General features: G+C 72.5%; 53 protein-coding genes, 1 tRNA gene and 8 pseudogenes (2 of these 62 cut by a window edge). 22 read left to right on the top strand and 40 right to left on the bottom strand.

What is annotated here, in order from left to right; translation table 11 throughout:
• A protein-coding gene (locus LRS07_RS06750) for a LuxR C-terminal-related transcriptional regulator (protein ID WP_260501188.1) crosses the window boundary here: on the top strand, positions 1-231 show its 3' end. Its footprint begins 567 nt before the window's first position; only the last 231 of its 798 coding nucleotides appear in the window; the start codon falls outside the window, past its left edge; it ends in the stop codon at positions 229-231.
• 28 nt (positions 232-259) lie between these two features.
• Here the strand turns inward: LRS07_RS06750 and LRS07_RS06745 are convergent, their stop codons facing one another.
• Positions 260-625 carry a DUF6321 domain-containing protein gene (locus LRS07_RS06745; protein ID WP_260501187.1) on the bottom strand — a complete coding sequence of 122 codons (366 nt, stop codon included), beginning with the start codon at positions 623-625 and terminating at the stop codon, positions 260-262.
• A gap of 222 nt (positions 626-847) precedes the next feature.
• On the opposite strand from LRS07_RS06745, the gene LRS07_RS06740 reads away from it, so the two are divergent.
• Positions 848-1,294 carry an SRPBCC family protein gene (locus LRS07_RS06740; protein WP_260501186.1) on the top strand — a complete coding sequence of 149 codons (447 nt, stop codon included), beginning with the start codon at positions 848-850 and terminating at the stop codon, positions 1,292-1,294.
• 120 nt (positions 1,295-1,414) lie between these two features.
• Positions 1,415-1,768 (top strand): hypothetical protein, encoded by a 354-nt coding sequence (locus tag LRS07_RS06735; protein WP_260501185.1) that lies wholly within the window; start codon positions 1,415-1,417, stop codon positions 1,766-1,768.
• 3 nt (positions 1,769-1,771) lie between these two features.
• Here LRS07_RS06735 and LRS07_RS06730 read toward each other — a convergent pair whose 3' ends face one another.
• The 8 genes and pseudogenes from LRS07_RS06730 to LRS07_RS06695 all read right to left on the bottom strand — a co-directional run bounded on the left by LRS07_RS06730 (position 1,772) and on the right by LRS07_RS06695 (position 8,792).
• Complete coding sequence (locus tag LRS07_RS06730; protein WP_409450633.1) at positions 1,772-2,398, bottom strand: ACP S-malonyltransferase; 627 nt, start codon at positions 2,396-2,398, stop codon at positions 1,772-1,774.
• Positions 2,399-2,703: 305 nt separating this feature from the next.
• On the bottom strand, positions 2,704-3,567 hold the full coding sequence (gene mdcB, locus LRS07_RS06725) for a triphosphoribosyl-dephospho-CoA synthase MdcB (RefSeq protein ID WP_260501183.1): 864 nt from the start codon (positions 3,565-3,567) through the stop codon (positions 2,704-2,706).
• Positions 3,564-4,208, bottom strand: coding sequence for a malonate decarboxylase holo-[acyl-carrier-protein] synthase (gene mdcG / locus LRS07_RS06720; protein ID WP_260501182.1), 645 nt, complete (start codon positions 4,206-4,208; stop codon positions 3,564-3,566). Before mdcG ends, mdcB begins: the two co-directional genes overlap by 4 nt.
• Before the next feature lie 10 nt (positions 4,209-4,218).
• The gene (gene mdcE, locus LRS07_RS06715) at positions 4,219-4,917 is read right to left on the bottom strand and encodes a biotin-independent malonate decarboxylase subunit gamma (protein WP_260501181.1); all 699 of its coding nucleotides are present in this window, start codon (positions 4,915-4,917) and stop codon (positions 4,219-4,221) included.
• Complete coding sequence (locus tag LRS07_RS06710; RefSeq protein ID WP_260501180.1) at positions 4,917-5,795, bottom strand: biotin-independent malonate decarboxylase subunit beta; 879 nt, start codon at positions 5,793-5,795, stop codon at positions 4,917-4,919. The genes mdcE and LRS07_RS06710 overlap by 1 nt, the downstream gene beginning before the upstream one ends.
• On the bottom strand, positions 5,792-6,100 hold the full coding sequence (mdcC, locus tag LRS07_RS06705) for a malonate decarboxylase acyl carrier protein (protein ID WP_260501179.1): 309 nt from the start codon (positions 6,098-6,100) through the stop codon (positions 5,792-5,794). The genes LRS07_RS06710 and mdcC overlap by 4 nt, the downstream gene beginning before the upstream one ends.
• A gap of 6 nt (positions 6,101-6,106) precedes the next feature.
• Entirely contained in the window at positions 6,107-7,765 is a 1,659-nt protein-coding gene (gene mdcA, locus LRS07_RS06700; RefSeq protein ID WP_260501178.1) for a malonate decarboxylase subunit alpha, read from the bottom strand.
• A 20-nt stretch (positions 7,766-7,785) separates the two neighbouring features.
• Positions 7,786-8,792: pseudogene (locus LRS07_RS06695) on the bottom strand (Bug family tripartite tricarboxylate transporter substrate binding protein).
• 130 nt (positions 8,793-8,922) lie between these two features.
• On the opposite strand from LRS07_RS06695, the gene LRS07_RS06690 reads away from it, so the two are divergent.
• Positions 8,923-9,573: a GntR family transcriptional regulator gene (locus LRS07_RS06690; protein WP_260501177.1), complete on the top strand. Its 651-nt coding sequence runs from the start codon at positions 8,923-8,925 to the stop codon at positions 9,571-9,573.
• Positions 9,574-9,660: 87 nt separating this feature from the next.
• Here LRS07_RS06690 and LRS07_RS06685 read toward each other — a convergent pair whose 3' ends face one another.
• From LRS07_RS06685 to LRS07_RS06665, 6 genes and pseudogenes are all read right to left on the bottom strand, one after another.
• A complete protein-coding gene (locus LRS07_RS06685; RefSeq protein WP_260501176.1) occupies positions 9,661-10,143 on the bottom strand; it encodes an aromatic-ring-hydroxylating dioxygenase subunit beta in 483 nt (160 codons plus the stop codon).
• Positions 10,140-11,417 carry an aromatic ring-hydroxylating dioxygenase subunit alpha gene (locus LRS07_RS06680; protein ID WP_260501175.1) on the bottom strand — a complete coding sequence of 426 codons (1,278 nt, stop codon included), beginning with the start codon at positions 11,415-11,417 and terminating at the stop codon, positions 10,140-10,142. The genes LRS07_RS06685 and LRS07_RS06680 overlap by 4 nt, the downstream gene beginning before the upstream one ends.
• Positions 11,418-11,516: 99 nt before the next feature.
• Positions 11,517-12,239: pseudogene (locus tag LRS07_RS06675) on the bottom strand (DUF1615 family protein); the annotation flags it as partial.
• Positions 12,240-12,360: 121 nt separating this feature from the next.
• A pseudogene (locus LRS07_RS21980) lies at positions 12,361-12,513 on the bottom strand (DUF1615 family protein); the annotation flags it as partial.
• A 251-nt stretch (positions 12,514-12,764) separates the two neighbouring features.
• Positions 12,765-12,992 carry a cold-shock protein gene (locus LRS07_RS06670; protein ID WP_260501174.1) on the bottom strand — a complete coding sequence of 76 codons (228 nt, stop codon included), beginning with the start codon at positions 12,990-12,992 and terminating at the stop codon, positions 12,765-12,767.
• A 215-nt stretch (positions 12,993-13,207) separates the two neighbouring features.
• Positions 13,208-13,462, bottom strand: coding sequence for a hypothetical protein (locus LRS07_RS06665; RefSeq protein ID WP_260501173.1), 255 nt, complete (start codon positions 13,460-13,462; stop codon positions 13,208-13,210).
• Between the two features lie 132 nt (positions 13,463-13,594).
• On the opposite strand from LRS07_RS06665, the gene dbpA reads away from it, so the two are divergent.
• The gene (dbpA, locus tag LRS07_RS06660) at positions 13,595-15,013 is read left to right on the top strand and encodes an ATP-dependent RNA helicase DbpA (protein WP_260501172.1); all 1,419 of its coding nucleotides are present in this window, start codon (positions 13,595-13,597) and stop codon (positions 15,011-15,013) included.
• 6 nt (positions 15,014-15,019) lie between these two features.
• Here dbpA and LRS07_RS06655 read toward each other — a convergent pair whose 3' ends face one another.
• Together LRS07_RS06655 and LRS07_RS06650 are read right to left on the bottom strand one after the other, a co-directional pair.
• Positions 15,020-17,707, bottom strand: coding sequence for a hybrid sensor histidine kinase/response regulator (locus tag LRS07_RS06655; RefSeq protein ID WP_260501171.1), 2,688 nt, complete (start codon positions 17,705-17,707; stop codon positions 15,020-15,022).
• 51 nt (positions 17,708-17,758) lie between these two features.
• Positions 17,759-18,679 carry a polysaccharide deacetylase family protein gene (locus tag LRS07_RS06650; protein WP_260501170.1) on the bottom strand — a complete coding sequence of 307 codons (921 nt, stop codon included), beginning with the start codon at positions 18,677-18,679 and terminating at the stop codon, positions 17,759-17,761.
• A 133-nt stretch (positions 18,680-18,812) separates the two neighbouring features.
• On the opposite strand from LRS07_RS06650, the gene hpxZ reads away from it, so the two are divergent.
• Positions 18,813-19,202, top strand: a complete 390-nt coding sequence (hpxZ, locus tag LRS07_RS06645; protein ID WP_260501169.1) for an oxalurate catabolism protein HpxZ — start codon at positions 18,813-18,815, stop codon at positions 19,200-19,202.
• A 57-nt stretch (positions 19,203-19,259) separates the two neighbouring features.
• Here the strand turns inward: hpxZ and LRS07_RS06640 are convergent, their stop codons facing one another.
• The 6 genes and pseudogenes from LRS07_RS06640 to LRS07_RS06615 all read right to left on the bottom strand — a co-directional run.
• Positions 19,260-19,856 carry a nitroreductase family protein gene (locus LRS07_RS06640; protein WP_260501168.1) on the bottom strand — a complete coding sequence of 199 codons (597 nt, stop codon included), beginning with the start codon at positions 19,854-19,856 and terminating at the stop codon, positions 19,260-19,262.
• Between the two features lie 174 nt (positions 19,857-20,030).
• Positions 20,031-20,105, bottom strand: a tRNA-Val gene (locus tag LRS07_RS06635).
• Between the two features lie 25 nt (positions 20,106-20,130).
• Positions 20,131-20,889: a DNA polymerase III subunit epsilon gene (gene dnaQ / locus LRS07_RS06630; RefSeq protein ID WP_260502059.1), complete on the bottom strand. Its 759-nt coding sequence runs from the start codon at positions 20,887-20,889 to the stop codon at positions 20,131-20,133.
• A 29-nt stretch (positions 20,890-20,918) separates the two neighbouring features.
• A complete protein-coding gene (gene lgt, locus LRS07_RS06625; RefSeq protein ID WP_260501167.1) occupies positions 20,919-21,737 on the bottom strand; it encodes a prolipoprotein diacylglyceryl transferase in 819 nt (272 codons plus the stop codon).
• 48 nt (positions 21,738-21,785) lie between these two features.
• The gene (locus LRS07_RS06620; protein ID WP_260501166.1) at positions 21,786-22,271 is read right to left on the bottom strand and encodes a LysR substrate-binding domain-containing protein; all 486 of its coding nucleotides are present in this window, start codon (positions 22,269-22,271) and stop codon (positions 21,786-21,788) included.
• Between the two features lie 334 nt (positions 22,272-22,605).
• Positions 22,606-22,701 (bottom strand): annotated as a pseudogene (locus tag LRS07_RS06615) (helix-turn-helix domain-containing protein); the annotation flags it as partial.
• 153 nt (positions 22,702-22,854) lie between these two features.
• Between LRS07_RS06615 and ilvD the strand changes: the two are divergent.
• Positions 22,855-24,531 carry a dihydroxy-acid dehydratase gene (gene ilvD / locus LRS07_RS06610; protein WP_260501165.1) on the top strand — a complete coding sequence of 559 codons (1,677 nt, stop codon included), beginning with the start codon at positions 22,855-22,857 and terminating at the stop codon, positions 24,529-24,531.
• A 73-nt stretch (positions 24,532-24,604) separates the two neighbouring features.
• Here ilvD and LRS07_RS06605 read toward each other — a convergent pair whose 3' ends face one another.
• Positions 24,605-24,853, bottom strand: a complete 249-nt coding sequence (locus LRS07_RS06605) for a TIGR04438 family Trp-rich protein (protein ID WP_260501164.1) — start codon at positions 24,851-24,853, stop codon at positions 24,605-24,607.
• A gap of 117 nt (positions 24,854-24,970) precedes the next feature.
• On the opposite strand from LRS07_RS06605, the gene LRS07_RS06600 reads away from it, so the two are divergent.
• From LRS07_RS06600 to LRS07_RS06575, 6 genes and pseudogenes are all read left to right on the top strand, one after another.
• Positions 24,971-25,282 carry a c-type cytochrome gene (locus LRS07_RS06600; RefSeq protein ID WP_260501163.1) on the top strand — a complete coding sequence of 104 codons (312 nt, stop codon included), beginning with the start codon at positions 24,971-24,973 and terminating at the stop codon, positions 25,280-25,282.
• A gap of 157 nt (positions 25,283-25,439) precedes the next feature.
• Positions 25,440-26,261 (top strand): septum site-determining protein MinC, encoded by an 822-nt coding sequence (gene minC, locus LRS07_RS06595; protein ID WP_260501162.1) that lies wholly within the window; start codon positions 25,440-25,442, stop codon positions 26,259-26,261.
• 31 nt (positions 26,262-26,292) lie between these two features.
• Positions 26,293-27,111 (top strand): septum site-determining protein MinD, encoded by an 819-nt coding sequence (gene minD, locus LRS07_RS06590; protein ID WP_260501161.1) that lies wholly within the window; start codon positions 26,293-26,295, stop codon positions 27,109-27,111.
• 5 nt (positions 27,112-27,116) lie between these two features.
• Positions 27,117-27,380, top strand: a complete 264-nt coding sequence (gene minE / locus LRS07_RS06585) for a cell division topological specificity factor MinE (RefSeq protein WP_260501160.1) — start codon at positions 27,117-27,119, stop codon at positions 27,378-27,380.
• Positions 27,381-27,450: 70 nt separating this feature from the next.
• Positions 27,451-27,921 carry an HPF/RaiA family ribosome-associated protein gene (locus LRS07_RS06580; protein WP_260501159.1) on the top strand — a complete coding sequence of 157 codons (471 nt, stop codon included), beginning with the start codon at positions 27,451-27,453 and terminating at the stop codon, positions 27,919-27,921.
• Between the two features lie 55 nt (positions 27,922-27,976).
• A pseudogene (locus LRS07_RS06575) lies at positions 27,977-29,201 on the top strand (DUF445 domain-containing protein).
• Positions 29,202-29,335: 134 nt separating this feature from the next.
• Here LRS07_RS06575 and LRS07_RS06570 read toward each other — a convergent pair.
• Entirely contained in the window at positions 29,336-29,950 is a 615-nt protein-coding gene (locus tag LRS07_RS06570) for a hemerythrin domain-containing protein (RefSeq protein ID WP_260501158.1), read from the bottom strand.
• Positions 29,951-30,200: 250 nt separating this feature from the next.
• Between LRS07_RS06570 and LRS07_RS06565 the strand changes: the two genes are divergently transcribed.
• From LRS07_RS06565 to LRS07_RS06555, 3 genes are all read left to right on the top strand, one after another.
• A complete protein-coding gene (locus tag LRS07_RS06565; RefSeq protein ID WP_260501157.1) occupies positions 30,201-30,716 on the top strand; it encodes a hypothetical protein in 516 nt (171 codons plus the stop codon).
• Between the two features lie 235 nt (positions 30,717-30,951).
• Positions 30,952-31,587, top strand: coding sequence for a methylamine utilization protein (locus LRS07_RS06560; RefSeq protein ID WP_260501156.1), 636 nt, complete (start codon positions 30,952-30,954; stop codon positions 31,585-31,587).
• A gap of 7 nt (positions 31,588-31,594) precedes the next feature.
• The gene (locus tag LRS07_RS06555; RefSeq protein ID WP_260501155.1) at positions 31,595-33,988 is read left to right on the top strand and encodes a putative bifunctional diguanylate cyclase/phosphodiesterase; all 2,394 of its coding nucleotides are present in this window, start codon (positions 31,595-31,597) and stop codon (positions 33,986-33,988) included.
• Positions 33,989-33,998: 10 nt separating this feature from the next.
• Here LRS07_RS06555 and LRS07_RS06550 read toward each other — a convergent pair whose 3' ends face one another.
• The 7 genes and pseudogenes from LRS07_RS06550 to LRS07_RS06525 form a co-directional block, all read right to left on the bottom strand.
• Complete coding sequence (locus LRS07_RS06550) at positions 33,999-34,784, bottom strand: hypothetical protein (RefSeq protein ID WP_312028363.1); 786 nt, start codon at positions 34,782-34,784, stop codon at positions 33,999-34,001.
• A 114-nt stretch (positions 34,785-34,898) separates the two neighbouring features.
• On the bottom strand, positions 34,899-35,474 hold the full coding sequence (gene greB / locus LRS07_RS06545; RefSeq protein WP_260501154.1) for a transcription elongation factor GreB: 576 nt from the start codon (positions 35,472-35,474) through the stop codon (positions 34,899-34,901).
• A 59-nt stretch (positions 35,475-35,533) separates the two neighbouring features.
• On the bottom strand, positions 35,534-36,073 hold the full coding sequence (locus LRS07_RS06540) for a MarR family winged helix-turn-helix transcriptional regulator (protein ID WP_260501153.1): 540 nt from the start codon (positions 36,071-36,073) through the stop codon (positions 35,534-35,536).
• A 25-nt stretch (positions 36,074-36,098) separates the two neighbouring features.
• A complete protein-coding gene (locus LRS07_RS21975) occupies positions 36,099-36,734 on the bottom strand; it encodes a tripartite tricarboxylate transporter substrate-binding protein (protein WP_312028362.1) in 636 nt (211 codons plus the stop codon).
• Between the two features lie 67 nt (positions 36,735-36,801).
• Positions 36,802-37,089: pseudogene (locus LRS07_RS21970) on the bottom strand (tripartite tricarboxylate transporter substrate-binding protein); the annotation flags it as partial.
• 49 nt (positions 37,090-37,138) lie between these two features.
• A complete protein-coding gene (locus LRS07_RS06530; protein WP_260501152.1) occupies positions 37,139-39,001 on the bottom strand; it encodes a feruloyl-CoA synthase in 1,863 nt (620 codons plus the stop codon).
• Positions 39,001-39,828: a crotonase/enoyl-CoA hydratase family protein gene (locus LRS07_RS06525; RefSeq protein ID WP_260501151.1), complete on the bottom strand. Its 828-nt coding sequence runs from the start codon at positions 39,826-39,828 to the stop codon at positions 39,001-39,003. Before LRS07_RS06525 ends, LRS07_RS06530 begins: the two co-directional genes overlap by 1 nt.
• A 220-nt stretch (positions 39,829-40,048) precedes the next feature.
• On the opposite strand from LRS07_RS06525, the gene LRS07_RS06520 reads away from it, so the two are divergent.
• Positions 40,049-40,954, top strand: coding sequence for an amidohydrolase family protein (locus LRS07_RS06520; RefSeq protein ID WP_260501150.1), 906 nt, complete (start codon positions 40,049-40,051; stop codon positions 40,952-40,954).
• Positions 40,955-40,958: 4 nt separating this feature from the next.
• Here the strand turns inward: LRS07_RS06520 and LRS07_RS06515 are convergent, their stop codons facing one another.
• Together LRS07_RS06515 and LRS07_RS06510 are read right to left on the bottom strand one after the other, a co-directional pair.
• Positions 40,959-42,080, bottom strand: coding sequence for an NAD(P)/FAD-dependent oxidoreductase (locus tag LRS07_RS06515; RefSeq protein WP_260501149.1), 1,122 nt, complete (start codon positions 42,078-42,080; stop codon positions 40,959-40,961).
• Positions 42,081-42,093: 13 nt separating this feature from the next.
• Positions 42,094-43,903, bottom strand: a pseudogene (locus LRS07_RS06510) (GspE/PulE family protein).
• Between the two features lie 237 nt (positions 43,904-44,140).
• Between LRS07_RS06510 and LRS07_RS06505 the strand changes: the two are divergent.
• The gene (locus tag LRS07_RS06505) at positions 44,141-44,734 is read left to right on the top strand and encodes a PEP-CTERM sorting domain-containing protein (RefSeq protein ID WP_260501148.1); all 594 of its coding nucleotides are present in this window, start codon (positions 44,141-44,143) and stop codon (positions 44,732-44,734) included.
• A 59-nt stretch (positions 44,735-44,793) separates the two neighbouring features.
• Here the strand turns inward: LRS07_RS06505 and LRS07_RS06500 are convergent, their stop codons facing one another.
• Positions 44,794-45,567, bottom strand: coding sequence for a methyltransferase domain-containing protein (locus tag LRS07_RS06500; protein WP_260501147.1), 774 nt, complete (start codon positions 45,565-45,567; stop codon positions 44,794-44,796).
• 151 nt (positions 45,568-45,718) lie between these two features.
• Between LRS07_RS06500 and gmk the strand changes: the two genes are divergently transcribed.
• The 3 genes from gmk to LRS07_RS06485 all read left to right on the top strand — a co-directional run bounded on the left by gmk (position 45,719) and on the right by LRS07_RS06485 (position 49,054).
• Positions 45,719-46,339, top strand: coding sequence for a guanylate kinase (gene gmk / locus LRS07_RS06495; protein ID WP_260501146.1), 621 nt, complete (start codon positions 45,719-45,721; stop codon positions 46,337-46,339).
• Between the two features lie 29 nt (positions 46,340-46,368).
• Entirely contained in the window at positions 46,369-46,572 is a 204-nt protein-coding gene (gene rpoZ / locus LRS07_RS06490; RefSeq protein WP_260501145.1) for a DNA-directed RNA polymerase subunit omega, read from the top strand.
• A 172-nt stretch (positions 46,573-46,744) separates the two neighbouring features.
• Complete coding sequence (locus LRS07_RS06485) at positions 46,745-49,054, top strand: RelA/SpoT family protein (protein ID WP_260501144.1); 2,310 nt, start codon at positions 46,745-46,747, stop codon at positions 49,052-49,054.
• 49 nt (positions 49,055-49,103) lie between these two features.
• Here LRS07_RS06485 and LRS07_RS06480 read toward each other — a convergent pair.
• From LRS07_RS06480 to LRS07_RS06460, 5 genes and pseudogenes are all read right to left on the bottom strand, one after another.
• Positions 49,104-49,827, bottom strand: a pseudogene (locus tag LRS07_RS06480) (ABC transporter ATP-binding protein).
• Positions 49,824-50,621, bottom strand: coding sequence for an ABC transporter ATP-binding protein (locus LRS07_RS06475; protein WP_260501143.1), 798 nt, complete (start codon positions 50,619-50,621; stop codon positions 49,824-49,826). Before LRS07_RS06475 ends, LRS07_RS06480 begins: the two are co-directional and overlap by 4 nt.
• Before the next feature lie 8 nt (positions 50,622-50,629).
• Positions 50,630-51,760, bottom strand: a complete 1,131-nt coding sequence (locus LRS07_RS06470; protein WP_260501142.1) for a branched-chain amino acid ABC transporter permease — start codon at positions 51,758-51,760, stop codon at positions 50,630-50,632.
• A gap of 12 nt (positions 51,761-51,772) precedes the next feature.
• The gene (locus LRS07_RS06465; RefSeq protein ID WP_260501141.1) at positions 51,773-52,696 is read right to left on the bottom strand and encodes a branched-chain amino acid ABC transporter permease; all 924 of its coding nucleotides are present in this window, start codon (positions 52,694-52,696) and stop codon (positions 51,773-51,775) included.
• A 25-nt stretch (positions 52,697-52,721) separates the two neighbouring features.
• On the bottom strand, positions 52,722-54,074 hold the full coding sequence (locus tag LRS07_RS06460; RefSeq protein ID WP_260501140.1) for a replication-associated recombination protein A: 1,353 nt from the start codon (positions 54,072-54,074) through the stop codon (positions 52,722-52,724).
• 122 nt (positions 54,075-54,196) lie between these two features.
• Between LRS07_RS06460 and LRS07_RS06455 the strand changes: the two genes are divergently transcribed.
• Positions 54,197-54,428 carry the 5' end (the start) of a methyl-accepting chemotaxis protein gene (locus LRS07_RS06455; RefSeq protein WP_260501139.1) on the top strand. The gene runs 1,421 nt beyond the window's last position, so only the first 232 of its 1,653 coding nucleotides appear in the window; the start codon lies at positions 54,197-54,199; its stop codon lies off the right edge, out of view.

The raw sequence follows: 54,428 nt of genomic DNA, 5'->3' as shown, positions 1-54,428 counted from the left end.
ATCGCCTTCAACGCCCGGCTGCGGCCGGAGGCCGCGCTGCTCGCCTCGCTGCCGCGGCGCGAGCGCGAGGTGTGCGAGCGGCTGCTCAAGGGCTGGTCGCACGACGGCATCGCCGCCGACCTGGGCCTGTCGCCGGTGACGGTGAAGACCTACCGCGACCGCGCCTTCGAGCGCCTGGGCATCCACCACCGCAGCGAGCTGTTCGCGCTGGCGCTGAAGACCGCCGGCTGAGGCGCCTGCCGTGCCGGCCGCCCTGCCGTCACTTGCGTTCCTTCGACGCGTGGTAGCGCTGCAGCAGCTTGCGCCCCTTCTCGGCGATCCTGCGCGCCTGGGCCTCGGTGGTCGGCACCTTCTCGCCCCAGGCGTGGGCCGACAGCGCGAAGCGCGTGGGCTCGCCGTTGGGCTTGCGCAGCGGCGGCAGCGTCTGCCGGCCGTAGAACCGCGTGGCCCAGCTGCCCTTGCGGCGCATGTCCTCCGGGGTCATCTCGGACTCGGGCTTGGTCACGCCGGGCTTCAGGTGCGCGCCGTCGGTGCGCGCGAATTCGGCGCGGCCGGCGGCGGTCAGGCCGCCCTTCGGGTCTCGGGTGCGGGGGCGGCGCGCGCGGGACGTGGCGGTCGTGCTCATGGCGGTCCTCGGTGGCAAGGCGGGGTGGCCCTTGAACGGCAAGCAACGTACCGTTCCGCCCGGCTGCGGCGGGCCGAGGCTGGCCTCGGCGGCCGCCGGTCCCCGGGTGCGGCGTTGCTGCGCCGACGCGGCACGGTTGTCGAAACGCAGGGCGGCGGACCGTCGTGACAAAGACGGCCGCATGGCCTTGCGCCACGTCCAACCCCACGAAAGGAACGTTCCATGTCCGACCGCACCGTCCGCCTGCACCGCGTGCTGCGCTGCCCGCCGCAGAAGGCGTACCGCGCCTTCACCGAAGCCGAGGCCCTGGCCAAGTGGCTGCCGCCGCATGGCTTCACCTGCCAGGTGCACGAACTGAGCGCCACCGTCGGCGGCCGCTTCCGCATGTCGTTTCGCAACTTCGGCAGCGGCCACGCGCATTCGTTCGGCGGCGAGTACCTGGAGCTGGTGCCGCACGAGCGCGTCCGCTACACCGACACCTTCGACGACCCCAACCTGCCCGGCACCATCACCGTCACCGTCACGCTGGCGCCGGTGGCGTGCGGCACCGAGCTGCGGGTGGAGCAGACGGGCATCCCCGAGGTCATCCCGCTGGAGATGTGCTACCTCGGCTGGCAGGAGTCGCTGGGGCAGCTGGCCACGCTGGTCGAGCCTGACATCCCCGGCTGACAGGCGAGTGGTTGACCGGGAAACACCGCAGCGCTCAGGGCCTGCCCTGGGCATCGGCGTTGCCGGCTCAGGAGGCGACCGGGACGGATCCACCGCCCCGGCAGCCACCTGGAGCAACCCATGAACACCCTTCGTCAAACCCTGACCGCCACCGCCATCGCCCTGCTCGCCGTGAGCGGCGCCGCCCAGGCGCAGGACCGGTCCAACGTCGGCACCGGCACCGCCGCCGCCCAATCGGAGAAGGACCGCGGCGTGCCCGGCGTCGACGTGGACGTCGGCCGCAACGCCAAGGGCGCCGTCGACGTCAACGTCAACAAGAACAACAACAACGAGGCCCGTCCGGCCGCCGGCCGCCGCGAGATGGACCGCGGGGTGCCGGGCGTGGACGTGAACGTCGGCCGCAACGCCAACGGCGCGGTGGACGTCAACACCGACCGCGGCGGCCAGCGGCCGGCGCGCGCCGACCGCGGCTGAGCGTCAGCCCGACAGCCGCGCCCGCACCCAGTCGGCCGCGCCCTGGGCGCTGGCGAAGTCCTCCAGCGCCCGGGCCGGCACGGCCGCGGGCTGGCGCTGCTGCCAGCCGCGCGACAACGCCCGGCCCGGTCCCACCTCCAGCACGCAGCGCACGCCGCGCTGCGCCAGCTGGTCCTCCACCGTCGCCCAGTCGACGCGGTGGTCGAGCTGCGTGGCCAGCGCCCGGCGCAGCGACGACTCGTCGCGCACCAGCCGTCCGCCGGCGTTGACGGCCACCGGGCAGCGCAGGGAGCGCCAGGGCAACGCCGACAGCCGTCGTGCGAAGGGCGCCACCGCCGACGCCATGAACGGCGAATGCGAGGCCACGGCCACCGGCAGCCGGCGGCATTCGGCCCCCGCGGCCGACAACCGCGCCGCCGCGTCGTCCAGCGCCTGCCACGTGCCCGCCTGCACCGACTGCGACGGCCCCAGGTCGATGGCCCAGGCCAGGCCGAGGTCGGCGCAGCGCGACGCCACCGCCTCGGCCGACAGGCCGCTCACCGCCATCAGGCCACCGGGCTGCGAAACCGCGGCCTCGTCCATGCAGCGGGCGCGTTCGGCGGCCAGGGCCACGATGGCGTGGGCGTCCAGCGCACCGGCGGCCCCCCACCGCCGCCAGCTCGCCCACGCTGTAGCCCGCCACGACGCCGGGCGGCTGCGGCAGCCGCGGCGCCAGCACCGCCCAGGCCGCCAACGACGTGCCGACCACCAGGGGCTGAGCGACGGCGTTGCGCTGTCGCCAGTCCGCGTCCTGCAGCCGCCGGCGCCAGTCGTCGCCGACGAACCGGCCCATCGCCGTCAGCAGCGGCGCCGCGTCGGACTCGCTGTCCAGCCAGGGCAGCAGGTCGGGGTGCTGGCTGGCCTGGCCGGGGAACAGGACGGCATAACCGGGCATGTCAGCCGCGGGTCACCGCATCGACCCAGCAGGCCGCGCCCAGCAGGTCGGCCGCCCCGCCGGGGGACAGCCGGCGGACGACGAAGGCCTGGTGCACCGCCCGCGCGTGCGGCAGCCAGTCGCCCCGGAAGACGCCGCCCCGGTCGAGGAAGCGCGCGGCCGCGGCGCGGGCGAACCACAGCCCTTCGGCCCCGCCGCGGTGCACGAGGTTGGTGTCGTCGAGCCGGGCGATGGTGGCGAACAGCGCCTGCACCCGCGCCGCCCGCGCCGGCGCCCCGGCGGCCTCGGCCGACCGCAGCGTCGGCAGCGTGACCTCGAACAGCGTGGGCCAGCCGAGCGCCGCCTCCTCGCTGGCGCTGCGCAGGCCCAGCGACCGCGCCGCCTGCTGGCCGTGCGAGCGGGCCGGCGCCGCGCGCAAGGCGGCGGCATGCGCGGCCAGCGCGGCGCCGTGGTGGCGCATCAGCCAGCCGCGCAAGGCCTCGGGCGCCAGCGGCCGGCCCTCGGCCTGCAGGCCGCCGCCGGCCGCGCACAGCAGCCCGAGCAGGAACACCGCGCCGCGGTGGGTGTTGACGCCCCCGGTGGCGCGCAGCATGCGCCGCTCGGCGGCCTGGCCGTGTTGGCGCAGGGTGTCGAAGGGATGGCCGTGCGCGCCGGCCTCGGCGGCTTGCGCGAAGTAGTGGCGCAGGGCGAAGAGGCTGCGCATGAACAACGCGGCGTCCATGTCGTCGTGGCTGCCGTTGTCGCGCAGGCTGACGAGGCCGGGTTTGGGTTCGAGCACCAGCTCGCGGTAGAGCGCGCGCACCGCCTCGCGGGCCAGCCACGAGGTCGCGCGGCGGGCGGTGGCCGGCACCACGACGAGGTTCATGCCGGCACCGCCTGCAACGCCGTGGCGTCGCACAGCGACACCCCATGCATCGACTTCACCAGCACCTGCGCCACCCGGCCCTGCAGCAGCGCCGCCCATTCGCGCCAGGGCACGGCGCGGCCGTCTGGCAGCACCAACTCGCCGTCGAGGCGCATCGGCAGGTCGGCGGCCTGCAGCCCGTCGATCACCGCCGGCGCCTGGTCCGCGTGTGCCAGTTCGACCAGCAGGTCGAGGTCCGAGCCGGGATGCACATAGCGCTCGCCGGTGAGGTGCTGCCAGCCGTGCGAGCCGTAGACCCGCACCCTCGCGCAGAGGCTCAGCTGCTGAGCCAGCGCGGCCGCACCCGTCCAGGCCTGCGCCATCGCCACCTCGTGCAGCGACGGGAAGTGGCCGGCGCGCACCACCTCGTCCCGCTGCGCCACCAGCGCCACGCGGCGGCGGTCGAAGCGCGCCGGGGCCGGCAGGCCGAGCGCCAGCGCGCCGGCGGGCAGCGGCTGCGTCGGCCGCGCGACCACCAGCGGCCGGTCCGCGTCGCGCCAGGCGTCGAGCAGCGGCCGTTCGGCGGCCGGCGCCCGGTCGTGCCAGCGCGCCCAGGCGGCCGCCGACAACCAGACCAGCCGGTGGCGCTGCAGCGGCGGCACCGCCGGCCCCTCAGCCCGCCAGTACGCGGGCGATGACCTCGTCGGCCAGCCGGCGCCCGCCGCGGGCCGCGCCATCGGCCGCGCGCGTGTCCTGCGCCGGCAGGTCGGCCAGCGCGGCGCGCAGCGCGGCCTGCAGGTCGCCACGCCAAAGGCGCCGCACCCCGCCCATGGCGACGTAGTTGTCGACGCCGGGCGCGAACACCGGGTTGCGTTCGGCCAGCGCCGCCAGCCGGTCCTCGGCGATCTTGGTCACGCGGGCCATCGCCGGCAGCCGCATGACGCGGATCTCGGCGTCGGGCAGCGCGTCGCAGGCGTCGGCCATCAGGCCGCTGGCGAGGAAGCCGCCCGACAGCGCCTGGTCGTACACCAGCCCCAGCACCCGGTGCCCGCGCCGCCGTGCCAGCGCCACGCAGCAGGCCAGGTGCGCCATGCAGCGGTGGATGCCGAGCAGCTCGTCGCGGTGGCGCAGCCGCTGGCCCTGCGTGTCGACCAGCAGCAGCAGCGGCCGGCCGGGGTGGTCGCGCACCACGTCCAGCACCGCCCGCGCCTGCGCCAGCGCCAGCTCCACGCCGATGGCCGCATGGTCGGTGGTGCCGACGACGGCGAGGTCCTGCCCGTCGAGCCGGGCGGTGCCGGTGAGCAGCTCGCCCTGCTGCAGCACGCGGTGGTCGTCGCCGAAGAGGGCGTGCAGCAGGTCGGTCCAGTGCATCAGGCCGCTCCCGCCGAGGGCATGCGCGCGCGCAGCGCGGCGAGGTCGAGACCGTCCACCGCCGCCGCGTCGAGCCCCAGCCGGGGCCACCAGTCGGCGGCGTCACGGCAGTCGCCGAAGCGCTGCACGCGGTCGGCCAGCAGCGCGTGCTCGGCCTCCAGCGTGTCCAGGTCCAAGGGGCGCGGCCGGTCGAGCAGCCGCAGCGCGGCGTCGCGGAAGGCGGCCACGTCGTCCTCGACGAGGGCGTCGGCGTCGCCGACGAGGAAGCGGTGGCGGCCGCCGGTGGTGCGCCAGACGCGGGCGCGGTCGCGCGCGTCGAACTCCTCGACGCCGTGCGCCGACTCGATGACCTCGGGGCCGGACATCGACAGCCGGCCGAGTTCGCTCATGGCCACGCGGTCGGCGCAGCGCGCGACCAGGCCCATGCCGCCGAAGCAGCCGTTGGCGCCGCCGATCAGCACCACCACCGGCACGCCGGCCGCGCGGCATTCGATGACGGCGCGCATCACCTCGGCCACGCCGATCAGCCCCGCGTTGGCCTCGTGCAGCCGCACGCCGCCGGACTCGGCCAGCAGCAGCACGCCCGCCGGCCGCTCGCGCTGTGCCAGCGCCAGCAGCCCGGTCAGCTTGGCGCCGTGCACCTCGCCCACGCCGCCGCCCATGAAGCCGCCTTCCTGCGCCGCGGCGAGCACCGCCCGGCCCTGCAGCCGGCCGCGGCCGATGACCACGCCGTCGTCGAAGGCGCCGGGCAGGTCGAGCGCCGCCAGGTGCGGGCTGGTGACGCGCTCCGACGGGCCGAGGATCTCGGCGAAGCTGCCGGCGTCGAGCAGCGCGACGATGCGCTCTCGGGCGGTGGCCTCCGCATAACTCACGTTCATGACGCCCCCTTCACCTGCGCCATCGCCTGGTCCAGCCGCAGGCCGACCACCGCCGGCGTGGCGCCCATGTCGTGGATGGCGACGGCCAGCCCGCCGAGGCCGTGGCGCCGGTGGAAGTCGGCCAGCACCGCGGCCCAGATGGCGCCGAAGCCGCGGGCGGTGGTCTGCACCTGGACGGCGCAGTCGGGGCCGGCGGCGGGTTCGAGCAGCACCTCCAGGTTGCCCGAGCCGAGCACGCCGACGAGCACCGGGGCGAACGCGCCCGCCGGTCGGCCACCGTTGAATCGGAAGTCGAGTCGTTCCATCGTGGGCTACCAGTTGCGAAAGCGCGCCGGCGGCCGGTACAGCCCGCCGGAGGCGCGCACCAGGTCGCGCATCGAACGGGCCGCGAGCAGTTGCCGCGTCGCCTGGCGGGGGTCGATGCCGAGGTCCTCCGGCCGGCGGATGACGCCCCGGTCGCGCAGGTTCTCCACCATGCGGCGGTCGCGCGCCAGGCCCACCGCGGTGTAGCCGGCGACGCCGCGGATGGCCTGCTCGCGCTCTTCTTCATTGCGCACCAGCAGCAGGTTGGCGATGCCCTCCTCGGTGAGCACGTGCGTCACGTCCTCGCCGTAGACCATCACCGGCGGGATCGCCATGCCCGCCTGCTCGGCGAGCTCCCAGGCGTCAAGGCGTTCGACGAAGGCCGGCTGCATGTGCTCGCGGAAGGTCTCCACCATCTGCACCACCAGCTTGCGGCCGCGCGGCATGGTGCTGGTCGAGGCCTCGGCGCCGGCCTTCAGCCAGGCCGGCGAAACATGGCGGCGGCCGCGCGCGTCGGCGCCCATGTTGGGCGCGCCGCCGAAGCCGGCGATGCGGCCCTTGGTCGCGGTGGAGCTGTGGCCCTGCAGGTCGATCTGCAGCGTCGAGCCGATGAACAGGTCGCAGGCGTAGTGCCCCGCCGCCTGGCAGAAGGCGCGGTGGCTGCGCAGGCTGCCGTCGGGGCCCGTGAAGAAGACGTCGGGCCGGGCGCGGATGTAGTCCTCCATGCCCAGCTCGGAGCCGAAGGAATGCACGCTTTCCACCCAGCCGGCCTCGATGGCGGGGATCAGCGCCGGATGCGGGTTCAGCGCCCAGTGGCGGCAGATCCTGCCCTTCAGGCCGAGCTGCTCGCCGTAGGTGGGCAGCAGCAGCTCGATGGCGGCGGTGTCGAAGCCGATGCCGTGGTTCAGCCGCTGCACGCCGTATTCGGCATAGACGCCCTTGATGGCCATCATGGCCATCAGCACCTGCACCTCGGTGATCTGCGCCGGGTCCCGGGTGAACAGCGGCTCGATGAAGTGCGGCCGCGGCGCGGGAATGACGAAGTCGACCCAGTCGCCTGGGATGTCCACCCGCGGCAGCGCACCGGGCTCGACGAACTCGTTGACCTGCGCGATGACCAGACCGCGCTTGAAGGCGGTGGCCTCGACGATGGCCGGCGTGTCCTCGGTGTTGGGGCCGGTGTAGAGGTTGCCGTGCGCGTCGGCGGCCTGCGCGGCCACCAGCGCCACCCGCGGCGTCAGGTCGACGAAGTAGCGGCTGAAGAGTTCGAGGTAGGTGTGGATGGCGCCGATCTGCAGCGGCCCCGCCGCCACCAGCTGCGCGAGCCGCCCGGACTGCGGTCCGGAGAACGAGAAGTCCAGCCGGCTGGCGATGCCCAGCTCGAAGACGTCCAGGTGCTCGGGCAGCGCCAGCACCGACTGCACCAGGTGCAGGTCGTGCACCTGCGCCGGGTCCAGGCGGGTCAGCGCCTCGGCCAGGAAGTCGGCCTGCTTCTGGTTGTTGCCTTCGAGGCAGACGCGGTCGCCCGGCCGGATCACCGCGTGCAGCAGGTCCACCGCGTCCTCGTGCGCCACCCGCTTGCCCTGCAGCCGGGCGCCGAGGCGTTCGCCGGCCCTGGCCAGCCGGGCCTGGCGGTCGAGCGCCTGCGTGTTCCAGGAGCGGTCCATGGCGAGCGGTGTCCGGTTGCTCAGTCGAGGCGGACGTTGCCGGCCTTGACCACCTGCGCCCAGCGCTGGGTCTCGGCGGCGACGAAGTCGCCGAAGGCCTTGCCGGTGAGCGTGGGGATCTCGGAGCCGAGGCTGGTCCAGGTGTCCTGGATTTCCTTGCTGGCGAAGGCCGCCTTCAGCTCGGCCAGCATGCGGTCGACCAGCGGCTGCGGCGTGCCGCGGGGGCCCACAGGCCGTACCAGGTGGCCACCTGGTAGCTGGGCACGCCGGCCTCCACCGTGGTCGGGATGTCGGGGAAGCCGGGCGCGCGCTTGGTGGCGGCCACCGCCAGCGCCTTGAGCCGGCCGCTCTTGATGTGGGTGGCCGACGAGCCGAGCCCGTCGAACATCAGTTGCACCTGCCCGCCCATCAGGTCCTGCAGCGCGGGACCGGCGCCGCGGTACGGGATGTGGGTGATGAAGGTCTGCGTCTGCATCTTGAACAGCTCGCCGGCCAGGTGGTGCGACGACCCGTTGCCGGCCGAGCCGTAGCTCAGCTTGCCTGGGTTGGCCTTGAGGAAGCCCACCAGCTCCTTCAGCGTGTTCACCGGCACCGATGGCGGGTGCACCACCACCACCTGCGGCACGCTGGACAGCAGGGCCACCGGCACGAAGTCACCGGTCAGGCTGTAGTCCAGCTTGGGGTAGACGGCGGGCGCGATGCTGTGGTGCACCGCGCCCATGAACCAGGTGTGGCCGTCGGCCGCCGCCTTGGCCGCCACCGCGGCGCCGACGTTGCCGCCGGCACCGCCGCGGTTGTCGATCAGCACCTGCTGGCCGAGCTGCTTGCTGAGCTGCGCGGTGAGCGGTCGGGCGAAGGTGTCGGTGCCGCCCCCTGCCGGGAACGGGACCACCAGCGTCACCGGCCTGGCCGGCCACGACGACTGCGCCACCGCGGGGCCGGCGAGCAGGCCGACCGGTGCGGCGGCGGCGGCCAGCAGCAGGCGACGACGCGGATGGGACACGGACAAGGGGCGTGAGGGGCGCATGGTGTCTCCTGGGGTTGCGGCGATCCGGGCACTGCGCTCACCGCTTTGTATACATAGACTATTGTTAATGCACTCACACGGGTACTTGGGAGATACCCCAGGATGGCCGAGGGGTCACAATGGCCGGCCCATGAAGATCTCCGAGCGCCTTCGCGAAAGCATCGAGGAGCAGATCGCCACCGGCGAGCTCGCACCCGGCAGCTCGCTCGACGAGCTGACCCTGGCGGCCCAGCACGGGGTGTCGCGCACGCCGGTGCGCGAGGCGCTGATCCAGCTGGCGGCCGAGGGGCTGATCGAGCTGCGGCCTCGCAAGGGCGCGGTGGTGACCAGCCTGGAGCCGGCCCGGCTGCTGGAGATGTTCGAGGTGATGGCCGAGCTGGAGGCCATGTGCGGCCGCCTCGCCGCCCGGCGCATGAACGACGCCGAACGCCAAGCGCTGGTGGCGCTGCACGAGGCCTGCGCCGGCGCCCGAGCGCAGGGTGACCCCGACGCCTACTTCTACGGCAACGAGCGCTTCCACGAGGCGCTGTACGCCGGCAGCCACAACGGCTTCCTGCGCCAGCAGGCGCAGGCGCTGCACCGCCGGCTGCGCCCCTACCGCCGGCTGCAGCTGCGCGTGCGCCGGCGGCTGGAGGTGTCCTATGCCGAGCACCAGCAGGTGGTCGACGCCATCCTGCACGGCGATGCCGAGGCGGCCGCCGCGGCGCTGCGCTCGCACGTGGCCGTGCAGGGCGAGCGCTTCGGCGACCTCGTCGCCTCGCTGCAGCAGCTCACCGCATGACGTGACGCCCCCGGTCCCGCAGTCCCGGGGCCACCCCCGCGGGGGTGCTCAGCCGGCTTTGGGCGGCCCGGCGCCGGTGCCCCGTCGTCAGATCGGGTAGATGATCGAGTTGGGGATGAGCTCGCTGTCGTAGATGCACTGCCGCGAGGCGAACTTCAGGCCCTGCGGCGTGCGCACCACCACGTCGAGGTAACGGCCGACGTTGAAGACCGTGCTGGGCTCCGACAGCTTGGTGCGGAAGACGGCGTAGTGGGCCTCGCATTCGACGCGGTGCGCCTCGACCTTGCGCAGCACCGGCACGCCGACCACATGGCGCTGGTAGTAGGGGTCGTGGAACAGCGTCTCTCGGATGCCGTAGACCCGGTCGCGCAGCATGGCCTTGCTCTCGAAGGACAGCGTGGCCAGCGGGAAGCCTCGCTCGAAGTTCTCGCGCGGCTGCAGGCGGTAGACACCGTCGTCGGTGAAGAACTCCGGCCACAGGTCCCAGTCGCCCGAATCGACCGCGGCGGCGTAGTCGGCGTAGAGCTGGGTCAGCGCCAGCCAGTCCTCGAACCCCAGCGCCGCGCTCATTCGTCGCGCTCCATCACCTCGCGCCAGTAGCGGTACATGCCGCGGATCAGCGTCTCGGTGACCATGTGCTCGGTGTCCTCCACCGCATGGCCGCCGAGTTCGGCCACCGCGCGGTGGTCGGGGCGGCTCTCGAAGGCCTGCTGCGAGAACTCGATCACCTCGCCGTCGTCGGCCGAGACGAACCCCGCCGGGCCGAAGAGGTTGGCCTGGCGCAGCCGGCGCTGCGTCATCCCGGCGTCGTCGTCGGCGAAGCCGAAGTGCGTCCACACGAAGTCGAAGGCGCCGGGGCCCACCGGCTGGATGTGGCGCGTCGACACGCTGTTGACCTGCTGCTGCAGGATGACGCTGGGGAAAAGCGTGGTCATCACCGCGGTCGGCCCGCCCCACCACGGCTCGGGCACGATGTCGAGGAACCTGGGGTCCTCCAGCGTCATCGTCTCCTTGAAGCTCGACACCTGCGTGACCTGCCCGGCCTGGCCGGCGCTGCCGCGGGTGGAGACCATGGCCGCATGGCGGTGGTGCGCGTCCATGCGCAGCTGCGACTTGTTGTCCGCCCGCCAGAGGCCGAAGGTGACGAACCAGCTGTGCAGCAGCCCCGGGTGGTAGGGGTCCTTGATGTTCTCCTGCATCAGCTTCCAGTTGCCGGGGATGCGCTGGCGGTTGTAGCCCAGGACCTTCAGTTCGCGGCCGTCGAACAGCCGGTCGAAGTAGCCGAGGATGGTGGGACCGAGGAAGTCCTCCAGCGGCTCGACGTCGGGATCGAAGCTGGCGAAGACCACGCCGCCGCGCGCGGCGACCCTGAGCTTGTTCAGGCCGTGGTCCTCCAGCCGGAAGTCGGCCGGCATGCCGCCGGCCATCTGCCCGTCCTGGCGCACGCCGCGGCGGAACGGCAGGCCGCGCAGGTCGCCTTCCAGGCTGTAGTTCCACTGGTGGTAGGGGCAGGTGAAGCCGCCCTTCTTCGCATTGCCGTGGCGCTGGCGGCAGAAGCGCATGCCGCGGTGGGCGCAGACGTTCTCCACCACGTGCAGCCGGCCGTCGAGGCCGCGCGCCAGGATCACCGACCGCTCGCCGATCACCGTGCGCTTGAAGTCGCCGGGCTGCGGCACCTCGGCCTCGAGTCCGACATAGCACCAGTGGCCACGGTAGAAGAAGCGCTCCAGCTCGCGGCGGTACAGCGCCTCGTCGGTGTAGGCGCCGAAGGGGATGCGGTGGGTGCCGTCGCCGGGCCAGGCCAGGCCGTCGTCGGCGGCGGGGATTCGGGTGCGGGTGTCCATCGGTCTTCTCCTTGGGCCGGCATGGTGCGCCGGGGACGCGGATCCGCCAACAGAGCGGCCCCGGATGGCGCACGCGCCGGGGGTCGGCACGCCCCGGGCTCAGAGCCCCCGCGCCAGGCAGCGCCGGTGGCGTTCGTCCACCCGGTTGGCGAACCATTCGGTGGTCAGCGGCCGGCTGATCTTCGGCCCGCGCAGGGCGATGCGCGGCAGCACGGCGCGCGGCAGCGGCCGGCCCTCGGCCTGCTCGGCCAGTTCGAAGACACGGCGGTAGAGCCGGCCGCCGCCGAAGTCGGCACGGTCGCCCTGGGCCAGGGCCGAGCGCACGTCACCGTCGTCGAACCCATGGCGCCGCAGCAGCTGGCGCACCGCGGCCTCGGTGGCGCCGGGCCGGTCGGGGTCGGCGCCGGGACGCAGCAGGTCGCCGTCGAGCGCCAGCGCGATGCCGGTGGCGAGGCTCACCGCCTGCTGGAAGGCGGCGTTGCGGCTGGCCCAGCGGCCGGCGTTGAAGTCAGCGAAGCGGTAGAGCGGCCGGTCGTACTCCGGCGCGCGATAGGCCAGCAGGTGGGCGACGCCGAAGTACACGCCGCCGCGGCGGGTGAACACCTCGCGCCGCACGCTGCCGTCGTCGCCCAGCGGGTAGGGGTAGGGCCGTTCGCCGGCGTGGCGTTCGGCGAAGGTGATGGCCACCTGCATCGGCCCGCCGGTGCGCACCGGGTTGTGGCTGGCGAAGAGCCGCCGGCCCAGCGGCACCGCGTCGATCAGGTCCTCGAAGACGCGGCTCAGCTCGCGCTCGGTCTTCACCGCGTCCAGGCGGTCGGCGTAGCTGCGGCCGTCCTTCGAGGGGGAGCTGCAGCGCGCCGCGCACCAGCAGGCCGGGCACGCCCAGCGCCTCGGCGCGACGGTCGATCTCGGACCAGGCGATGCGCGGCAGGTTGGCCACCGGCGGGTCGGCCTGGAAGCCCGACTCCTGCTCGATCACCGCGATGGCGGCGCACAGTTGCTCCGGCCCCGCCGGCAGTTCGAGCGCGGTGAACGCCACCTGCAGGTCGGCGGCCCAGCCGGCGCGGTCGGACACCGCCGGCGGCAGCAGTTGCATCAGCCGCAACCGCACCTCGTTGGGCGAGGCGGTGGACGACAGGCCGGCGCTGCCGGGGTCGGTGGCGCAGCCCACCAGCACGGCCAGCGCCATCAGCGCGGCCGCGAGGCGGCGGGTGCGACGGGCGACGTCGCCGTCATGGCATGGAAAGAAGGCGGTCATGGGCAGGTGCGACGGTCCTGCGGCAACCGCGGTGCCAAAGAAAAAGCCGCGGCACGCCGCGGCTTTTCAGAGAGAGGCGCCGAGGCGACTCAGATCACGCGGATGTTCGCCGCTTGCGGGCCCTTCTGGCCTTGCTTGATCTCGAACTCGACGCGCTGGTTCTCGTCCAGGGTCTTGTAGCCGCTGCTGCGGATCTCGCTGAAGTGGGCGAACAGGTCCTTGCCGCCACGCTCCGGCGTGATGAAGCCGAAGCCCTTGCCGGCGTCGAACCACTTGACGATGCCGGTTTCGGTGGTGCTGTTGGTGTTGTCGTTCATCTGAATTCCTTCTGGAGTGATGGAGGAGAAGCGCGCAGCACATGCTGACGCGCGGTAGCGACGCGCAAGAAATCACCCAGGGGGAAATTCAAACGAACCTGTCGCGGAACCGGACAGGTGAAAGAACCGACCACAAAACGACGGTTCCTGTGCATGACCACTGGGGGCGACTGTAGCAGCAAAGCCGCGCCGGCCGCGGACAGGGCTTCTTGCCCTCAGCCGACGACCGGCTCCACGAGCTTGCGCATGCGCGCGGTGTCGCGCTCGAAGGCGGCGATGGTGTGCTCGGAGATGGGGGTGTTGAGCAGCACCGTGCGCGCGATCTCGGCATGCGCGGTCAGCGCCGCATGCAGCGCACCGCGGGAGGCGTCGGGGATCTCGACCAGCATGGCCGAGAGCAGCGCATCGAGGGCGATCAGGCTGCCCTTGAGCTCGCAGATGCGTTCGGTCACTTCCTGCAGGTTGTTCACGGGCGCTTTCGCTGGCGGCGTCGGCAGGCCGGGCCGCAATGGGGGGACGAGAGGCGCTCGTGTCGGCCGCCGTTTCGGGCCATCGTACCCCGCGGCCTCCGCGACCCGTCGGGCCGGGGGCGACAATCCCCCATGAGCGACGCACCCCTCCGCACGCCGGCCGCCACGCCCGCCGCCGGCCTTTCCTTCGCCAGCCTGCCGCTGCCCCAGGCGGTGCTGGACAACCTGGTGCGCATGGGCTTCGAGCGCATGACGCCGGTGCAGGCGGCCACGCTGCCGGCCGCGCTGTCGGGCCGCGACCTCATCGCCCAGGCCCGCACCGGCAGCGGCAAGACCGCCGCCTTCGGCCTGCCGTTGCTGCAGCGGCTGGACCCCCGCCGCACCGACGTGCAGGCGCTGGTGCTGTGCCCCACCCGCGAGCTGGCCGACCAGGTGGCGCAGGACCTGCGGCAGCTGGCGCGGGCCGAGGCCAACCTGAAGGTGCTGCTGCTCACCGGCGGGGCGCCGCTGCGGCCGCAGGCCGAGAGCCTGGCGCACGGCGCGCATGTGGTGGTGGGCACGCCAGGCCGGGTGCTCGACCACCTGTCGCGCGGCCACCTGTCGCTGGCGGGCCTGGCCACGCTGGTGCTGGACGAGGCCGACCGCATGCTGGAGATGGGCTTCGCCGAGGACATCGCGCAGGTGCTGACGCACTGCCCCGCCAGGCGGCAGACGCTGCTGTTCTCCGCCACCTACCCCGACGGCGTGAAGGCGCTGGCGGGCCGCTTCATGCGCGAGCCGCTGCAGGTCACGCTCACCGAGCGGCCTTCGGCGACGCAGATCCGCCAGCGCTTCTACGAGGTGACCGACGCGCAGCGGCTGCACACCGTGGGACGGCTGCTCGACCACTTCCGCCCGGCGAGCACGCTGGCCTTCTGCAACACCAAGCGGCAGTGCCGCGACCTGGTGGCGGTGCTGCAGGCCGAGGGCATCGTCGCGCTGGAACTGCACGGCGACCTGGAGCAGCGCGAGCGCGACCAGGTGCTGGTGCGCTTCGCCAACGGCAGCGCCTCCGTGCTCGTCGCCACCGACATCGCCGCCCGCGGGCTGGACATCGAGGCGCTGGCCGCGGTGGTCAACGTCGACATCAGCCCCGACCCCGACGTGCACCTGCACCGCATCGGCCGCACCGGCCGCGGCGACGCCGAGGGCTGGGCCTTCAGCCTGGCCAGCCTGGACGAGATGGGCGCGGTGGGCCGCATCGACGAGCGCCTGGGCCGGGCCAGCGACTGGCACCCGCTCGACGAACTGACGCCGGCCTCGAACGAGCCGCTGTGCCCGCCGATGGCCACGCTGCAGATCCTCGGCGGGCGCAAGGAGAAGATCCGCCCCGGCGACGTGCTGGGCGCGCTGACCAAGGACCTGGGTCTGCCGTCGGCGCAGGTGGGCCGCATCGTCGTCAACGAGTTCTCGACCTACGTGGCGGTGGCGCGCGAGGTGGCGCCTCGGGCCCTGGCCGGGCTCAACGCCGGCCGGGTGAAGGGCCGGTCGGTGAAGGTGCGGCGGCTGTAGCGCCGGTCAGCGGCGGCGGCGTGCGGCCTCGATGGCCTGCACCAGCGTGTCGGGGTCGACCGGCTTGATCAGGTGGGCGTCGAAGCCGGCGTCGGCGGCACGGGCCTGGTCGGCGGCCTGGCCCCAGCCCGACAGCGCCAGCACCGTCATGTCCCGCCCCTGAGGCCGCTCGCGCAGCGCGCGGCAGGTGGCGTAACCGTCCAGGCGCGGCATGCCGAGGTCGAGCACCGCGACGTCGGGCCGCAGCGACTGCGCCACCGCCAGCCCCTCGACCCCGTCGTAGGCGGTGGCCACCTCGTAGCCCGACAGCCGCAGCACCTCGGCCAGCGTGTCGGCGGCGTCGCGGTTGTCGTCGACGAGCAGCACGGTGCAGGCGCGCGCAGCGGCCGGGTCGGCGACGGCCGGCAGGGACGTGTCGGTGGCCGCCGGCACCAGCGGCAGGCGGACGACGAACTCGCTGCCCTGGCCCAGGCCCCCACTGTGGGCCTGCACCGTGCCGCCGTGCAACTCGGCGAGGCGCCGCACCAGCGACAGGCCGATGCCCAGGCCGCCGCCGGCCCGGTCGGCGGCGACGCCGCCCTGCCAGAACAACTCGAAGAGCCGCGTCATCTGCTCCGGCGCGATGCCCACGCCCTGGTCGCGCACCCGCAGCCGGGCCTGTCCGCCCTCGGCCTCGACCGTGACCGTGACGGGCCGGCCGTCCGCCGAGTAGCGGGCGGCGTTGGTCAGCAGGTTCTGCACCACCTGCACCAGCCGCACCTCGTCGCCGAGCAGCCGCACCGGCGCCTCAGGCAGCCTCAGCGTCACCGGGTGGCGGCCGGCCTGCAGCAACTCCTGGGCGTTGTCCAGCGCGGCGCGGACCACGTCCTGCAGCACCACCGGCGCCAGCCGCAGCTCGAGCCGGCCTCGGGTGACGCGGCTGACGTCCATCAGGTCGTCGATCATGCGGGCCAGGTGGCTGACCTGGCGGCCGATCATCCCGGCATGGCGGCTCAGCAGCGCGTCGTCGCCCCCACGGCGGCGCAGCAGCTCGGCGGCGCTGCGGATGGGCGCCAGCGGGTTGCGCAGTTCGTGCGCCAGCGTGGCGAGGAACTCGTCCTTGCGCTGGTCGGCCTCCATCAGCGCGGCCTCGGCACGCTTGCGGTCGGTGATGTCGCGCTGGGTGCCCCAGGCCCGCACCAGCAGGCCGTTCTCGATGACGCCGGACAGGTTGTTGGCGAACCAGACCGGACGTCCCTCCCGGTCGTGTTCGAGCGACTCCACCTCGGCCGCGCGGTAGCCGGCCGCGATCAGGCCCAGCAGGTAGGCCCGCGCCTGGGGCTCGTCGCGGTCCATCGTCATCGACAGCCCCTTGCCGACGAGGTCGTCGGGCGAAGCCAGGTCGTACATGCGCGCCAGCACGTGGTTGCATTCGGCGAAGCGGCCGTGGTCGAAGATGGCGTCGACCTGCCGCTCGGGCGGCAGCGCGGTGTCCACCGGCGGGTCGAACTCCATGCGCCAGATGCCCTCGGTGCTGCTGGCCAGGAAGCCGCGGTAGCGCTCCTCGCTGTCGCGCAGCCGGCGCTCCTGCAGCATGCGGTCGGTGACGTCGCGGAAGAGGATGGCCACCAGCAGCTCGACCGGCTCGCCGATCGGCGAGGCGAAGACGTCGAACCAGCGGCCCATGGCCTGCGAGCCGTGGGTGAAGCGGCGCGGCAGCCGGCGCAGCGCCACCTCGCCGTAGGTCTCGAACCAGAACTCTTCCAGGCCCGGCACCAGCTCGCGCGCGGTGCGGCCGACGGGCCGGTGCAGGCCGGTCTGGCGCTCGAACAGCGGGTTGGTCTCGACGAAGCGGTAGTCCACCGGCCGGCGCTGCCCGTCGAGCAGGACCTGCACGATGCAGAAGCCCTCGTCGATGGACTCGAGCAGCTGGGCGTAGCGGTCGCTGGAGCGGCGCAGCGCGTCCTCGGCCCGGCGGCGGTCGTCGATGTCCGTCACCGAGCCGGCGAAGCCGAGGAACTCGCCGCCGGAGCCGACGCGCGGCCGGCCGGCGTCGATGACCCAGGCCCAGCGGCCGTCGGCGCGCCGCACCCGGTGCTCCAGCGCGAAGCTGGCCTGGCGCGCCGTGGCGTCGAGGAAGGCCGCCTCCGCCCTCGGCCGGTCGTCGGAGTGGACCTTCTCCAGCCAGCCGAAGCCCAGCCCCTCGACCTCCGGCTGGCCGGTGAAATCGGTCCACGCGCGCGACAGGAAGGTGCAGCGGCCTTCGGAGTCGGTCACCCACAGCATGGCGGGCGCCGAGTCGGCGAAGTAGCGCAGCTGCTGCTGGGCGCTGACCGGTCCGGTGATGTCCAGCGTGATGCCGTCGAACTGCCGGGCCTGGCCGTCCTCGCCACGCACCAGGCGGCCGATGGCGTGGATCCACTTGAGGTCCCCACCGGGGCTCACGGTTCGGTAGACCTCGTCGAACGAGGTGCCCTCCTCCACCGCACGGGTCACCGCATGGCGCACCCGCTCGCGGTCGTCGGCATGCAACCGCTCGAAGAACAGCTCGATGGTCGGCCGGGCGTCGGGCGGCAGGTGGAAGTGGGCCTTGGTGTTCTCGTTCCACACCAGTTCGCCCAGGGGCAGCGGGTTCAGCCAGACGCCGACGCCCGCCGCACGCACGGCCGCGTCCATGCGGTCCAGCGGTTGCGGCGAGGCGGGCGGGCTCGGCATCGCGCGGAATTCTAGGGACGGCCCCCCTGCGCGCCGCGCAAAGCCCCGGGATCAGGCCGGCGGGTGCACGCCCGCCCAGTGCCGGGCCACCTCGCCACGGCGGCACAGCCAGACGTCGCGGTGGCCGAGCACGTAGTCGAGGAAGCGCTCCACCCCTGCCGAGCGGCCCGGATGGCCCGACACCCGCAGGTGCAGACTGATGCCCATCAGCTTGGGCGAGGTGGCCCCCTCGCGGTAGAGCACGTCGAAGCTGTCGCGGGCCCAGGCGAAGAAGTCGTCCGACGTGCCCCACCAGCCGCGGGCGTACTTGTTGTCGTTGGTGGCGAAGGTGTGCGGCAGCACCAGGTGCGGCCTGGCCGCCTCGCCTTCGCCGACGCGCACCCAGTACGGCAGGTCGTCGTTGTAGGCATTGCAGTCGTAGAGGAAACCGCCCTCCTCGACCAGCAGGCGGCGGGTGTTGAGGCTGGGACCGTAGCGGCAGTACCAGCCGATCGGACGCTGGCCCACCGTGCGCTGCAGGCTGGCGACGGCCCGGCGGATGTGCTCGCGCTCCTCCTCCTCGGCCATGTTGAACTGGTTGACCCAGCGCCAGCCATGGCACAGCACCTCGTCGCCCGCGGCGCGGATGGCCTCGGCGATGGGCGGGCAGCGCTCCAGCGCCAGCGCCGAGCCGCTGATGGTCAGCGGCACGCCGCGCGACTTGACGGCCTGCCACAGCCGCCAGAAGCCGACCCGGGTGCCGTACTCGAACATCGACTCGGCCGCGAGGTCGCGGCCCTCTACGCCGGTGGGGCCCATGCCGGCGTCGGTGAGCGTGGTCTCGGAACGGCCGTCGCCGTGCTCGAACGCGTACTCGGAGCCTTCCTCGACGTTGAGCACCACGTTGACGGCCAGGCGGGCGCCGCCGGGCCACTGCGGGTCGGGCGGCCGGGGGCCATGGCCGACGAAGTCGCGGATGCCGTCCTGTTGCATGGTGTGAGCGCGTGCGGTGGGAGGCCGCAGTGTGCCGGCTCCGCCGCGCACCGGCGCCGCCAGGGACGCAGGCGGTGGATGGCACGGCCCTTGCGACCGGCTGCCCCTGTCCACTCCACCCGATTCACCACCGATGAGCGCACCCGAGATCAACCTGCCCGACGTCCATGCCGAGGTGACCGCCGTCTTCGAGCGCTACGAGGACGCGCTGGTGAACAACCGGGTCGAGGTGCTGGACGAGCTGTTCTGGCAGGCGCCGCAGACCATCCGCTACGGCGCCGGCGAGAACCTGTACGGCTACGACGAGATCGCGGCCTTCCGCGCCGCGCGGCCGTCGACGGGGCTGGCGCGCACGCTGCAGCGCACCGTCATCACCACCTTCGGCCGCGACTTCGCGACCGCGATGACCGAGTTCCGGCGCGAGGGCGGCAACGCCATCGGCCGGCAGAGCCAGACCTGGGTGCGCCGGCCGGAGGGCTGGCGCGTGGTCGCCGCGCACGTCAGCCTCTTGAAGACGGGCTGACGCCGCCGGCCAAGCCAGCGGCCGCGGCGCGGCCCGGTGCACGGGCCGCCGTTCACCTCACTCGGCGAAGTTGAACCGGCCCTCGGCCACCGACTGGGCCAGCGGACGCCGGTGGCTGGGCACCTCGCGGGCCTGCAGCGGCTCGGGCAGCACCGACTTGTCGCCCTGGCGCCCAACGGCGACCACCGCCTCGATGGCGTAACCGGCCGGGATGGCGGCGGCCTGGCGCAGCGTGTCGGCGTCGAAGCCGGCCATGCCGTGCGCGGCCCAGCCCGAGAGCTGCGCCTGGAAGGCCAGGCTGGCCCAGGCCGCACCGCTGTCGAACGAATGCCAGGCGTTCGGCGCCGGGGCCGTCTTGCCGGGGAACACCGCCTGCTCGGCCGAGACCACCACGATGATCGCGGCCGCGCGCTGCACCCAGCCCTGGTTGAACGGCACCAGCGCGTCGAACAGCGGCTGCCAGGCCGGCGTGTCGCGATGGGCGTAGATGAAGCGCCAGGGCTGCGCGTTGTACGCCGACGGCGCCCAGCGCGCCGCCTCGAGCAGGCTCATCAGCTCGCCCGCCGGGATGGCCTCGCCGGTGAAGGCGCGCGGCGACCAGCGGTCGGTGAACAGGGGGTGGATCGGGTGTTCGGTCTGGCGGGAGTTGCTCATGTCGACGGGTCGGCTGTGGTGTGACGGGAACGTCCGGACGATGTTGCATGCGGCCCCGCCAGACCGCAGCGGCAAGGTCATTGGCGGTCGACGGGCGGGCTCGCCGACGCCTGGGGCGTGGAACGCCCGGGCACGAAAAAAGGGACCGGCCATCGCTGGCCGGTCCCTGGGTTCTGGTGGGCGGTGCAGGGTTCGAACCTGCGACCCCTGCCGTGTGAAGGCAGTGCTCTACCGCTGAGCTAACCGCCCGAGCCGTGGCTCGGAAAGCGCGGGATTATGCCATCACCGGATCGGCCGGCGCAGCCGCCGGTGCAACGGGTGCCGACGCGGCCAGGCGGCGCCACACCGTCTTGCCGCCGCTGGCCTTGTCGAGGTCGGCCAGCAGCCGGTCGTGCGCCTCGGCCTCGCCGTCGCTGGCGGCCAGCACCGGCAGCGACAGCGAGGAGAAGTCCACCGCGGCCAGCGCCACCTGCGCATCGCCGGACGCCGCGCCGTCGGCCTCGATGACCAGCGAGTCCTGACCGCGGGTCATGTGGATGTACACCTCGGCCAGCAGGCCCGCATCGAGCAGCGCGCCGTGCAGCGTGCGGCTCGAGTTGTCGACCTCCAGGCGGCGGCACAGCGCGTCCAGCGAGTTGCTCTTGCCGGGGAACATCTCGCGCGCCATGGCCAGCGTGTCGGTGATGCGGCCGACGTGGCGGGCGAACGGCGGCCGGCCCAGGCGCTTCAGCTCGGCGTCGAGGAAGCCGACGTCGAAGGCGGCGTTGTGGATGACCACCTCCGCCCCGTCGAGGAAGGCCAGCAGCTCGTCGACCACCTCGGCGAAGCGCGGCTGCCCGGCGAGGAAGTCGTCGGTCAGGCCGTGGATGCGCAGGGCATCCTCGGAATTCTTGCGCTCGGGGTTGAGGTACAGGTGCAGGTTGCGGCCGGTGAGCCGGCGGCTGACCATCTCCACGCAGCCGATCTCGACCAGGCGGTCGCCGGTGTCGGGGCTGAGGCCGGTGGTCTCGGTGTCGAAGAAGATCTGGCGCATGGGGGCTCGGGGTCTGGTCGGCCGCGATGCTAGCGGGTCGCGGCCGGCCGGTCGGACGGCCGCCGGCCGGACCAGGCGATGAGCGCCAGCCCGCCGGCGATCATCGGCAGGCACAGCCACTGGCCCATGCTGAGGTCCAGCGCCAGCAGGCCTAGGAAGGCGTCGGGCTCGCGGAAGGCCTCGGCGATGAAGCGGAACACGCCGTAGCCGAGCAGGAAGACGCCGCTGACCCGGCCCAGCGGCCGCTCGCGGCGCGCGTACCACCACAGCAGCACGAACAGCAGCAGGCCCTCCAGCGCGAACTGGTAGAGCTGCGACGGATGGCGCGGCAGCGCGCTGCCCGACTGCGGGAACACCATGGCCCAGGGCAGCGACGGGTCCGCCGCGCGGCCCCACAGCTCGCCGTTGATGAAGTTGCCCATGCGTCCCGAGGCGAGGCCCACCGGGATCGACGGTGCGATGAGGTCGGTGACCTGCAGCCAGGGCCGCTGCCGGCGGTGGGCGAACCAGGCCATGGCCAGCAGCACGCCGATCAGGCCGCCGTGGAAGGCCATGCCGCCCTTCCACACCGCGAAGACCTCGAGCGGGTTCGCCATGTAGTGCAGCGGCTTGTAGAACAGCACGTAGCCCAGCCGCCCGCCCACCACCACGCCGACGACGCCGAAGAACAGCAGGTCCTCGACGTCGCGCCGGCTCCAGCCCTGCGCGGCGTACCAGGGCAGCGCCGCCCGCCGCGAGGTCAGCCAGTAGAAGAGGCCGAACGCGACCAGGTAGGTCAGCCCGTACCAGTGGACCTGCACGGGGCCCAGCGACACGGCAACGGGATCGAACTGCGGGTGGACGAGCATGGGTAGGGGGCTGGCCGCGGCGGCCGGATTGTGAAGGCTCGCTGCGGATCAGCGGGCGGGCGGTGGGCGTCGTGCGGAGACCGCGACCGCGCGCGCCGGCAGCGCACCGACGTGGGCGATGAAGCGGCGCAGCACCGGCGGCGCCGGATCGCGCCACAGCAGGCTGGTCTCGCACTGCAGCCCGGCGGCCGGCACCGGCAGGTAGCGCACGCCGGGCCGCTGCAGCTGGGTCACCGAGGCCGGCACCCAGGCCACGCCCATGCCCACCGAGACCAGGTTGACCAGCGTCTGCATCTGGATGGCCTCCTGCACGATGCGCGGCGACTGGCCATGGCCACGGTAGCAGGCGATGACCGCGTCGAACACCGACGGCGCGGTGGTGCGCGGAAAGATCACCAGCGGCTCGGCCAGCAGCGCCGCCAGCCGGCGCGCGGCGGTGCCCGCCCGGCCGGGCAGCGTCGCCGCATGTCCTTCGGGCACCGCCAGCACCAGCGGTTCGGCCAGGGCCAGCCGGGCCGCGAAGCCCGCCGGCACCCCCCGACACCGCGTGCAGCACGAAGCCGGCGTCGATGTCGTCGGCCGCGAAGGCGTCGAGCTGCACGTCCATCGTCGCCTCGCGCAGCTGCAGCTGCACGTCGGGGTGGGCGTCGCGGAAGCCGCGCAGCCAGACCGGCAGCGGCCCGTAGGCGATGCTGGAGACGAAGGCCAGCCGCAGCAGGCCGCTGAAGCCCTCGGCCGCGGCGCGCACCCGCCCCGGCAGCGCGTGGGCCTCGGCCAGCAGGCGCCGGGCCTGCGCCAGCAGCGCCGCGCCGGCGGCGGTGGCCGTCACCACGCGGCGGCTGCGCTCGAGCAGCTGGACGCCGAGCTGCGCCTCCAGCGCCTGCACGGCCTGCGTCAGCGCCGGCTGCGTCATGTGCAGTCGCCGGGCGGCGCGGCCGAAGTGCAGCTCCTCGGCGACGGCCACGAACTGGGCGAGGCGGCGCAGGTCGGGGGTCACGGTGGCGGACGCTCCATCGACGCAGCGTATCAAAAGCGGTCCACAAATCGATTGGACCCGCACCGTGGACGGCCGCGATACTGACGCCCCTCGTTCCAGCCGCCCTGCCAGGAGACCCGCATGGCCTTCAACCGCCGCTCGAAGAACATCACCGAAGGCGTCGCGCGCGCGCCCAACCGTTCCATGTACTACGCGCTGGGTTACCAGGGCGACGATTTCAGCAAGCCGATGATCGGCGTGGCCAACGGCCATTCGACGATCACGCCCTGCAACTCGGGCCTGCAGCGGCTCGCCGACGCGGCGGTGGACGGCCTCAAGGCCGCCGGCGCCAACCCGCAGATCTTCGGCACGCCCACCATCAGCGACGGCATGGCCATGGGCACCGAGGGCATGAAGTACAGCCTGGTCAGCCGCGAGGTGATCGCCGACTGCGTGGAGACCTGCGTCGGGGGCCAGTGGATGGACGGCGTGATGGTCATCGGCGGCTGCGACAAGAACATGCCGGGCGGCATGATGGGCATGCTGCGGGCCAACGTGCCGTCGCTGTACATCTACGGCGGCACCATCCTGCCGGGCAGGTACAAGGGCCAGGACCTGAACATCGTCAGCGTGTTCGAGGCCGTGGGCCAGTTCTCCGCCGGCAAGATGAGCGAGGAGGACTTCTGCGAGATCGAGCGCCGGGCCATCCCCGGCTCGGGTTCCTGCGGCGGCATGTACACCGCCAACACCATGAGCTCGTCGTTCGAGGCGCTGGGGCTGTCGCTGCCCTACTCGTCGACCATGGCCAACGTGGAGGACGAGATCGTCGGCCTGGTGCAGCGTGCCGCGCAGGTGCTGGTCGAGGCGGTGAAGGCCGACCTGAAGCCGCGCGACATCGTCACGCGGGAGGCGATCGAGAACGCGGTGGCGGTGATCATGGCCACCGGCGGCTCCACCAACGCGGTGCTGCACTTCCTGGCCATCGCGCACGCGGCCGGCGTCGAATGGACCATCGACGACTTCGAGCGCGTGCGCCGTCGCACGCCGGTGCTGTGCGACCTGAAGCCCAGCGGCCAGTACCTGGCCATCGACCTGCACCGCGCCGGCGGCATCCCGGCGGTGATGAAGGAACTGCTCAAGCACGGCCTGCTGCACGGCGGCTGCATGACCATCACCGGCAAGACCGTCGCCGAGGCGCTGGCCGAGGTGCCGGACCTGTCGCCGGACCAGAAGGTCATCCGCCCGGTCACCGACCCGATCTACGCCGAGGGCCACCTGGCCATCCTCAAGGGCAACCTGTCGCCCGAGGGCTGCGTGGCCAAGATCACCGGCCTGAAGAACCCCGTCATCACCGGCCCGGCACGGGTGTTCGACGACGAGCAGTCGGCGCTCGCCGCCATCATGGCCGGCAAGATCCAGCCCGGCGACGTGATGGTGCTGCGCTACCTCGGTCCCAAGGGCGGACCCGGCATGCCGGAGATGCTGGCGCCGACCAGCGCGCTCATCGGCCAGGGCCTCGGCGAGAGCGTGGGCCTGATCACCGACGGCCGCTTCTCCGGCGGCACCTGGGGCATGGTGGTCGGCCACGTGGCGCCCGAGGCCTACGAGGGCGGCAACATCGCCCTCATCGAGGAAGGCGACACCGTCACCATCGACGCCCACCGCCTGCTGCTGGAACTGCAGGTGGACGACGCCGAACTCGCCCGCCGCCGCGCCGCCTGGAAGCGCCCGGCGCCGCGCTACACCCGCGGCGTGCTGGCGAAATTCGCCGTCAACGCCGCCAGCGCCAGCAAGGGCGCGGTGCTCGACGCGTTCTGACGAACACCCCCGCGGGGACGGGTCGCAGGCGATCAGGAGGCGGTGGCGGCCGGGGGCCCGGGGGCCGACAGCCCTACCGCTTCTTCTTGTTGAAGTCGCCGAGCCCCATGTTCTCCAGGTGCTTGCGGCGCCGTTCCTCGCGCTTGGCGTCGAACTTTTCCATCGCCCGGCGCTGGGTGCGGCCGGAGCTGTCGGACCACCACCACCACAGCAGCGCCAGGCCGAAGGGCGACAGCACCGCCCACCAGGACCAGGCCGCGGTGGGTCCCAGCTCGCCGAGCTTGAGCAGCACGAGCAGCACACCGACGAGGAGGAAGGCCATGGTGCGGGGCGGGCGCCGACCGGAACTGGGTGGGCCCCTAGAATGCCGGGGAGCCCCACTGTAAGAGACCCCGGGCCCCGCCGACCCGATGCGGCGGCCCTCGTCGAAAGGAAAAACATGAAGTCCGTCCCGATGGCCGCCGCGCTGCTGGCCGCCGTGCTGGCCAGCCCCGCCGCCCTCGCCAGTGCCGAGCTGGCCCAGCAGAAGAACTGCATGGCCTGCCATGCGGTGGACAAGAAGCTGGTCGGGCCGTCCTACAAGGACGTGGCCGCGAAGTACGCCAAGGACAAGACCGCCGTCGACAAGCTGAGCGAGAAGATCGTCAAGGGCGGCGCCGGCGTCTGGGGTCCGGTGCCGATGCCGCCGAACCCGCAGGTCAGCGCGGCCGAGGCCAAGCAGCTGGCGCAGTGGGTGATGACGGTCAAGTAGGACCTCGCCCCGCACGCCCCGCAACCCCGCTCCGGCGGGGTTACGTTTTTCTGCGCCTGCCCGGCCGCAGCCCCCCGGTCGGGGGATGGGGCCCCGCTAAACTCGCGACTTTTTGCACGGTGCCGTCCTCGCGGGCCGTCGACTGCGTCCACCCTCCATGGCCCTGCTCAAGTCACCGCCCGCCGTCTTCGAACTGAAGAGCGGGTCGCTGCCCGTGCTGGTGCTGCACCTGAAGACGCCCGAACTGCCGCTGCTGGCCGAGTCGCTCGCCAGCCGCATGGGCGCCGCCCAGGCGGTCGACGCGGCGTCCACGCTGGAGGTCGAGCCGGTGGTGGTCGACCTCGGCGCCCTGCGCGGCACCGACGACACACTGGACTTCCCCGGCCTGATCGCCCTGCTGCGCTCGCACCGCCTGGCCCCGCTGGCGGTGCGCGGGGGCAGCCCGGCGCAGAGCGCGTCGGCCGCGCTGGCCGGCCTGTTCGAGGCCGACGAGGGCGGCCCGGCCAACGCGCCCGTGGTCCAGGAGAGCGAGGACTTCCCCGCCACCGTGCCCACCGACGGCGCCGAGCGGCCAGCGGCGGAGCGCGTCGCCGCCGCCCCCGCACCGGCCGTCGTCGCCGACGCGCCGGCGACGACGACATCGCCGGCACGCCCCACGCTGGTCATCGACCGGCCGCTGCGCTCCGGCCAGCAGGTGTACGCGCGCGGTGCGGACCTGGTCATCACCGCGGTCGTCAACTTCGGCGCCGAGGTCATCGCCGACGGCCACATCCACGTCTACGCGCCGCTGCGTGGACGGGCCATCGCCGGCGCGCGCGGCAACACCGACGCGCGCATCTTCACCACCTGCCTCGAACCCGAGCTCATCGCCATCGCCGGCACCTACCGCACCAGCGAAACCGCCCTGCCCACCGACGTGCGCGGCAAGCCCGCGCAGGTGCGGCTGGTCGGCGACCGGCTGGTGATGGAGCCGGTCTGACCCTCAACTCTCACATCGGACTCGCGAGCACATGGCAAGAATCATCGTGGTGACCTCGGGCAAGGGCGGCGTCGGCAAGACGACGACCAGCGCCAGCTTCGCCTCCGGCCTCGCGCTGCGCGGCCACAAGACCGCCGTCATCGATTTCGACGTCGGCCTGCGCAACCTCGACCTCATCATGGGTTGCGAGCGGCGGGTGGTCTACGACCTGATCAACGTCATCCACGGCGAGGCCAACCTGCACCAGGCGCTGATCAAGGACAAGCAGAGCGACAACCTCTTCATCCTGCCGGCGTCCCAGACCCGCGACAAGGATGCGCTGACGCAGGACGGCGTGGAGCGGGTGCTGAAGGACCTGTCGGAGATGGGCTTCGAGTACATCGTCTGCGACTCGCCGGCGGGCATCGAGACCGGCGCCCTGCTGGCGATGCACTACGCCGACGAGGCGCTGGTGGTGACCAACCCCGAGGTGTCCTCGGTGCGCGACTCGGACCGCATCCTCGGCATGCTGGGCAGCAAGACCCGGCGCGCCATCGAGGGCAAGGAGCCGGTGAAGGAGCACCTGCTCATCACCCGCTACAACCCCGGCCGGGTGGCCGACGGCCACATGCTGTCGCTGGAGGACATCCAGGACATCCTGCGCATCCCGCTGATCGGCGTCATCCCCGAAAGCGAGTCGGTGCTGCAGGCCTCGAACCAGGGCACGCCCGCCATCCACCTGCAGAAGAGCGACGTCTCCGAGGCCTACAAGGACGTGATCCGCCGCTTCCTCGGCGAGGAGCGCCCGCTGCGCTTCACCGAGGCGGAGAAGCCCAGCCTGTTCAAGCGCCTCTTCGGCGGCGGGAGGTGAGCGCCATGTCGCTGTTGTCCTTCCTCATCGGCGAGAAGAAGAAGACCGCGTCGGTCGCCAAGGAGCGGCTGCAGATCATCCTCGCCCACGAACGCGGCGGCCGCGGCCCGGCCGCCGACTACCTGCCGGCGCTGCAGCGTGAACTGGTGCAGGTGATCTCCAAGTACGTGGCCATCAACGCCAACGACATCAAGGTCAACCTCGAGCGCCAGGACAACCTGGAGGTGCTGGAGGTCAAGATCGAGCTGCCCGAGCCCGGCCGGCCCTGACCGGCGAACGCGGCCGGGGGGCACGGGCGTTGCCCGCTGCGCAGGGTCACCAACCCGAGCGAGCAACACCATGCAAGTGCAGGTCCACACCGACAACCACCTCGACGGCCGCGACGAACTGTCCAGCTACGTCCAGTCCCTGCTGGAGGACACGCTGGAGCGCCATGCCGACCAGCTGACCAGCGTGCAGGCCCACCTGGGCGACACCAACAGCGGAGCCAAGGGCGGCGACAACGACATGCGCTGCATGTTCGAGGCCCGGCTGGCCGGCCATCCGCCGGTGGCCGTGACCCAGCTCGCGCCCAGCCTGCACCAGGCGATCAACGGCGCCGCCGACAAGCTGACCCGGGCGCTGGACACCGCCCTCGGCCGGCAACAGGAACAGCAGCGGCGCAGCCATGCCAGCGCGGCCGACGCCGCGCTGATCGACCCGGCCGAGCTCGGCCTGGACCCGCAGGCCGTGGCCCGCGCGGCGGAGCTGACCGGAGCGGTCTTGCCCACCCCACCGGCCGGGGGCGCCTCGGTCAAGCCCGGTCGCTGATCCGGTTCATGATGGCGCGGTGACCGACGACCCCCTGGCCCTCGGCCTGCGCCGCATGCAGCGCATCGCGCTGGCGCTGCTGGCGTCGGCGGCGCTGCTGTACGGGCTGGCGGTGACGCAGGAGCACCGCCATCCCGCCTGGGCCTACGTCGCCGCCTTCGCCGAAGCCGCGATGGTGGGCGCCATCGCCGACTGGTTCGCGGTGGTGGCGCTGTTCCGGCATCCGCTCGGCCTGCCCATCCGCGCACACCGCCATCGTGCCGGCCAACAAGGCCCGCATCGGCCGCCGGCTGGGCGACTTCATCGTCCAGCACTTCCTCGCGCCGGCGCCGCTGGTGCGGCGCCTGCAGGCCTGGGACCCCGCCGCGCGGCTCGCGCAATGGCTGTCGCAGCCGGCGCCGGCGGCGCGGGTGGCGGCCCACGTCTCGGGTGTGCTGGTGCACCTGCTGGCCGCCTTGGACGACGAGCGCGTGCAGCGCTTCGTCGAGGGCGCGGTGAGCCGCCGGCTGCAGCAGCTGGACATCGCGCCGCTCGCCGGCCGGCTGCTGCAGGGCCTGACCGCGGAAGGCCGGCACCAGGACCTGCTGGACCTGCTGATGCGCCAGCTCGGCGAGCGCCTGCAGGACGATTCGGTCAAGGCGCGGCTGGCCGAGATGATCGGCGCGGAGCTGCGCTACCTGCGCTACGTCGGCCTGGACCAGGTGGCCGCCAGCCTGGCCACCGACAAGCTCATCGCCAGCGTCGGCCGGCTGCTCGACGAGATGGCCGCCGACCGCGAGCACACGCTGCGCCAGCGCTTCGACGCGGCGGTGGACCGCTTCATCGAGCGCCTGCAGCACGATCCCGCGGCGCAGGACCGCGGGCGCGCGCTGATGGCCGAGCTGGTCACGCAGCCCGCCCTGCGCGACGCCCTCGCCGAGCTGTGGCGCGACCTGCGCCGCTGGCTGGAGGAGGGCCTCGGCGGCGACGACGGCCCCCTGCGCGAACGCCTGGCCGAGCAGGTGCAGCGCCTGGGCCGGCGCCTCGACGGCGACGCGGCGCTGCGCGACTGGCTCAACACGGAGCTGTGCCAGGCCGCGCCGCGCTGGCTCGACCGCTGGCGTCCCGAGATCGGCAACTACATCGCCGCGCAGGTGCAGGCCTGGGACACCGTCGCGCTGTCCGGCGAGCTGGAGCGGCACATCGGCCGCGACCTGCAGTTCGTTCGCATCAACGGCACGCTGGTCGGCGGCCTCGTCGGCCTGGGCATCCACAGCGTCACCGTCTGGCTGCGGGGCTGAGGGGCGATTCCCCTCGGGACAGGCCATGCAGTGGCCAGCGGCGGTGCTCGCCGACGAACGCTTCGCGATCCGGGTCTCCCGGTCGCGAAGCGAGCGCCCACGGGGGGGGCGGACGTCCGTCGGCGACGGCGGGGCTACATGCGTGCTGTCCCGCGCCACGCGCGGGACAGCAACCAGCCGCCCGCGATCAGGCCGCCGGCCATCAGCATGGCACCGGCCGGCATGGCCTTGACGCTGTTGATCGCGATCTGCGGGGCCTTCGGCCCGGCCAGCTGCAGCCGGCGCTTGGTCATCTGCGCGCCCAGCGCCTCCAGGCGGCCGGCGAGCAGGCGCTCGGCCTCGGGCAGCAGCACCGTCTCCTCGTCGGCGACGTGGTGCATGACGTCGCGCATGAGCGCCATCACGGTCTCGTCGTAGGCCAGGTCGCCGGGCGCCATGGCGCGCAGCTCGCCGATCAGGCGGCGCATGTCGTCGTGCTCCGGCTTGGCCTTGGCCAGCACCTCGTTGCCGCCGGCGACCTCGGCCATGGCGGGGTAGAAGATCTCTTCCTCGAGCTGCGCGTGGATCTCCAGCGCCAGGCAGAGGGTGTCGACGATGCCCTGCTTGCGCGCGGGCGAGGTGTCGGGCTGGTAGCCGTGGAAGGTGAGCAGCACGTGCGAGTGGTCCATGCGGATCATCTTCGTGATGCTGGGCGACAACTTGTGCACCAGCGAGCGGAAGGCGGTGGTGTCGGCGGCGTGCGAGGTCATGGCGACGGCTCCTCGGGGAAAGGGAAGCGGGAAGGCAGGGGAGGCTGAACCGGGGCAAGCCCCATTCCCTTCGGTGCGACCCTGACGGCCACGCCCCACAGGCGGTCGGCAGGTTTCGACCGGCGGATGGGAACAGGCGTTGCCGATTCCAACCGCCGGCCGCAACGGTCTGCCCGGCGGTCCGCCAAGGGCCACACGGCGCAGCGGACCACGGCGGCAACCACCCCCACAGCTCAGGAGCATTCACACCATGCGTCACCTCAAGACCCTCAGCGCCCTCGCCTGTACCGCCGCCCTCGCCGCGACGGTCGGCGTCGTGCAGGCCCAGTCCGGCACCTCCGGCAGCGCCGGCAACATGAACTCCGGCAGCAACACCAGCAGCGGCTCGCCCGGCTACGGCAACACCGCCCCGGCGGCCGGAACCACTGGCGCCGCGGGCACCGGCGCCGGCACCACCGGCGGCAGCACCGGCAGCGCCACCTCCGGGGCCGGCATGGGCGGCAGCGGCACCAGCGGCTCGACCATGGGCAGCGGCAACACCAGCGGCGCGGCGGGCACCGGCTCGACCGGCGCCGGTGGCATGGGCAGCAGCACCAGCGGCTCGACCATGGGCAGCGGCGCGGCCGGCACCGGCGGCACCACCGGCTCCACGATGGGCAGCGGCAGCACCGGCACCACCGGTGGCATGGGCAGCGGCTCGTCCACCGGCGGCGGCTACGGCGGCAGCACCGACACCAGCCGTCCGGCCCGCGCCGACCGCGGCTGACCGCACGCCTGCCGGCGCCTGCACACGCTGTCTGCGTCGGCAAGGGCGGCCCCGAGGGGCCGCCCTTTTTCTTTGGCCGAAGGCCGGGCGGCGGGTGCCCGGATGCGGCGAAGCGCGAAAAGCCGCGCAACCGGCGGTCAAGCCGCGGCGACGCCGGCCGATAAGGGATCGGAAGAGGCCGTTGTCGCAGGCACCGCGCCCGCCGGTCCTCGCCCACACTCGCCGGCCCACGCCCATGCTTTCGCGTTCCACCCTGCCCCTGTGCCGCCTGGCCCTGAGCGTTCCGTTCGCGCTGAGCGCGGGCGCCTGCGCGCCCGCCGGCGCGGTGGAACTGGTGGTCGCGGTCAGCGACGCGGCGGGCCGCGCGCTGCCCGACGCGGTGGTCGCCGCGGTGGCCCGCGGCGGCCGCACGGCGGCGGCGCCGGGCACCAGTGCGCAGCTGGCCCAGCGCGATCGCCAGTTCCAGCCGCAGGTGCTGGTGGTGCAGGCCGGCACCGCGGTGCACTTCCCGAACTTCGACACCGTGCGGCACCACGTCTATTCGGTCTCGCCCACCAAGCGCTTCGAACTCAAGCTCTACGCCGGCACGCCGGCACAGCCGGTGGTCTTCGAACGCGCCGGGGTGGCGGTGCTGGGCTGCAACATCCACGACCGCATGGCGGCCTGGCTGGCGGTGGTGGACACGCCGCATTTCGCGCTGACCGGCGCGACCGGTCAGGCCAGCCTGGACCTGCCGCCCGGTGCCTACCGGCTGCAGCTGTGGCACGTCGGCATGGGCGAAGAGGCCGGCTGGACCGAGCAGGCCGTCACCGTGGGCGGCGCACCGATGCGCCTGCAGGTCACGCTGGCGGGCGGCGGGCCGCGGCCCTGAGGCAGCCATGAGCGACCGCGCGAGCACCGCCTCCCGCACCGGCCTGCTGCCGCTGCTGCGCCGGCTGGACGTGCGCATCTTCGCGCTGTCGCTCGGGCTGCTGCTGCTGGTGCAGCTGGCCGGCTTCACCGCCATCCGCAGCAGCATCGAGCACAACGCCCGCCGGCAGATCGAGCGTGAACTGCAGACCGGCGAGAAGGTGCTGCGCCGGCTGTTGCTGCAGAACGCCGAACAGCTGGCGGCCGGCGCCCGCCTGCTGGCCGCCGACTACGGCTTCCGCGCCGCGGTGGGAAGCGGCGACCAGGGCACCGTGCTGGACGCGCTGGACAACCATGGCCAGCGCATCGGCGCCAGTGCCGCGCTCTTCACCGACAACCGCCAGCGGCTGGTCGCCAGCACGGCGGCCGGTGAAGCCGACCTGCCGACCATCGTGGCCGACAACCTGCGCTTCCAGCAGATCGCCGGCGAATCCGCGCAGGCGCCGGTCTACGTGCTCGACGGACAGCCTTTCCAGCTGGTCAGCGTGCCGGTGCGCGCGCCGCAGGTCATCGGCCATGTCTCGATGGGCTTTCCCATCAGCGCGCGGCTGGGCCAGGAACTCGAGGAGATGGTCGGCCTGAAGATGGAGCTGCTGTCGCGCGAACGCAGCGCGCGCGGCCTGCCGTGGCGGCCGCTGCCCGGCGCCGCAGCGACGGCCGCGAAGGTGGCGACGGCCTACCGCGAGGAGGACGGCTGGGGCCGTGTCGTGCTCGCCGGCGAGGACTACGGCGCGCGGCTGATGCCGCTGGCGATGAACGCACACGAGGAGGTGGCGGTGCTGCTGCTGCGCTCGGTCGACGCCGTGGTGGCGCCGTACCGCCAGCTGCAGTGGTCGCTGCTGGCGATCACCCTGGTCGGTGTCGGCGTCTTCGGCGCCGGCAGCCTGTTCACCGCGCGGCGCATCACCGGCCCGATCAAGCAGCTGTCGGCCAGCGCCGAGCGGCTGGGCGCCGGCGACTACTCCACGCCGGTGGCGGTGGCCAGCCAGGACGAGGTGCGCGACCTGGCCCATTCCTTCGAGTCGATGCGCCAGGCCATGCAGCAGCGCGAGGCGCAGATCCGCCGGCTGGCGTACTGGGACCCGCTGACCGGCCTGCCCAACCGCGAACAGCTGCGCGAGCGGATGACGCAGGCCACCCGCGGCGGCCTGCCCTGCGCGGTGCTGGTGCTCGACCTGGACCGCTTCAAGCACGTCAACGACGTGCTCGGCCAGGCCTTCGGCGACCGGCTGCTGCGCGAGATCGCCGGCCGGCTGGCCGGCAGCGTGCTGCGCGAGCACGACATGGTGGCGCGGCTGTCGGGCGACGAGTTCGCGGTGCTGCTGCCGCAGGCCGACGGCGAAGCCGCGATGGCGGTGGCGCAGCGGCTGCGCCAGGCGCTGGAGCGGCCGCTGTCGCTGGACGACCACACGGTGGACGCCAGCGCCGCCGTCGGCATCGCGCTGTACCCCACCCATGCGCACGAGGCCGACCTGCTGCTCGGGCACGCCGAGGTGGCGATGTACGCGGCCAAGGACCGGCGCTCCGGCGTGACCGTCTACGAGCCGGCGCTGGACTCGGCCAGCGCCGAGTCGCTGTCGCTGCTCAGCGAGCTGCGCGAGGCCGTCGCCGAGAACCAGCTGCGGCTGTACCTGCAGCCCAAGATCGCGCTGGCCGACGGCCGGGTGCTCGGCGCCGAGGCGCTGGTGCGCTGGCAGCACCCCAAGCGCGGCCTGGTGCCGCCGATGCAGTTCATCCCCTTCGCCGAGCAGACCGGCTTCATCCGCCAGCTCACCGGCTGGATGATCGAGCGCTGCGCGGCCCGGGCGCAGGCGCTGAAGAACCTCGACCTGCCGCTGAAGTTCTCGGTCAACCTGTCCACCCGCGACCTGCTGGACCAGGACCTGCCCGCCAAGCTGGAGCGGCTGCTGGTCGAGCGCAAGATGTCCTCCACCCTGGTGTGCCTGGAGATCACCGAGAGCGCCATCATGGACGACCCCGAACGTGCCCTGCAGACGCTGGCGCGGCTGCACGCGATGGGGCTGAAGCTGTCCATCGACGACTTCGGCACCGGCTACTCGTCGCTGGCCTACCTGAAGCGGCTGCCGCTGCACGAGCTGAAGATCGACCGCAGCTTCGTGATGGCGATGACACGCGACCCGGCCGACCGCAAGATCGTGCGCTCGACCATCGACCTGGCGCACAACCTGGGCCTGAGCGTCGTCGCCGAGGGCGTGGAAGACCGCGCCACCTGGGACCTGCTGCACGAGCTGGGCTGCGACGAGGGCCAGGGCTACCACATCGCCCGACCGATGCCGGAAGAGGAATTCGCCGGCTGGCTGATGGCCTGGTCGGCGCGCCAGGCCGACCCCGTCACCGCCTGAGCGACGGGCGTCAGCCGCCGGTCGACGCCGCGGCCAGCGCCGGGCCTCGGTCGGGCCCGAACAGCGCGGGGAAGGCGCTGGCCATCGGCTCGCGCTCCGGCAGCACGTAGACCACGCCGCCCGGCGTGGCGAAGGCGGGCTTGACCCAGCGCTCGTAGAACGCCACCGGCACGTTGACGCAGCCGTACGAGATGCGGTTGTCCGCCGGCGTCGGCGACGCCAGCCGCTGCAGCCGCCGCTCGGCCGGGTTGAGCGGCCGCACCCGGTGCAGCGACACCGCCGCGTCGTAGTCGACCCAGACGATGTCCTCGCCGGCCAGGTTGCGGCCGGGCTCGGCGACGAAGCGACCGGCCGGCGTGGTGCGTTCCTCGCGCCGGATGTCGGCCAGCGGCCGTTCGCCGATGCCGGGCACCGAGCGGTCCCCTTCCGCCAGCCCCAGCAGCACCGGGGCGCTGCCCAGCAGCCGGCCGGTGCCGTCGAACACCGACAGCCGCGCCGCCCGCTTGTCGATCACCGCGAAGGACCGGCCGCCGTGGTCGCCCCGGGCCACGACGCGGCGGACGAGGTCCGCCTGCGACCCGCCGACGGTCGGCGCCGGTTCCAGGCGCGACGTCGGACCGCTGGCGCCGCCACCCGGGCGCGGCGGGGGTGGGTTCGCCGGCGGCTGGTGCGGCGGGATGATCACCAGCGGCGGCGCCGCGGGACCGGTCAACGGCATGGGCGGCACACCGGGCCGTGTCGTGCAGCCCATGGCGGCGACGAGCACGGCGGCGGCGGCCAGCGCGCGGGCCGGCATGGCCGGGCGCCGGCAGCGGAGGGAGCGGACGGCACACGGAAGACTGGCCATGCCCCGACCACGGCAATCACCGGGCCCGAGCGGGGCCGATGATGGCGCGCCGACGTCGCAGCGTCAGCCGTCCGCTGCGCCGGGGGCCGGGTAGCGGACCGCCAGCACCTCCAGCCGCTCGACGCCGCCGGGGGTCGCGAGTTGCACCTCGTCGCCTTCGCACGACTTCAGCAGGGCGCGCGCGATCGGGGAGATCCAGCTCACCTCGCCCTTCAGGCTGTCGGCTTCGTCGATGCCCTTGATGGTGATCGTGCGCTCCTCGCCCCTGGCGTTGGCGTAGGTGACGGTGGCACCGAAGAAGACCTGGTCGCTGCCGTGGTGGGCCGAAGGGTCGGCCACCTCCGCCACGTCCAGCCGCTTGGTGAGGAAGCGGATGCGACGGTCGATCTCGCGCAGCCGCTTCTTGCCGTAGAGATAGTCGCCGTTCTCGGAGCGGTCGCCGTTCTTGGCGGCCCAGCTGACCACCTCGACCACCTTCGGCCGCTCGTCGTCGATCAGCGACAGCAGCTCCGCCCGCAGGCGCCGGTGGCCTTCGGGCGTCATGTAGTTGCGGGTGCCGGCGGGCAGCGGCGGCAGGCCCGGCAGGTCGTCGTCCTCGTCCTCGTTGCCGTCGCTCTCGCGGGTGAAGGCCTTGTTCATGCCAGCGATGGTAGGCCCGCCGGACCGGCGGGGCTCAACCGGGCGCCGGCCCGCCCACGTCAACCGGCGAGCTTGTCGAGCAGCTCGAACAGCAGCGCGCGTTCGCCGCTGCTCAGGCGCGCCAGCACGTCGTCTTCCATCGTCAGCGAGGCCTGCCGCGTGGCCTCGGCCAGCATGCGGCCGTCGTCGGTCAGGCAGACGATCTGCGCCCGGCGGTCGGCCTCGCTGCGCACGCGGGCGACGACACCACGCTCGACCAGTCGGTCGATCAGCAGCGTCAGGTGCGGCGGCTGCAGGGCCAGCGCCTGCGCCAGCTGCTTCTGGGTGATGCCGTCGTTCTCGGCCACCAGCTGCAGGATGGTGAATTCCACCGGCCGCAGCCGGAAGGGACGGCCCAGGTGCTCGACGAAGGCCTGCTTGGGCCGCACGTCGGCGCGGGCCAGACGGTAGCCCAGCAGGTGCACCATGCGCTGCTGCTTCAGCGCCGGCGCCACCGCGCGGGCCCGGCCCGCCGGCGCCGCCGCACGCCGGCGGCGGCCGGTCGGCGCCGCCCCGTTGCTGTCGTCATGGCTCGTCGGGTCGGCCGTGGGGACCGGCACGGTCGGCGTCACCACGACCGCACCGTCAGGCTTCGGGGGTGAACCCGACGCGCTTGACGATCGGACCCCAGGCCGCATGCTCCTCGCGGACGGCGCGGGCCATGTCGGTGTTGGCCGTCCAGGTCTCGACGCCGAGCTGGGCCAGCCCGTCGATCACGTCGGGCGAAGTGGCGGCGGCACGGATGCCGGCGGCCGCACGGGCGACGAGGTCGGCCGGGGTGCGGGCCGGCATGAAGAAGCCGTACCACTCCTGCATCTGCAGCGTCTTGAAGCCCTGCTCGGAATAGGTGGGCACGTCGGGCGTGAAGCGCGAGCGCTGCGCGCCGGAGGTCGCCAGCAGGCGCAGGCGGCCGGTCTTCAGGTGCGGCACGTAGTCGCCCACCGGGGACGACATGGACGACACCTGGCCGCCCAGCAGGTCCTGGATGCCCGGCGCCGAGCCCTTGTACGGCACATGGTTCAGGTCGACGCCGCTTTCCTTGGACAGCAGCGCGGCGATGAAGTGGTTGGGCGAGCCGGCGCCGGGGGTGCCGTAGTTGGCCTTGTCCGGGTTGGCCTTGGCCCAGGCGAGGAAGTCCCTGAGGTTCTTCACCGACTCGGGCACCGCCGGGCCGACGCCGAAGCCGAACTGGATGAACGCGCCGATCGCCACCGGGGTCACGTCCTCGGGGGGTGTAGCTCAGCTTCTGGAAGACGTAGGGGTACAGCGTGATCATCGACGCCGGGGTCAGCAGCATCGTGGTGCCGTCCGGCGCCGCGCGCCGGAGCTCTTCGACCGCCAGGCGGCCACCGGCGCCGGCCTTGTTCTCCACCAGCGTGTTGCGGGCGTAGGTGCCGCGCAGCTTGTCGGCGACCCGGCGCGTCACCGCGTCGGTGGTGCCACCGGCGGGGAAGCCGCACAGCAGGCGAGCGGTGTCCACCGCGGGTGCCGACTGGGCCAGCGACAGGCTGGGCAGCGCGGCCGATGCAGCCGCGGCACTGCCGGCGGCCAGAAGGTGTCGTCGGGTGTAGTTCATCTCGTCTCCTGTGGATCAGCTGAAAGGCGGGCGGCCGGTCTCGGGCCGGTCAGCGCCCTGGGAAGAAAACGTCCAGCGTGTCGGGGGCGTCGTACAGGGCGTTCACCAGGTCGGCGCGGCAAGCGAGCACCGCGCGCTGGTTGATCGAGCCCTTGTCGGTGATCTCGCCGCGGTCGATCTGCGGCGGCTCCAGCATGACATGCAACCGGGCCACCCGGTTGGCACTGCCGGTGCCCGCGGCCCACAACCGGTCGACCAGTCCCTGGAAGAACGCACGCACCGGCGGCTGCCGCAGCACCTCCGCCATCGGCATCGACCGGTCGACGCCGGCCAGCGCACGGCATTCGTCGGGACGCGGGAAGACCAGCAGGCCGACTTCGCCGCGGTTGAGGCCGGTGGCCACCGAGTCCTGCACCAGCGGCGCCCCTTCCAGCGCCGCGCGCGCGCGCAGCGGGCCGACGCTGACGAAGGTGCCGGTGCCGAGCTTGAAGTCCTCGGCGATGCGGCCGTCGAACATCAGGCCCTTGCCAGGGTTCGCCGGGTCGATCCACTTCACCGCGTCGCCGGTGCGGTAGAAGCCCTCCTCGTCGAAGGCTTCGGCGGTCTGCTCGGGCGCACGCCAGTAGCCGGGCATGACGTTGGGGCCGCGGAAGCGCACCTCGGTCTTGCCATGCTCGCCCAGGCCGTCGGGCACCAGCTTGACCTCGACCCCCGGCGCCGGCAGGTCGACGTGGCCGGACTGCACGTCCGGCGTCAGCGCGAAGGTGCAGGACGGCGCGGTCTCCGTCATGCCCAGGCCGGTGAAGACGCTGACGCGCTCGCCGATGGTGGTTTCGGCCAGCCGGTCGAGCCGGTCCCAGGTGGCCTGCGACAGGCCGGCGCCGGCGAACATGAAGGCCTTGACGCGGGCGAAGAAGCGCTCGCGCAGCACGTCGTCGTGCTCCATGGCGCTGGCGATCTCGTCCAGCCCCTTGGGCACGTTGAAGTAGATGGTGGGGGAGATCTCGCGCAGGTTGCGCAGCGTCTCGGCGATGCCGGCGGCGGTGGGCTTGCCCTCGTCGATGTACAGCGTGCCGCCGTGGTAGACCACCAGCCCGACGTTCTGGTTGCCGCCGAAGGTGTGGTTCCAGGGCAGCCAGTCGACCAGCACCGGCGGCTCTTCGGTGAGCACCTTCATGCACTGCGCCGTCATCTGCTGGTTGGAACACAGCATGCGCTGGGTGTTGACCACGCCCTTGGGGTTCTTCGTCGAGCCGGAGGTGAAGAGGAACTTGGCGATGGTGTCCGGGCCGACCTGGTCGTGCGCGGCCGCGCCCTCGGCCCCGGGCACGGTGGCGAGCAGCGCGTCGAACGACGTGCAGCGGCGGCCGGCGATCGCGCCTTCGGTGAACACCAGCTCCACGTCGGCCGGCACCACCGCCTCGATCGCCTTCGCGAAGGGGCCGGCGTGCGAGGCGAACACCAGCCCGGGGGTGATGACGCCCAGGATGTGACGCAGCTTGCCGTAGTCCTGCGACACCAGCGAGTACGCCGGCGAGACCGGCGCGAACGGCACCCCCACCCACATGCAGGCCAGCGCCAGCGTCAGGTGCTCGAGGTCGTTGTCCGACAGGATGGCCACCGGCCGCTCGGGCGACAGGCCACGGGCGGCCAGCGCCTGGCCGACGCGCTGCACGCGGTCGAGCATCTCGGCGAAGGAGATGCGCCGCCAGTCGCCGCCGGCCACCCGCTTGGCCGCCAGCGTGCGCTCGGGTGCCTCGGCGGCCCAGTGCTCGAGCCGGTCGGTCAGGCGCCGGGGATAGGGCTGCAGGGACTCGGTGGAGCGCAGCACCGCGCTGCCGTCCGCCCGCGGCTCCAGCACCGCCTCCAGGCAGCCGCCGATGCTGGCCGCCCTGTAGTTCCCGGCGGCCATCACGCGCCCTCCGGCTTCACCTTGCCCGCCTTGCCCGACAGGAAGGCGCGCAGGCGCTCCTTGGCCGCGTCGTCCCCCTGCGCCATGCCGGCCATCAACGATTCGAGGAACAGGCCCTCCGCCGGCGGCAGGTCGGCGATGCGGGGCAGCGCCTGCATCACCGCGAAGGTGGACAGCGGCGCGTTCTGCGCGATCCGGCGCGCCAATTCCACCGCCTTGTCCACCGCACCACCTGCCGGCACCCGGTAGGTGCACAGGCCCACCCGCTCGCCCTCGTCGGCGTTGAGCACGCGGCCGGTGAGCATCATGTCGGCCATGCGGGCGGCGCCCATCAGCCGCGGCACGCGCACCGAGCCGCCGCCGCCGACGAAGATGCCGCGCTGCCCCTCGGGAAACCCGAAGTAGGCCGAGTCGTCCGCCACGCGGATGTGGCAGGCCGAGGCGATCTCCAGCCCGCCGCCGACCACCGCGCCGTGCAGCGCCGCCACCACCGGCACGCGGCCGTACTGGATGTCGTCGAAACACGCATGCCAGGTGCGCGAGTGCAGCGCGCCTTCGATCGCGCTGCGCTCGGCCAGCTCCGACAGGTCCAGCCCGGCGCAGAAGTGGTCGCCGGCGCCGCTGAGCACCACCGCCCGCACCTCCTTCGGCAGGTTGATGAAGACGGTGTGGACCTGCTTGATCAGGTCGTCGTTGATCGCGTTGCGCTTGGCCGGGCGGTTCAGGCGCAGCTGCAGCACCGGGCCGTCGACCGACACCGCCACCAGGGGCAGTGTGCCGAGCAGGCCGTCCACGGGGACAAAGGAATCGGCAGGAGATGTGGGCATGGCGGGCCTCGGGAAATTACTTAAATACTCTAATCAGTTGCCAGGCCTGCGACATACGGGATTACCCGCTGTCGCCTGCCCGCTCCGCGACCTCCAATCCTTTGCACGTGTTGTCGCTTTCACGATCCATGGCCGGGCGCGATCACGCGTCGCGCGGGCTCGCCAAGCGGTCGTAATGCTTCAATAATTCAACCATCAGCACCGCCCGCAGGGGACCGCCTTGAACACCGACGACCTGATCGCCATCGACACCCACACCCACCTGGAGGTGTCGTGCTGGAACCCCTTCGACAGCTACGGCGAGGAGTACGACCGCGCGGCGGACAAGTACTTCCGCTCCAGCCGCCGTCCGACGATGGACGAGACGCTGGCCTACTACCGCGAGCGCAAGGTCGGCTTCGTGATGTTCAGCGTCGACGCCGAGGCCCAGCTCGGCCGGCGCCGCATCCCCAACGAGGAGATCGCCGAGGCGGCGCAGAAGAACCCGGACATCATGATCGCCTTCGGCAGCGTCGACCCGCACAAGGGGAAGATGGGCGCACGCGAGGTGCGGCGGCTGATCGAGGAACACGGCGTCAAGGGCTTCAAGTTCCACCCCACGGTGCAGGGGTTCGAGCCGGCCGACAAGATGGCCTGGCCACTCTACGAGGTGATTGCCGAGTACCAGTTGCCGGCCATCTTCCACAGCGGCCATTCGGGCATCGGCTCGGGCATGCGCTGCGGCGGCGGCCTGCGGCTGCAGAACAGCAACCCGATGCTGCTGGAGGACGTGGCCATCGCCTTCCCCGACATGCAGATCGTGGTCGCCCACCCGAGCTGGCCGTGGCAGGACGAGGCGATCTCGCTGGCCATGCACAAGCCGAACATCTGGATCGACCTGTCGGGCTGGAGCCCGAAGTATTTTCCGGCGCAGCTCATCCAATACGCCAACACGCTGCTCAAGGACCGCATGCTCTTCGGCAGCGACTTCCCGCTCATCACGCCCGACCGGTGGATGAAGGACTACGAGGAAGCGGGCTTCAGGCCGGAGGTCAAGCCGCTGATCCAGAAGGACAACGCGATGCGGCTGCTGAAGATCGGGCCCTATGCGCCGAAGGGTGAGACGGCGCCTCCAGCGGCCGCCTAGAACCTCAGGCCAGCAGCGCGGCGACCTGGTCGCCGATGGCCAGCGACGCGGTGAGGCCGGGCGACTCGATGCCGAGCAGGTTGACCAGCCCCGGCAGGCCATGCCGCTGCGGACCGTCGAGCCGGAAGTCCGGCGCCGGTTCGTGCCGGCGGTGGATCTTCGGCCGCACGCCGGCGTAGGCCGGCTGCAGCGCCCCGTCGGGCAGGCCCGGCCACCAGCGACGGATGGCACCGTAGAACACCTCGGCCCGCTGCGGGTCGACCCGGTAGTCGATGGTGCGCGGATCGGTGTCGTCGGGCAGCCATTCGGCATCCGGGCCGAAACGGGCCTGGCCCTGCAGGTCCAGCGTGAGGTGCACGCCGAGCCAGGCGCCGCTGTGCATGGGGTAGACCAGCCGCGAGAACGGCGAGCGGCCGGCCAGCGAGAAATAGCTGCCCTTGCACCAGCCGGGCGTGGGCACGTGCTCGGCCCCCAGGCCCTGCGTGCGGGCGGCGATCTCCGGTGCGAAGAGGCCGCCGGCGTTGACCACCCGTTGCGCCTGCAGCGTCATGGCCGGGTCGCCGGCGACCTCGACTTCGAAGCCGCCGCCGGGCAGCGCGGTCAGCCGCTGCACCTCGCCGTCCAGCGCCAGCACGGCGCCGTGCGCCTGCGCATCGGCCAGCAACGACAGCATCAGGCCGTGGCTGTCGACGATGCCGGTGGACGGCGACCAGAGCCCGGCCACGCAGTGGAGTTCCGGCTCCATCGCCCTCGCCTGTTCGGCGGACAGCCGCTGCACGTCGACCACGCCGTTGGCATGGGCGGTGGCGTGCAGCGCCGCCAGCGCCGGCAGTTGCCCTTCGTCCACCGCCACGATGAGCTTGCCGCAGCGCCGGTGCGCGATGCCCCGCTCGGCGCAGAAGGCGTACAGCGCATCGCGCCCCGCCACGCACAGCCGCGCCTTGTTCGACCCGGTGGCGTAGTACAGCCCGGCGTGGATCACCTCGCTGTTGCGCGCGCTGGCGCCGGTGCCGAAGGCGGTCTCGCGCTCGACGACGACCACCTCGCGGCCGGCCCGGGCCAGGCTGCGCGCGCAGGCCAGGCCGACCACGCCGGCGCCGATCACGAGCGTGTCGATGTGGTCCATCGGCGGGGGCGGGTCAGGACTCCCACGCCGGGGTGGTGCGCAGCACCTCCTCCAGCGTGGTCAGCCCCTCGGCGACCTTCATGGCGCCCGCCAGGCGCAGCGGGTGCATGCCGTCGGCCACCGCCTGGCGGCGCAGGGCGTCGACGTCCATGCGCGGATGGATGTGGCGACGGGCGGCGTCGGTCAGGCACATCAGCTCGTACAGCCCGGCGCGGCCGCGGTAGCCGGTGTGCCGGCACTCCAGGCAGCCCACCGGCTTGTACGGCCGCACGCCCCCCTTCAACCGCCAGGGCTTGACCACCTCGTCCAGCGCCTCGCGGGGGGTGCCGTCGTCGCGCGCCTTGCAGGCCGGACAGAGCGTGCGCGCCAGCCGCTGCGCCAGCACCCCGTTGACGGTGGCGCCGATCAGGTAGGGCGGCACGCCCAGGTCGGCCAGGCGGGTGATGGCCGAGGCCGCGTCGTTGGTGTGCAGGGTGGAGAACACCAGGTGGCCGGTGAGCGCCGCCTGGATGGCCATCTCCGCCGTGGCCAGGTCGCGGATCTCGCCGACCATGATGATGTCCGGGTCCTGCCGCATGAGCGCGCGCAGGCCCTCGGCGAAATTGAAGTCCAGCGCCGGCTGCACCTGCGTCTGGTTCAGCGCCGGCTCCACCATCTCGATCGGGTCCTCGATGGTGCAGACGTTGACCTCGTCGGTGGCCAGGCGCTTGAGCGTGGCGTACAGGGTGGTGGTCTTGCCGGAGCCGGTGGGGCCGGTGACCAGGATGATGCCGTGCGGGCGTGCGATCAGCTCGCCCCAGCGCTGGGCATCATGGCTGGAGAAGCCCAACGCGTCGGTGCTCTTGACCACGGTGTCGGGGTCGAAGATGCGCATCACCATCTTCTCGCCGAAGGCGGTGGGCAGCGTGGCCAGGCGCATCTCCACCTCGCCGCCGGGCTGCCCGGCCAGGTCGGGGCGGCGGGTCTTGATGCGGCCGTCCAGCGGCCGGCGCTTCTCCACCACGTCCATGCGGCCGAGCAGCTTGATGCGCGCGGTCATCGCGTTCATCACCTGCAGCGGCACCTGGTAGACGGTGTGCAGCACGCCGTCGATGCGGAAGCGGATGACGCCGAGCTCCCGCCGCGGCTCCAGGTGGATGTCGCTGGCCCGCTGGTCGAAGGCGTACTGCCACAGCCAGTCGACCACCTGCACCACGCCCTGGTCGTTGGCGTCGAGCTGCTTGTTGGACCGGCCCAGTTCGACCAGCTGCTCGAAGCTGGCGAGGCCGGAGCTCTCGCCGTTCTTCTGCGCCGCACGCACCGAGCGGGCCAGCGTGTAGAACTCGGTGGTGTAGCGCTGCAGCTCCAGCGGGCTGGCGACCACCAGCTTCAGCGCCTTGCGGGTGTGGGCCTCGATCTCCGGCAGCCAGCCCAGGTCGAAGGGCTCGCTGGTGGCCAGCGTGACCTCGGTCGGGCCGACCAGCACCGGCAGCACGTGGCGGGCTTCCGCGTACTGCACCGACATCACCTCGGCCACCCGGCCGACGTCCAGCTTGAGGGGGGTCGATGCGCAGGTAGGGCAGCCCCGCCCAGCGCGCCAGCCATTCGGTCAGCGCCTCGGTGTCCAGTGCCCGGCCGCTGCCCTGCTGCGTCAGGCCGGCCTGGCCCAGCCGCACCAGCGGGTGCTGGCGCGAATCGCCGGCGCCGAAGCGGCGCGTCACCCGGTCGGCGTCGTCGGCGCTGATCACCCCGTCGTCGAGCAGGCCCTGCAGCAGCGCTCGCCAATCCAGCCGTCCCCGGGGATGGGGGGCGACGCGGTTTGTGGGCCGGGGCCGGGGGCGCAACCGCGGGCGCGGCGGCAGAGACGGAGGGCATGCCGGCGATGCTAGCGCCCTCCCCGACCCGGCAATGCGCGGAAATGGGCCGCCGCAGCCCCCCTCACGGCACACCTGAAACAAGGGGGGACACCGTTCGCCCCCTTTGCCCGTGCCAATTCGTTTCGTAAGCTGCCGTGCCGAACGCGCGGCTGGCGCCGCCGGGCTGATCGTCATTCCAACAGAACCTCAGGGGGAGGGCTTGCCATGAAGCTCCATTCGATCGTCGCGGCCGCCCTGCTGGCCTGTGGCGCTGCACACGCCACGGTGGTGGTCAACACGGTGGGCCCGGTGACCACCTACTTCGAGGACTTCAACGGGGGGTCGTCCTTCACCGGCGGGGCGCTCATTCCCGACTCGGGAGACGACTATCTGCTCGTCATCGACGTCCCACCGCTGTTCGTCGCACCACTGGCCACCTACACCTTCAACGCCAGCACCCCCCTGTCGTCGCTGGAGCTGAGCTTCTGGTACTCGGTGCCCGGCGACCTCAGCGGCGCGGTGGCGCTGGTGAGCATCGGGACCGCCGTGCTGCCCGACACCCCGGGCGACGCCTTCTCCTTCCTCGTCAACAACCCCGGCCCCGCCGGCAACGGGGACGATGCCTTCATCAACGCGACGCTGACCCTGCTGCCCGCCGGCGACTACACGCTGGCCTTCGCCAGCGCACCAGGCGCCGCGGTGAAGATCGACGACGTGACGATCATCACCACGGCCATTCCCGAGCCGGAGACCTATGCCCTGCTGCTCGGCGGCCTGGGCGTGATGGGCCTGGCCGCCCGGCGCCGCCAGGGCCGCTGACCGGCCCAGCAGCCGCCCGCCCAAGCGGGCGCGGCTGCGACCCGCGCTGCGCCCGGCCGTCACACCGGCCGCACCATGCGCAGCCACTTGCGCGCAGGCAGGCCGCAGCGCCGTTCGATGGCCGCGGCGCGGGCGGTGAGGGTGTCTCGGTCGGGCACCGTCACGCCCGCCGCACCGACCAGCACGGTGTTGCCCTCCCGCGTCGGCCGCAGCGACCAGACCTGGTCGCGGCCGAAGGCGGCCACCACCCGCTCGGCGCTGGCCTCGAAGCTGGCGTGGCGGCCGAAGAGGTTGACGGTCATCACCCCGCCATCGGCAAGCAGCCGACGGCAACCGGCGTAGAAGGCGGCGTCGTCCAGCACCGGCGCGGCGGCATCGCGGTCGTAGAGGTCGACGCAGAGCACGTCGACGCTGCCGGCGCGCGCCGGGTCGGCGACCACGTCGGCCGCATCGGCCTGCAGCACCGTCAGCCGCGCGTCGTCGGGCGGCAGCCGGAACCAGGTGCGGCAGGCGGCGATGACCTGCGGGTTGAGTTCCACCGCCGTGGTCGTCATGCGCAGCCGGCGCAGGCAAAACTTGGTGATCGCCGCGGCGCCCAGGCCCAACTGCATCGCATGCCGCTGCGACAGGCCTTCCAGGCCGGTGAACAGCAGCCAGACCATCATGCGCTGCACGTATTCGAGGTGGAGGCCGTTCGGGTCGGCCACCGCCATGGAGCCCTGGATCCACGGGCTGTCCAGGTGCAGGTGGCGCACGCCGTCGTGCTCGGACAGGGTGACGCCGGGCAGCGGCGACGGACGCGGTGACGGTGGGGACGGCGGGCGGCGCGGCATGAGGGTCGGCAGCCTAACGCACCGCCCGTCGCCGCCGCGTGCAATGCGACGGAGTGGGCAGCGGAGGCCCGCCGGCCACTGCTAGACTGCCCGACCGCCGCCCCGGCGGCCCTGCCCGCCGCGCTGCGGCCCCGACCCTTCAGGTCCTGCGATGCAGACCCCCGGCAACCTCTTCGTCGTCGCGGCGCCGTCCGGTGCCGGCAAGTCCAGCCTGGTCAAGGCGCTGCTGGAACTCGACTCGCACCTGGCGGTGTCGGTCTCGCACACCACCCGACCGCCGCGCGGCCAGGAACAGCACGGCCGCGAGTACTGGTTCGTCGACCGGCCGACCTTCCAGCGCATGGTCGACCACGGCGACTTCTTCGAGTGGGCGGAGGTGCACGGCAACCTCTACGGCACCTCGCGCTCCGGCGTCGAGCACCGGCTCGCCCGCGGCGAGGACGTGGTGCTGGAGATCGACTGGCAGGGTGCGGTGCAGATCAAGACGCTGTTCCCCGACGCCATCCTGATCTTCATCCTGCCGCCGAGCTGGGAGGAACTGCGGCAGCGGCTGCAGCGCCGCGGCGAGGATGCACCCGACGTGATCGAGCAGCGCATGGTCAACGCCCGCCAGGAGGTGGCGCAGGCCCGCCACTTCGACTTTGTTATCATCAATGCCCTCTTCGAGACCGCGCTCTTCGACCTGAAGACCGTCGTCCACTCCCAGCGGCTCAAGTACGCCGCGCAGCGCAAGGCCCGTTCCCAGGTGTTCGCCGCGCTCGACCTGATCTGACCCACCTGCTGCAAGCGAGAAACAAGACCATGGCCCGCATCACCGTCGAAGACTGCCTGGACAAGATCCCCAACCGCTTCCAGCTGGTGCTCGCCGCCACCTACCGCGCCCGCATGCTCAGCCAGGGCCATGCGCCCAAGGTGGAGACGAAGAACAAGCCGGGCGTCACCGCGCTGCGCGAGATCGCCGAGGGCCACGTCGGTCTGGAGATGCTGCGCAAGGTGCCGATCTGACCGCCGGTCACCCCGCCGACATGGGCGCCTGAGGGCGCCCGTTTTCATTCCGGCGTGCGGACGGGCACTCCGTCTGCCCCCCGCCCCAGGCCGGCAGGCGATGGCCGCCCGCCCGACGCTGGCTTGCACGCCACCGGCACGGCGCACCGGCAACTCAGGCTAAATTGAGCCCATGGGCATCCGCTCCTTCGCCGTCGACCACCTGCCCGCCGCGCTGACCGGCCTGCCCGGCTTCGGCGGCTCCGGCACGGCGGTGGACAAACCGGGCGACCACGCGAACAACTCGGCCGCCGCTTCCTTCGCCGCCCTCACCTCGCGGCTGGACTACCTGTCCAAGGCGGACATCAAGCGGGTGCGCGAGGCCTACAAGTTCGCCGACGAGGCGCACCTCGGGCAGTTCCGCGCCAGCGGCGTGCCCTACATCACCCATCCCATCGCGGTGGCCGGCCTGTGCGCCGAGTGGAAGCTCGATGCCCAGGCCATCATGGCCGCGCTGATGCACGACGCGATGGAGGACTGCGGCATCACCAAGGCCGAGCTGGTGGAGCGCTTCGGCACCGCCACCGCCGACCTGGTCGACGGCCTGACCAAGCTGGACAAGCTGCAGTTCTCCACCCGCGAGGAGTCGCAGGCCGAGAGCTTCCGCAAGATGCTGCTGGCGATGGCGCGCGACGTGCGCGTCATCCTCATCAAGCTGGCGGACCGGCTGCACAACATGCGCACCATGGCCGCCATGGCGGCCAACAAGCGCCAACGCATCGCCCGCGAGACGCTGGAGATCTACGCACCGATCGCCCACCGCCTGGGCCTGAACCAGACCTACCGCGAGCTGCAGGAGCTGAGCTTCGAGCACCTCAACCCCTGGCGGCATGCCGCGCTGGCCAAGGCGCTGCAGCGCGCCCGAGGCTACCGGCGCGACATCGTCGAACGGGTGCGCGGCGACGTGCTCAAGGCCTTCGCCGGCGCCAAGCTGAAGGTCGACGTCACCGGCCGCGAGAAGACGCTGTATTCCATCTACCGCAAGATGCGGGAAAAGCACGCCGGCTTCGCGCAGGTCAACGACATCTTCGGCTTCCGCATCGTCGTGCCGCAGCTGTACGACTGCTACCTCGCGCTCGGCGTGCTGCACCAGCTCTACAAGCCGGTGCCCGGCCGCTTCAAGGACTACATCGCCATCCCCAAGGCGAACGGGTACCAGAGCCTGCACACCACGCTGGTCAGCCCGCTCGGCACCCCGGTGGAGTTCCAGATCCGCACCGAGCCGATGCACGCGGTGGCCGAGAAGGGCATCGCCGCGCACTGGCTGTACAAGGTCGACGGCAAGGGCGACCAGGTCGGCGAGGCGCAGCGGCTGGGCGCGCGCTGGCTGCAGAGCCTGCTCGACATCCAGGACGAGACGCGCGACGCGACCGAGTTCCTGGAGCACGTGAAGATCGACCTCTTCCCCGACGCGGTCTACGTCTTCACGCCGAAGAGCAAGATCCTCGCGCTGCCGCGCGGTGCCACGCCGGTGGACTTCGCCTACGCCATCCACTCCGACGTCGGCGACCACTGCGTGGCGGCGACGGTCAACGGCGAGCCGGTGGGCCTGCGCACCGAGCTGCGCTCGGGCGACGTGGTGGAGGTGATCACCGCGCCCGGGGCCAGGCCCAACCCGGGCTGGCTCAACTTCGTGCGCACCGGCCGGGCGCGCTCGAAGATCCGCCACTACCTGAAGAACCTGGAGCAGGAAGAGTCGCAGGCGCTGGGCGAGAAGCTGCTGACCCAGGCGCTGCGCGCCGAAGGGCTGCGCATGCCGTCGGCCGACCCGGGCGACGAAGCGGCGGTGGCGCTGTGGGCGCAGCTTTCGCGCTGGGCCGGCGCGCGCAACCGGGCCGACCTGCTGATCGACATCGGCCTCGGCCGCAAGATCGCCACCATCGTCGCCAAGCGGCTGGCCCAGCTGATGGTCGAGCAGGGCGTGCGGCCGGACGCGGTAACGCTGTCCATGGGCCTGTACGGCAGCGACGAGGGCGTGCCCCACCAGGGCCAGGGCCTGGTGGTGGTGGACGGCAGCGAAGGGGCGTCGGTGCAGCTGGCGCCCTGCTGCAAGCCCATCCCCGGCGACCACATCGTCGGCTACCTCGGCCGCGGCGAGGGGCTGATGGTGCACACCGGCGACTGCAGCATCGGCCGGCGCCTGTTCGAGCGCGACCGCGAGCACTGGATGCAGGTGGAATGGGCCGAGGAGCTGACCCGACCCTTCGAGACCGGCGTGCAGGTGCTGCTGAAGAACGGCAAGGGCGTGCTGGCGCGGGTGGCGCAGGCGGTGAGCCAGGCCGAGGCCGACATCACCCACATCGACATGGGCGACGAGCGCGCCGGCGAGACGGCCGAGCTGCGGTTGTCGCTGAGCGTGCGCGACCGCCTGCACCTGGCGGACGTGTTGCGGACGTTGAAGCGGTCGCCGGCGGTGCTGCGGGCGCACCGCATCAAGCCTTGAGTGGTTCGTTTGCTTGCACAGGCGCCCAAGGGCCGCCCGGCACCACCCATCACTCCCCGAGATAAGCCGCCCGCACCCGGGGATCCGCCAGCAGCTCCCCCCGAACCGCTCATCACGATCTCGCCCGAGTCGAGCACGTAGCCCCGGTCGGCCAGGGCCAGCGCCCGCGCGGCGTTCTGCTCGACCAGCAGCACCGTCGTGCCGCGGGCGTGGATGTCGGCCACGACCTCGAAGATCTTGTCGACCATGATGGGCGACAGGCCCATCGACGGTTCGTCCAGCAGCAGCAGCTTGGGCCGGGCCAGCAGGGCGCGGCCCATCGCCAGCATCTGCTGCTCGCCGCCGGACAGGGTGCCGGCGAGCTGGGTCCGGCGCTCGGCCAGCCGGGGAAAGAGCGCGTACACCTGCTCGGTGTCGGCCTGGATGCCGTCGGCGTCGCGGCGCACGTAGGCGCCCATCTGCAGGTTCTCGGCGATGGTCATGCGGGTGAAGGTGCCGCGGCCTTCCGGCACCATGACCAGCCCCTGGCGCACCAGGTCCCAGGCCCCCTGTCCGGCCAGCGGCCGCCCCATGAAGCGCAGTTCGCCGGCGGCCGGCGTCAGCAGCGCGGTCAGCGCCTTCAGCGTGGTGGTCTTGCCGGCGCCGTTGGCGCCGATCAGGCTCACCAGTTCGCCTTCGCGCACCTCGAAGTCGATGCCCTTGACGGCCTGGATGCCACCGTAGGCCACGCGCAGGCCCTGCACCTCCAGCAGCGGCTGTGAAGCGTTGTTCATGCCGACTGCACCTCCTGCGCCGCCTGGGCGCCGAGGTAGGCCTCGATCACCTTCGGGTCGCGCTGCACCTGCGCCGGGCTGCCCTCGGCGATGACCTTGCCGTAGTCGAGCACCGTCACCCGGTCGCACAGGCCCATCACCAGCTTGACGTCGTGCTCGATCAGCAGCACCGTGCGGCCGTCGGCGCGCACCCGCTCGATGAGCTGCCGCAGCACCACCTTCTCGGTGGCGTTCATGCCGGCCGCCGGTTCGTCCAGCGCCAGCAGCTGCGGCTCGGTGGCCAGGGCGCGGGCGATCTCCAGCCGGCGCTGGTCGCCATAGCTCAGCGTGCGCGCCCGCGAATGGGCGTAGCGGCCGATGCCGACGTAGTCGAGCAGCGCCTGCGCACGTTCGGCGATCTCGGCCTCCTCGCGCCTGAAGCCGGCGGTGCGCAGCACCGCGCCGACCAGGCCCGAGCGGCTGCGCGCGTGGCGGCCGACCATCACGTTCTCCAGCGCCGTCATCTCGGCGAAGAGGCGGATGTTCTGGAAGGTGCGGGCGATGCCCGCCTGGGCCACCTTGTGCACCGCGCTCGGGCGGTAGGGTTGGCCGGCCAGCTCGAAGCGGCCGGCGTCGGGCACGTACAACCCGGTGATGACGTTGAAGAAGGTGGTCTTGCCCGCGCCGTTGGGACCGATCAGGCCGTAGACCTGGCCGCGTTCGATGGTCATGCCCACCTCCGACAGCGCCTGCAGGCCGCCGAAGCGCTTGGACACGCCCGCCACCCGCAGCACCACGTCGCCCGGCGGCGTCATGGGCGCGCTCACCGGGGCCGCCCCTCGCCGGCGTGGGCCAACTCGTCGTCGGTGTCGATGGTGGTCGGCAACGGGCTGGCGCCGCCGCGGTGCTCCGGCGAGGGCCACAGCCCGCGCGGGCGCAGCAGCATGATGCCGATCATCGCCAGCGCCACCAGCAGCTGGCGCAGGATGGAGGCGTCGAGCCGGCCGTCGGTGAGCTGCTGCAGCGGCCCGGCCACGTAGCGCAGCACCTCGGGCAGCGCGGCCAGCAGCAGCGCGCCGAGGATGACGCCCGGCAGGTGCCCGAGGCCGCCGAGCACCACCATGGCGACGATCATGATCGACTCCTGCAGCGAGAACGACTCCGGCGAGACGAAACCCTGGAACGACGCGAAGAGCACGCCGGAGACGCCGCCGAAGGTGGCGCCCATGCCGAAGGCCAGCAGCTTCAGGTTGCGGGTGTTCAGGCCCATGGCCTTCGCGGCCACCTCGTCCTCGCGGATGGCCATCCAGGCGCGGCCGATGCGCGAGCGCTCCAGCCGCCAGCAGATCACCACGCTCAGCACCACCAGCAGCAGGAAGAAGTAGTAGTACAGCGTGACCGACGCCAGCGTGTGGCCGCCGATCTCCAGCGGCCGGCCGAGGTTGAGCCCGAACAGGCGGATGGGGTCGATCTGCGACAGGCCCTTCGGCCCGTTCGTGATGTTGACCGGCGCTTCCAGGTTGTTCAGGAAGACGCGGATGATCTCGCCGAAGCCCAGCGTCACGATGGCGAGGTAGTCGCCGCGCAGCTTCAGCGTCGGCGCCCCCAGCACCACGCCGAAGAGGCCCGCCAGCAGCGCGCCGATGGGGATGACCAGCCAGAACGGCAGGTGCAGGCCATTGGGGAAGGCGGCCTTGAAGCCCTCGAAGGTCTCCGACAGGTGGGGGCTGGCGAGCAGGCCGAACAGGTAGGCGCCCACCGCGTAGAAGGCGACGTAGCCCAGGTCGAGCAGCCCGGCGTAGCCGACGACGATGTTCAGGCCGAGCGCCAGCAGCATGTACAGCAGCGCGATGTCGAGGATGCGCACCCAGGCGTTGCCCAGGGGCTGCAGCGCCAGCGGCAGCAGCAGCAGGAACAGCGCACCGGCCACCACGAGCAGGACGTGCTTCTTCATGGTCGTCGCCCCTCAGGCCCGGTCCGCCACCCGCTCGCCGAGCAGGCCCTGCGGCCGCAGGGTCAGCACCAGGATGAGCACGACGAAGGCGAAGATGTCCTGGTAGTGGCTGCCCAGCACCCCGCCGGTGAGCTGGCCGATGTAGCCGGCGCCCAGCGATTCGATGAGGCCCAGCAGCAGACCGCCCACCACCGCCCCGGCCAGGTTGCCGATGCCGCCGAACACCGCCGCGGTGAAGGCCTTGAGCCCGGGCAGGAAGCCCATGCTGTGCTGCACCGAGCCGTAGTTGGCCGCCCACATCACGCCGGCCAGCGCCGCCAGCACCGCGCCGATGACGAAGGTGGCCGAGATGACGGTGTCGGGCCGCACGCCCATCAGCGCCGCGACGCGCGGGTTCTCGGCGGTGGCGCGCATGGCGCGGCCCAGCGAGGTGCGGTTGACCAGCCAGCTCAAGGTGACCAGCGCCAGCGCGGTCAGCACGAGGATCAGCACCTGGGTCGGGTTGATCACCGCGTCGCCGATCTCGAACGGCTCGTCGGGCAGCAGGATGGGGAAGGACTTGTACTCGGGCTTCCAGACAATCATCGCCAGCGTCTGCAGCAGCAGGCTCATGCCCATGGCGGTGATCAGCGGCGCCAGCCGCGGCGCATTGCGCAGCGGCCGGTAGGCGATCTTCTCGATGGTGAAGTTCAACGCGCCGCAGACCACCATCGCCACCAGCAGGCCGGCCAGCAGCAGCGCCGGGCCGGGCAGGCCGCTGTCGGCCAGCAGCGTGACCACCGTCCAACTGGTCAGCGCCCCGACCATCAGCACCTCGCCGTGGGCGAAGTTGATGAGGTTCACGATGCCGTAGACCATGGTGTAGCCGAGTGCGATGAGCGCGTACATGCTGCCCAGCACGAGGCCGTTGATCACCTGCTGAAGGAAGAGGTCCATTGGGGGATCGCGGTGGTTTGAAGGGTCAGTGGCCCGACGGCGCCTGCGCTTCGGCGTTCAGCCGCCGCAGCTCGGCCAGGCGCTCGCCGATGCGCAGTTCCAGCCCGCGGTCCACCGGCCGGTAGAAGTGCAAGTCCGGGGCCAGGCCGTCGGGCAGGTAGCGCTCGCCGGCCGCGAAGCCGCCGGCCTCGTTGTGCGCGTAGCGGTAGCCCTCGCCATGGCCGAGGTCCTTCATCAGTTTCGTCGGGGCGTTGCGCAGGTGCGGGGGCACCGGCCGCGAGCCGTCGCGCTTGACGAAGGCCTTGGCCTCGTTGAAGGCGGCGTACACCGCGTTCGATTTGGCGGCCACGGCCAGGTAGACCACCGCCTGCGCCAGCGCCAGCTCGCCTTCGGGCGAGCCGAGGCGCTCGTAGGTCTCGGCGGCGTCCAGCGCCAGGCGCAGCGCGCGCGGGTCGGCCAGGCCGATGTCCTCGCTGGCCATGCGCACCAGCCGCCGCGCAAGGTAACGCGGGTCGGCGCCGCCGTCGACCATGCGCACGAACCAGTACAGGGCCGCGTCCGGGTCGGAGCCGCGCACCGACTTGTGCAGCGCCGAGATGGCGTCGTAGAACTGGTCGCCGCCCTTGTCGAAGCGGCGCATCTGCTCGCCCAGCGCCTGCTCCAGCGCCGCCTCGTCCAGCACCGTGCCCGCGGGTGCCAGCGCGACCAGGGTGTCGTAGGCGTTGAGCAGGCGCCGTGCGTCGCCGTCGGCATAGCGCACCAGCCGCTCGCGCGCCACCTCGGTCAGCGGCGGCGCGCCGAGCGCCGCCTGCGCGCGGGCCAGCATTTCGGCCATGTCGGTCTCGTCCAGCGCCTGCAGCACGTGCACCGTGGCCCGCGACAGCAGCGCCGCGTTGACCTCGAAGGACGGGTTCTCGGTGGTGGCGCCGATGAAGGTGAACAGGCCCGATTCGACGTGCGGCAGGAAGGCGTCCTGCTGCGCCTTGTTGAAGCGGTGCACCTCGTCGACGAAGACCACCGTCGACCGGTGGCTCTTCTGCGCCGCCTGCGCCCGCTCCACCGCGTCGCGGATGTCCTTGACGCCGCCCAGCACCGCCGAGATGGCGATGAACTGGGCGTCGAAGGCACCGGCCACCAGCCGCGCCAGCGTCGTCTTGCCGACCCCCGGCGGCCCCCACAGGATCATCGAGTGCAGCCGGCCGGATTCGAAGGCCGTGCGCAACGGCCGCCCAGGGCCGAGCAGGTGGCGCTGGCCGATCACCTCGTCCAGCGTGCGCGGCCGCAGGCGTTCGGCCAGCGGCGCCGACGGCACAGCGGCGGCCGACCCCCGAGGGGCCGGCGGCGGGTCGTCCTCCAACGGCAGGGACAGCGCTTCCATCGCGCGGGGATTGTGGCAGCCCGCGCGTGGCGCGTGCCGCAGTTCACGACAATGCCGCCGGCGGCCTCAAGCGGCGCAGGGAAACGCCGTCAACGGTGGACAACGAACAGGGAGGCCCTTCGATGGGACTGACGACGTGGCGCCGACTCAGGATCGGCACGCAATTGATCGCCGGCTTCGGCCTGGTGCTGGGCACCATGGCCGTGGTGCTGGGGCTGGCGCTGACCAGCTTCGGGCAGCTCGGCCGTGCCGACGAGCAGCGGGAGACGGCCAGCCGCCGCATCGAGCTGGTGCAGGCGCTGCTGTTGGACGTGGTGAACATGGAAACCGGCCTGCGCGGCTTCGTGGCCAGCG

The organism is Aquabacterium sp. J223 (assembly GCF_024666615.1).
Taxonomy (GTDB): domain Bacteria; phylum Pseudomonadota; class Gammaproteobacteria; order Burkholderiales; family Burkholderiaceae_C; genus J223.
This window is presented reverse-complemented; position numbering and strand designations above follow the sequence as displayed.

Coding starts and splice junctions, on each gene's coding strand:
- LRS07_RS06745 (WP_260501187.1), bottom strand. CDS start 625: ATGAGCACGACCGCCACGTCCCGCGCGCGCCGCCCCCGCACCCGAGAC.
- LRS07_RS06740 (WP_260501186.1), top strand. CDS start 848: ATGTCCGACCGCACCGTCCGCCTGCACCGCGTGCTGCGCTGCCCGCCG.
- LRS07_RS06735 (WP_260501185.1), top strand. CDS start 1,415: ATGAACACCCTTCGTCAAACCCTGACCGCCACCGCCATCGCCCTGCTC.
- mdcB (WP_260501183.1), bottom strand. CDS start 3,567: ATGAACCTCGTCGTGGTGCCGGCCACCGCCCGCCGCGCGACCTCGTGG.
- mdcE (WP_260501181.1), bottom strand. CDS start 4,917: ATGCACTGGACCGACCTGCTGCACGCCCTCTTCGGCGACGACCACCGC.
- LRS07_RS06710 (WP_260501180.1), bottom strand. CDS start 5,795: ATGAACGTGAGTTATGCGGAGGCCACCGCCCGAGAGCGCATCGTCGCG.
- mdcC (WP_260501179.1), bottom strand. CDS start 6,100: ATGGAACGACTCGACTTCCGATTCAACGGTGGCCGACCGGCGGGCGCG.
- mdcA (WP_260501178.1), bottom strand. CDS start 7,765: ATGGACCGCTCCTGGAACACGCAGGCGCTCGACCGCCAGGCCCGGCTG.
- LRS07_RS06690 (WP_260501177.1), top strand. CDS start 8,923: ATGAAGATCTCCGAGCGCCTTCGCGAAAGCATCGAGGAGCAGATCGCC.
- LRS07_RS06685 (WP_260501176.1), bottom strand. CDS start 10,143: ATGAGCGCGGCGCTGGGGTTCGAGGACTGGCTGGCGCTGACCCAGCTC.
- LRS07_RS06680 (WP_260501175.1), bottom strand. CDS start 11,417: ATGGACACCCGCACCCGAATCCCCGCCGCCGACGACGGCCTGGCCTGG.
- LRS07_RS06670 (WP_260501174.1), bottom strand. CDS start 12,992: ATGAACGACAACACCAACAGCACCACCGAAACCGGCATCGTCAAGTGG.
- dbpA (WP_260501172.1), top strand. CDS start 13,595: ATGAGCGACGCACCCCTCCGCACGCCGGCCGCCACGCCCGCCGCCGGC.
- LRS07_RS06655 (WP_260501171.1), bottom strand. CDS start 17,707: ATGCCGAGCCCGCCCGCCTCGCCGCAACCGCTGGACCGCATGGACGCG.
- LRS07_RS06650 (WP_260501170.1), bottom strand. CDS start 18,679: ATGCAACAGGACGGCATCCGCGACTTCGTCGGCCATGGCCCCCGGCCG.
- hpxZ (WP_260501169.1), top strand. CDS start 18,813: ATGAGCGCACCCGAGATCAACCTGCCCGACGTCCATGCCGAGGTGACC.
- LRS07_RS06640 (WP_260501168.1), bottom strand. CDS start 19,856: ATGAGCAACTCCCGCCAGACCGAACACCCGATCCACCCCCTGTTCACC.
- dnaQ (WP_260502059.1), bottom strand. CDS start 20,889: ATGCGCCAGATCTTCTTCGACACCGAGACCACCGGCCTCAGCCCCGAC.
- lgt (WP_260501167.1), bottom strand. CDS start 21,737: ATGCTCGTCCACCCGCAGTTCGATCCCGTTGCCGTGTCGCTGGGCCCC.
- ilvD (WP_260501165.1), top strand. CDS start 22,855: ATGGCCTTCAACCGCCGCTCGAAGAACATCACCGAAGGCGTCGCGCGC.
- LRS07_RS06605 (WP_260501164.1), bottom strand. CDS start 24,853: ATGGCCTTCCTCCTCGTCGGTGTGCTGCTCGTGCTGCTCAAGCTCGGC.
- LRS07_RS06600 (WP_260501163.1), top strand. CDS start 24,971: ATGAAGTCCGTCCCGATGGCCGCCGCGCTGCTGGCCGCCGTGCTGGCC.
- minC (WP_260501162.1), top strand. CDS start 25,440: ATGGCCCTGCTCAAGTCACCGCCCGCCGTCTTCGAACTGAAGAGCGGG.
- minD (WP_260501161.1), top strand. CDS start 26,293: ATGGCAAGAATCATCGTGGTGACCTCGGGCAAGGGCGGCGTCGGCAAG.
- minE (WP_260501160.1), top strand. CDS start 27,117: ATGTCGCTGTTGTCCTTCCTCATCGGCGAGAAGAAGAAGACCGCGTCG.
- LRS07_RS06580 (WP_260501159.1), top strand. CDS start 27,451: ATGCAAGTGCAGGTCCACACCGACAACCACCTCGACGGCCGCGACGAA.
- LRS07_RS06570 (WP_260501158.1), bottom strand. CDS start 29,950: ATGACCTCGCACGCCGCCGACACCACCGCCTTCCGCTCGCTGGTGCAC.
- LRS07_RS06565 (WP_260501157.1), top strand. CDS start 30,201: ATGCGTCACCTCAAGACCCTCAGCGCCCTCGCCTGTACCGCCGCCCTC.
- LRS07_RS06560 (WP_260501156.1), top strand. CDS start 30,952: ATGCTTTCGCGTTCCACCCTGCCCCTGTGCCGCCTGGCCCTGAGCGTT.
- LRS07_RS06555 (WP_260501155.1), top strand. CDS start 31,595: ATGAGCGACCGCGCGAGCACCGCCTCCCGCACCGGCCTGCTGCCGCTG.
- LRS07_RS06550 (WP_312028363.1), bottom strand. CDS start 34,784: ATGCCGGCCCGCGCGCTGGCCGCCGCCGCCGTGCTCGTCGCCGCCATG.
- greB (WP_260501154.1), bottom strand. CDS start 35,474: ATGAACAAGGCCTTCACCCGCGAGAGCGACGGCAACGAGGACGAGGAC.
- LRS07_RS06530 (WP_260501152.1), bottom strand. CDS start 39,001: ATGGCCGCCGGGAACTACAGGGCGGCCAGCATCGGCGGCTGCCTGGAG.
- LRS07_RS06525 (WP_260501151.1), bottom strand. CDS start 39,828: ATGCCCACATCTCCTGCCGATTCCTTTGTCCCCGTGGACGGCCTGCTC.
- LRS07_RS06515 (WP_260501149.1), bottom strand. CDS start 42,080: ATGGACCACATCGACACGCTCGTGATCGGCGCCGGCGTGGTCGGCCTG.
- LRS07_RS06505 (WP_260501148.1), top strand. CDS start 44,141: ATGAAGCTCCATTCGATCGTCGCGGCCGCCCTGCTGGCCTGTGGCGCT.
- LRS07_RS06500 (WP_260501147.1), bottom strand. CDS start 45,567: ATGCCGCGCCGCCCGCCGTCCCCACCGTCACCGCGTCCGTCGCCGCTG.
- gmk (WP_260501146.1), top strand. CDS start 45,719: ATGCAGACCCCCGGCAACCTCTTCGTCGTCGCGGCGCCGTCCGGTGCC.
- rpoZ (WP_260501145.1), top strand. CDS start 46,369: ATGGCCCGCATCACCGTCGAAGACTGCCTGGACAAGATCCCCAACCGC.
- LRS07_RS06485 (WP_260501144.1), top strand. CDS start 46,745: ATGGGCATCCGCTCCTTCGCCGTCGACCACCTGCCCGCCGCGCTGACC.
- LRS07_RS06475 (WP_260501143.1), bottom strand. CDS start 50,621: ATGACGCCGCCGGGCGACGTGGTGCTGCGGGTGGCGGGCGTGTCCAAG.
- LRS07_RS06470 (WP_260501142.1), bottom strand. CDS start 51,760: ATGAAGAAGCACGTCCTGCTCGTGGTGGCCGGTGCGCTGTTCCTGCTG.
- LRS07_RS06465 (WP_260501141.1), bottom strand. CDS start 52,696: ATGGACCTCTTCCTTCAGCAGGTGATCAACGGCCTCGTGCTGGGCAGC.
- LRS07_RS06460 (WP_260501140.1), bottom strand. CDS start 54,074: ATGGAAGCGCTGTCCCTGCCGTTGGAGGACGACCCGCCGCCGGCCCCT.